Annotated in this window: 50 protein-coding genes and 1 riboswitch (1 of these 51 running past the window's edge); of the genes, 9 read left to right on the forward strand and 41 right to left on the reverse strand. The window is 43.0% G+C overall.

The genetic code is table 11. The features are described from left to right. The 6 genes from ACFPTP_RS15960 to ACFPTP_RS15985 form a co-directional block, all read right to left on the reverse strand. Positions 1–452 (reverse strand): TasA family protein (locus tag ACFPTP_RS15960; RefSeq protein ID WP_381446846.1); only part of this gene is annotated, 452 nt, incomplete at its 3' end. Further along, positions 453–1,130, reverse strand: a complete 678-nt coding sequence (locus tag ACFPTP_RS15965; protein ID WP_381446848.1) for a hypothetical protein — start codon at positions 1,128–1,130, stop codon at positions 453–455. It lies immediately after the preceding gene. Positions 1,131–1,154: 24 nt separating this feature from the next. Next, positions 1,155–1,766 carry a signal peptidase I SipW gene (gene sipW, locus ACFPTP_RS15970; protein WP_381446850.1) on the reverse strand — a complete coding sequence of 204 codons (612 nt, stop codon included), beginning with the start codon at positions 1,764–1,766 and terminating at the stop codon, positions 1,155–1,157. Then, positions 1,714–1,851: a hypothetical protein gene (locus ACFPTP_RS15975; RefSeq protein WP_381446853.1), complete on the reverse strand. Its 138-nt coding sequence runs from the start codon at positions 1,849–1,851 to the stop codon at positions 1,714–1,716. The genes sipW and ACFPTP_RS15975 overlap by 53 nt, the downstream gene beginning before the upstream one ends. Positions 1,852–1,869: 18 nt before the next feature. Next, positions 1,870–2,598 carry a hypothetical protein gene (locus ACFPTP_RS15980; protein WP_381446855.1) on the reverse strand — a complete coding sequence of 243 codons (729 nt, stop codon included), beginning with the start codon at positions 2,596–2,598 and terminating at the stop codon, positions 1,870–1,872. 158 nt (positions 2,599–2,756) lie between these two features. Continuing rightward, positions 2,757–3,311, reverse strand: a complete 555-nt coding sequence (locus ACFPTP_RS15985) for a TasA family protein (RefSeq protein ID WP_381446857.1) — start codon at positions 3,309–3,311, stop codon at positions 2,757–2,759. Positions 3,312–3,926: 615 nt separating this feature from the next. Next, a riboswitch (cyclic di-GMP riboswitch) is annotated at positions 3,927–4,010 on the forward strand. A gap of 56 nt (positions 4,011–4,066) precedes the next feature. On the opposite strand from ACFPTP_RS15985, the gene ACFPTP_RS15990 reads away from it, so the two are divergent. After that, positions 4,067–4,720, forward strand: a complete 654-nt coding sequence (locus tag ACFPTP_RS15990) for a response regulator (protein WP_381447740.1) — start codon at positions 4,067–4,069, stop codon at positions 4,718–4,720. Positions 4,721–4,992: 272 nt separating this feature from the next. Here the strand turns inward: ACFPTP_RS15990 and ACFPTP_RS15995 are convergent, their stop codons facing one another. From ACFPTP_RS15995 to ACFPTP_RS16020, 6 genes are all read right to left on the reverse strand, one after another. Continuing rightward, on the reverse strand, positions 4,993–5,544 hold the full coding sequence (locus ACFPTP_RS15995; RefSeq protein WP_381446859.1) for a competence protein ComK: 552 nt from the start codon (positions 5,542–5,544) through the stop codon (positions 4,993–4,995). Positions 5,545–6,119: 575 nt separating this feature from the next. Continuing rightward, positions 6,120–7,157 (reverse strand): ABC transporter ATP-binding protein, encoded by a 1,038-nt coding sequence (locus tag ACFPTP_RS16000; protein WP_381446861.1) that lies wholly within the window; start codon positions 7,155–7,157, stop codon positions 6,120–6,122. Then, positions 7,154–8,176: an ABC transporter ATP-binding protein gene (locus ACFPTP_RS16005; protein ID WP_381446864.1), complete on the reverse strand. Its 1,023-nt coding sequence runs from the start codon at positions 8,174–8,176 to the stop codon at positions 7,154–7,156. Before ACFPTP_RS16005 ends, ACFPTP_RS16000 begins: the two co-directional genes overlap by 4 nt. Positions 8,177–8,189: 13 nt before the next feature. After that, positions 8,190–9,197, reverse strand: coding sequence for an oligopeptide ABC transporter permease (opp3C, locus tag ACFPTP_RS16010; RefSeq protein ID WP_381447742.1), 1,008 nt, complete (start codon positions 9,195–9,197; stop codon positions 8,190–8,192). A 41-nt stretch (positions 9,198–9,238) separates the two neighbouring features. After that, positions 9,239–10,159, reverse strand: a complete 921-nt coding sequence (locus ACFPTP_RS16015) for an ABC transporter permease (RefSeq protein WP_381447744.1) — start codon at positions 10,157–10,159, stop codon at positions 9,239–9,241. Positions 10,160–10,264: 105 nt separating this feature from the next. After that, positions 10,265–11,926 carry a peptide ABC transporter substrate-binding protein gene (locus tag ACFPTP_RS16020; RefSeq protein ID WP_381446866.1) on the reverse strand — a complete coding sequence of 554 codons (1,662 nt, stop codon included), beginning with the start codon at positions 11,924–11,926 and terminating at the stop codon, positions 10,265–10,267. A 138-nt stretch (positions 11,927–12,064) separates the two neighbouring features. Between ACFPTP_RS16020 and ACFPTP_RS16025 the strand changes: the two genes are divergently transcribed. Further along, positions 12,065–12,439: a DUF3899 domain-containing protein gene (locus ACFPTP_RS16025; protein WP_381446868.1), complete on the forward strand. Its 375-nt coding sequence runs from the start codon at positions 12,065–12,067 to the stop codon at positions 12,437–12,439. Positions 12,440–12,515: 76 nt separating this feature from the next. Here ACFPTP_RS16025 and ACFPTP_RS16030 read toward each other — a convergent pair whose 3' ends face one another. Beyond that, positions 12,516–13,019, reverse strand: a complete 504-nt coding sequence (locus ACFPTP_RS16030; RefSeq protein WP_381446870.1) for a sigma-70 family RNA polymerase sigma factor — start codon at positions 13,017–13,019, stop codon at positions 12,516–12,518. A 552-nt stretch (positions 13,020–13,571) separates the two neighbouring features. On the opposite strand from ACFPTP_RS16030, the gene ACFPTP_RS16035 reads away from it, so the two are divergent. Further along, positions 13,572–14,003: a hypothetical protein gene (locus tag ACFPTP_RS16035; protein ID WP_381446872.1), complete on the forward strand. Its 432-nt coding sequence runs from the start codon at positions 13,572–13,574 to the stop codon at positions 14,001–14,003. Positions 14,004–14,438: 435 nt separating this feature from the next. On the opposite strand, the gene ACFPTP_RS16040 is transcribed toward ACFPTP_RS16035, so the two are convergent. From ACFPTP_RS16040 to ACFPTP_RS16055, 4 genes are all read right to left on the reverse strand, one after another. Then, positions 14,439–15,704: a S1C family serine protease gene (locus tag ACFPTP_RS16040; RefSeq protein WP_381446874.1), complete on the reverse strand. Its 1,266-nt coding sequence runs from the start codon at positions 15,702–15,704 to the stop codon at positions 14,439–14,441. Between the two features lie 465 nt (positions 15,705–16,169). Then, the gene (locus tag ACFPTP_RS16045; protein WP_381446876.1) at positions 16,170–19,541 is read right to left on the reverse strand and encodes an S-layer homology domain-containing protein; all 3,372 of its coding nucleotides are present in this window, start codon (positions 19,539–19,541) and stop codon (positions 16,170–16,172) included. A 317-nt stretch (positions 19,542–19,858) separates the two neighbouring features. Then, positions 19,859–20,578 (reverse strand): DUF6904 family protein, encoded by a 720-nt coding sequence (locus tag ACFPTP_RS16050; RefSeq protein ID WP_381446878.1) that lies wholly within the window; start codon positions 20,576–20,578, stop codon positions 19,859–19,861. 699 nt (positions 20,579–21,277) lie between these two features. Next, positions 21,278–21,775: a GIY-YIG nuclease family protein gene (locus tag ACFPTP_RS16055; RefSeq protein WP_381446880.1), complete on the reverse strand. Its 498-nt coding sequence runs from the start codon at positions 21,773–21,775 to the stop codon at positions 21,278–21,280. 308 nt (positions 21,776–22,083) lie between these two features. On the opposite strand from ACFPTP_RS16055, the gene ACFPTP_RS16060 reads away from it, so the two are divergent. From ACFPTP_RS16060 to ACFPTP_RS16070, 3 genes are all read left to right on the forward strand, one after another. Beyond that, entirely contained in the window at positions 22,084–22,278 is a 195-nt protein-coding gene (locus ACFPTP_RS16060; protein ID WP_381446883.1) for a hypothetical protein, read from the forward strand. Next, positions 22,275–22,406 (forward strand): hypothetical protein, encoded by a 132-nt coding sequence (locus ACFPTP_RS16065; RefSeq protein WP_381446886.1) that lies wholly within the window; start codon positions 22,275–22,277, stop codon positions 22,404–22,406. Before ACFPTP_RS16060 ends, ACFPTP_RS16065 begins: the two co-directional genes overlap by 4 nt. A 350-nt stretch (positions 22,407–22,756) precedes the next feature. Continuing rightward, complete coding sequence (locus ACFPTP_RS16070) at positions 22,757–23,626, forward strand: hypothetical protein (protein ID WP_381446888.1); 870 nt, start codon at positions 22,757–22,759, stop codon at positions 23,624–23,626. 39 nt (positions 23,627–23,665) lie between these two features. On the opposite strand, the gene ACFPTP_RS16075 is transcribed toward ACFPTP_RS16070, so the two are convergent. Together ACFPTP_RS16075 and ACFPTP_RS16080 are read right to left on the reverse strand one after the other, a co-directional pair. After that, positions 23,666–24,064: a hypothetical protein gene (locus ACFPTP_RS16075; protein WP_381446890.1), complete on the reverse strand. Its 399-nt coding sequence runs from the start codon at positions 24,062–24,064 to the stop codon at positions 23,666–23,668. A gap of 8 nt (positions 24,065–24,072) precedes the next feature. Beyond that, positions 24,073–25,011 carry a ParA family protein gene (locus tag ACFPTP_RS16080; protein ID WP_381446893.1) on the reverse strand — a complete coding sequence of 313 codons (939 nt, stop codon included), beginning with the start codon at positions 25,009–25,011 and terminating at the stop codon, positions 24,073–24,075. A 196-nt stretch (positions 25,012–25,207) separates the two neighbouring features. Here ACFPTP_RS16080 and ACFPTP_RS16085 point away from each other — a divergent pair, with 196 nt between their 5' ends. Next, positions 25,208–25,390, forward strand: a complete 183-nt coding sequence (locus tag ACFPTP_RS16085; protein ID WP_381446895.1) for a hypothetical protein — start codon at positions 25,208–25,210, stop codon at positions 25,388–25,390. 271 nt (positions 25,391–25,661) lie between these two features. On the opposite strand, the gene ACFPTP_RS16090 is transcribed toward ACFPTP_RS16085, so the two are convergent. The 11 genes from ACFPTP_RS16090 to ACFPTP_RS16140 all read right to left on the reverse strand — a co-directional run bounded on the left by ACFPTP_RS16090 (position 25,662) and on the right by ACFPTP_RS16140 (position 40,642). After that, on the reverse strand, positions 25,662–26,681 hold the full coding sequence (locus ACFPTP_RS16090; protein WP_381446898.1) for a ketopantoate reductase family protein: 1,020 nt from the start codon (positions 26,679–26,681) through the stop codon (positions 25,662–25,664). Between the two features lie 78 nt (positions 26,682–26,759). Beyond that, complete coding sequence (locus tag ACFPTP_RS16095; RefSeq protein WP_381446900.1) at positions 26,760–28,514, reverse strand: M28 family metallopeptidase; 1,755 nt, start codon at positions 28,512–28,514, stop codon at positions 26,760–26,762. Positions 28,515–28,520: 6 nt separating this feature from the next. Continuing rightward, the gene (locus ACFPTP_RS16100) at positions 28,521–29,672 is read right to left on the reverse strand and encodes a M20 family metallopeptidase (RefSeq protein ID WP_381446902.1); all 1,152 of its coding nucleotides are present in this window, start codon (positions 29,670–29,672) and stop codon (positions 28,521–28,523) included. Between the two features lie 26 nt (positions 29,673–29,698). Beyond that, on the reverse strand, positions 29,699–30,499 hold the full coding sequence (locus tag ACFPTP_RS16105; RefSeq protein WP_381446904.1) for an SDR family NAD(P)-dependent oxidoreductase: 801 nt from the start codon (positions 30,497–30,499) through the stop codon (positions 29,699–29,701). A 63-nt stretch (positions 30,500–30,562) separates the two neighbouring features. Next, complete coding sequence (locus ACFPTP_RS16110) at positions 30,563–32,008, reverse strand: sodium:solute symporter family protein (protein ID WP_381446906.1); 1,446 nt, start codon at positions 32,006–32,008, stop codon at positions 30,563–30,565. 111 nt (positions 32,009–32,119) lie between these two features. After that, complete coding sequence (locus ACFPTP_RS16115; RefSeq protein ID WP_381446909.1) at positions 32,120–32,821, reverse strand: hypothetical protein; 702 nt, start codon at positions 32,819–32,821, stop codon at positions 32,120–32,122. A gap of 70 nt (positions 32,822–32,891) precedes the next feature. Further along, positions 32,892–33,746 (reverse strand): MurR/RpiR family transcriptional regulator, encoded by an 855-nt coding sequence (locus ACFPTP_RS16120; RefSeq protein ID WP_381446911.1) that lies wholly within the window; start codon positions 33,744–33,746, stop codon positions 32,892–32,894. A gap of 667 nt (positions 33,747–34,413) precedes the next feature. Then, positions 34,414–35,925, reverse strand: coding sequence for a BCCT family transporter (locus tag ACFPTP_RS16125; protein WP_381446913.1), 1,512 nt, complete (start codon positions 35,923–35,925; stop codon positions 34,414–34,416). Between the two features lie 48 nt (positions 35,926–35,973). Beyond that, positions 35,974–37,146, reverse strand: a complete 1,173-nt coding sequence (locus ACFPTP_RS16130) for an iron-containing alcohol dehydrogenase (protein WP_381446915.1) — start codon at positions 37,144–37,146, stop codon at positions 35,974–35,976. Between the two features lie 43 nt (positions 37,147–37,189). Next, positions 37,190–38,626: an aldehyde dehydrogenase gene (gene aldA / locus ACFPTP_RS16135; protein WP_381446917.1), complete on the reverse strand. Its 1,437-nt coding sequence runs from the start codon at positions 38,624–38,626 to the stop codon at positions 37,190–37,192. Between the two features lie 570 nt (positions 38,627–39,196). Further along, the gene (locus tag ACFPTP_RS16140) at positions 39,197–40,642 is read right to left on the reverse strand and encodes a carbon starvation CstA family protein (protein WP_381446919.1); all 1,446 of its coding nucleotides are present in this window, start codon (positions 40,640–40,642) and stop codon (positions 39,197–39,199) included. Between the two features lie 550 nt (positions 40,643–41,192). On the opposite strand from ACFPTP_RS16140, the gene ACFPTP_RS16145 reads away from it, so the two are divergent. Continuing rightward, positions 41,193–42,806, forward strand: coding sequence for an ATP-binding protein (locus ACFPTP_RS16145; RefSeq protein WP_381446921.1), 1,614 nt, complete (start codon positions 41,193–41,195; stop codon positions 42,804–42,806). Further along, positions 42,806–43,492 carry a response regulator gene (locus ACFPTP_RS16150; RefSeq protein WP_381446923.1) on the forward strand — a complete coding sequence of 229 codons (687 nt, stop codon included), beginning with the start codon at positions 42,806–42,808 and terminating at the stop codon, positions 43,490–43,492. Before ACFPTP_RS16145 ends, ACFPTP_RS16150 begins: the two co-directional genes overlap by 1 nt. Before the next feature lie 43 nt (positions 43,493–43,535). Here ACFPTP_RS16150 and ACFPTP_RS16155 read toward each other — a convergent pair whose 3' ends face one another. The 11 genes from ACFPTP_RS16155 to ACFPTP_RS16205 form a co-directional block, all read right to left on the reverse strand. Then, a complete protein-coding gene (locus ACFPTP_RS16155) occupies positions 43,536–45,038 on the reverse strand; it encodes a tripartite tricarboxylate transporter permease (protein ID WP_381446925.1) in 1,503 nt (500 codons plus the stop codon). A gap of 17 nt (positions 45,039–45,055) precedes the next feature. Next, entirely contained in the window at positions 45,056–45,517 is a 462-nt protein-coding gene (locus ACFPTP_RS16160; protein WP_381446928.1) for a tripartite tricarboxylate transporter TctB family protein, read from the reverse strand. A gap of 68 nt (positions 45,518–45,585) precedes the next feature. Then, positions 45,586–46,593: a Bug family tripartite tricarboxylate transporter substrate binding protein gene (locus ACFPTP_RS16165; protein ID WP_381446930.1), complete on the reverse strand. Its 1,008-nt coding sequence runs from the start codon at positions 46,591–46,593 to the stop codon at positions 45,586–45,588. A gap of 188 nt (positions 46,594–46,781) precedes the next feature. After that, a complete protein-coding gene (locus tag ACFPTP_RS16170; RefSeq protein ID WP_381446932.1) occupies positions 46,782–47,465 on the reverse strand; it encodes a GntR family transcriptional regulator in 684 nt (227 codons plus the stop codon). Positions 47,466–47,478: 13 nt separating this feature from the next. After that, a complete protein-coding gene (gene acnA / locus ACFPTP_RS16175) occupies positions 47,479–50,190 on the reverse strand; it encodes an aconitate hydratase AcnA (RefSeq protein ID WP_381446934.1) in 2,712 nt (903 codons plus the stop codon). Positions 50,191–50,203: 13 nt separating this feature from the next. Further along, positions 50,204–51,097 carry a methylisocitrate lyase gene (prpB, locus tag ACFPTP_RS16180; RefSeq protein ID WP_381446937.1) on the reverse strand — a complete coding sequence of 298 codons (894 nt, stop codon included), beginning with the start codon at positions 51,095–51,097 and terminating at the stop codon, positions 50,204–50,206. Beyond that, a complete protein-coding gene (locus ACFPTP_RS16185) occupies positions 51,094–52,491 on the reverse strand; it encodes an MmgE/PrpD family protein (protein ID WP_381446939.1) in 1,398 nt (465 codons plus the stop codon). The genes prpB and ACFPTP_RS16185 overlap by 4 nt, the downstream gene beginning before the upstream one ends. A 42-nt stretch (positions 52,492–52,533) precedes the next feature. Further along, a complete protein-coding gene (locus tag ACFPTP_RS16190) occupies positions 52,534–53,736 on the reverse strand; it encodes a PrpF domain-containing protein (protein ID WP_381446941.1) in 1,203 nt (400 codons plus the stop codon). A gap of 267 nt (positions 53,737–54,003) precedes the next feature. Continuing rightward, positions 54,004–55,305, reverse strand: coding sequence for a hypothetical protein (locus tag ACFPTP_RS16195; protein WP_381446943.1), 1,302 nt, complete (start codon positions 55,303–55,305; stop codon positions 54,004–54,006). After that, complete coding sequence (locus tag ACFPTP_RS16200; protein WP_381446945.1) at positions 55,305–57,107, reverse strand: AAA family ATPase; 1,803 nt, start codon at positions 57,105–57,107, stop codon at positions 55,305–55,307. The genes ACFPTP_RS16195 and ACFPTP_RS16200 overlap by 1 nt, the downstream gene beginning before the upstream one ends. Before the next feature lie 277 nt (positions 57,108–57,384). Next, positions 57,385–57,671 carry the 3' portion of a competence protein ComK gene (locus ACFPTP_RS16205; RefSeq protein ID WP_381446947.1) on the reverse strand. It continues 265 nt past the right edge of the window, so 287 of the gene's 552 nt are visible here — the last part of the coding sequence; the start codon falls outside the window, past its right edge; its stop codon occupies positions 57,385–57,387.

The raw sequence follows: 57,671 nt of genomic DNA on the forward strand, positions 1-57,671 counted from the left end.
CCACCGTTGTTTCCGCCACCGTTGTTTCCGCCACCGTTGTTTCCGCCACCGTTGTTTCCGCCACCGTTGTTTCCGCCACCGTTGTTTCCGCCACCGTTGTTTCCGTTGTCCACATCGCTCTTAAGGAAATTCACCATAATATGCTTGCCAAAGTCAACATCCTCTTGGCCATCTTTTTGTGTATAAGTATAATCTGTGGAAAGTATTACCTCTTTCATGTCTAATGTTCCCGTATTTTCCAATTTGAAAGTTCGAAGCATTTTATCACCAGGTTTCAAATTATCCACTGAAATTATTGCTATAGGGTCCACCGTTAAGTCCAATGTACCAGCAGCAAATGTATTTACACTTGTCTCGACGCTATTAAAATATGCATAAGTTCCCCCACCAATCATACTTACAGCTAATGCTCCAGTTGCAATGCCCATTGTTAGTTTTTTCTTTAGGCTCATTTATATTTCCTCCAAATTGTTTGTTTTATCAACAAGTTTTAACTGCCTGTAGAATTTGAAGACGATAATCGTAATAACTCCAGCGGTTATAGCTAAAAAGCCAAACAGTAAAATTGTCGATACGTCAGACAATCCAGCCCCTGCAGCCGCTGGACTCATTACGCCTTGAACATGTCCATTTGTCATGACATGTACCACTGTTCCGTCTTTAGCTTCAGCTATGAAGTTGAAAATGAATTCTGCACCCTTGCCTTGAAACTCATTTCCAAGGTGTTCTGGAAAACGGATTGTTATATCCAAATTCTCATTGCTGCCACTATCCAGAAATCTTGCCGGTAATCCTTGAAATGCGGATAGCTTTCCCGAGTACAATTCTTTATTGCCAGACTTTATTTCCATCATCAACTCATTGAACAGCATTTCATCGCCGTTATTTCGAAGTTGCATATGGTAGTCAAAATCAACATTGCCAGAATTCGTAACTGTCAAGGTACGTGGTGCCCAATCACCGGGTTTCATATTGGTGATATCAAATAAGGTATCATTCGGTGAAAGGTTGATGTCTAATTTTTTTTTGTCCGTGTTGCTTTTTTCGTTTGCAACTGCGCTCGTAGTAGGAAACAAACATATTAGGCCAATCAATAATAGAAATGGGAAATATCGAAGCAGTTTTATCATGGATATGTCTCCTTACCTATAACTTCAGGAAGAACTATTCCCGCCATCTTCACCTAGAATGTCCGCTTGTTTTTTCTGAGGCAATTCGATTTGGGACAACACTTTCCAAATTGTAAACGCCGAGTACATCAACAACAGGAACCCAGGAATCAACAGTAGAAATGCACCATTCTTGGATTGCGCAAAACTAGCAAAGTAACCGACGTAAGGTACTGTAAAACCCGTGTAGACAGCTACTACATTGTCCGAAAGAACAGGATTCATGTCCTCTGCATTGTTGTTATCCCCTTTTGTCCGGTAAAGAACGGAATCTCCATTAGCAATCACGTCCGTAATCCTATGGGTAATCAACATCTCTTCGTTTTCCCGGAAGGTGATGACATCACCTGATTTATATTTGGTTTTATCTTCGGCTAGTTTCACAGCGATGATCGAGCCAGTTTGGATTCCCGGCTCCATGGATCCCGACAGAACTGTTTTAATTTGGTAACCAAATAGCTGCGGCTCTCCGCCAGAAGCTTTCGTGATGACCACTACAGTGGCCACAGTAATGAGCAAAACCATCAGTATGCCGGATACGATATTATTCACCCATTTCATTACCTTTATCTTTTTCTTGTCCTTTTTCTCTTTCATTTGAATCACCCTCCGCTTTTTCTTTTTCTTTTTCTTTTTCTTTTACTTTTACTTCTTTTATAGCTGCGTATATTTCTTCATTCATTGTTTCTTAAATCTCTTCCTACTCCTTATTTCCTATGGAATCGTCATCCGGTTTCATATCTGTAGATTCCGGTTCAGAATCTATATCTTTTTTGTCAGATTTAATTTGATTGTCACCTTCAGGATTCTGCTCAATCTCTTTACTGACCACTGAATCTACATTGTTTTCATTTATGTTCTCCGCATTTTCACTCTCGTCTGTTAAATCCTTAGAGCTCTCAATCCCTAATTCTTCTTCCACGGCATCATTATTTTTATTTTCTACCATTGACCCGTCTGCATTGTGCTCGCATTCCGCTTTGGTTTCCTCGCTTGATGTAGTTCCTTGTGCTTTCTTAGAGTCATTTTCATTCATACAATCGACTCCGATTGGCAAAGTATCTTCTACGCCAACTTCCAGCGACTCATTATCTTTTTCCTCGCAACCGACCTCTGTTTCATCATCCGATACAACTTCACTTTCTTCACCTTTGTTGACAACTTGGTCGATACTTATTTCGCTTGATGCCACATCTATATCGTCTTCCTCACCACAGTAATTCCAAATACCAGCAGTTATCGTTGAGGAAACTGTATTCTGACTGCTAAAAAACGCAGACGTGCCAGATGACATATAACTAGTACCAAAGATAGTTAAATAACATATGCATGCAATTTTTATACTCAGGAAAAGACCTTCATAGTTTTTCTTATATCTGCGCCTGCGTTCCTGACGCTTGCGCTTACGTTCAATCCGCTTGCTCTTCAAACCGATCCCGCCTTTCGAGGTTTTATCGATAGAATATCCTTAAATATATTCCTCAATACATAAAAATAGAGTTATATGCTGAGAAATATATGTAAGAAAGGTCACCGGCGGCTGGTGAAAAAAAAGAGGGAGGAGAAGGGCTCTCCTCCCTAAGTAATTTATTTAGACTGTCCAGCTGTTTGTTGTGCATTAAACGCCCAGTTCAATTTTAAAGAAGCTTTTTGATAAATATTTTGATCATCGCCATTATCAACGAATGTAAACTTCACAATTATAGTTTTGTTTTTATCAACTTCGATTTTTCCGGAGCGGAAGTCCAAATTTGGAGTATCTCTCAATTCCCTTAATGTTTTAGATAAATATGGTGTTTCTGTTGCTGATGTACCTTCATAGAAGTCTACTTTAATATGATCACCAAAACCACCAACACTTTCATCATAGGTAGTAGACAAGAGTACTTTAGATATATCAAGGGTACCCTTGTTTGTTAAAGTGAAATGTCGATTCATATAGTCACCAGGTTTAATATTACTTACATTGATAATAGCATTTTCAGTATTATTCCCTGTAATAGCAATTCCCATTTCACCGGCTGCAAAAGAGCTTGTATTTGATTGCACAGTATTAAAGTAAGCATAAGTGCCCCCGCCGATCATACTTACAGCCAATGCTCCAGTCGCGATGCTCATTGCCAATTTTTTCTTAATATTCATTTGAAATTCCTCCAATTTTTTTATGGTTTTTTTACTCGTACTTCCTTGTTCAATTCTTTTCAAGCCGTCCAAATGATTCTTATGTTTTTATACAAGGTTGAATAGATTCCATGCGCCATTTTCATAGTTCAAGTAACTGTTTTGCTTCTGGTCTTTCATTTCGTCTAAACGACTTAATATTCCACTCTGAGAAGTATTCGGCTGAATCACTCTTGTTCCAACCATTGATAAATGAAGTAGAATGCCAATTTCTAATTAGGTAATCAACTCCAGATGTTAGTCCCGCTTTTTGATCCGCCAACCTCCTCCTTTAGACCTCGTTTGATTACTATGAAATGGAACTATGTTCAGTATAAGCATAGAGAAGCAATCCATCCTCCCTCGTATGGGTGATTTTTGACAACTCAGCATTCGACTTTTGGATAATTCCATTGGTATACTTTCGTGCCATGCATTTTCCGCTTCATTTAATGACCTATTTTCTTTGCCCGGTTTGTGTAAACCAAAAGATACGAAACGACGAAATAGACTAAAACCTCTTAAAAATAGTGCTTATCCACTTCGAAAAACCGACATTTTTTTTACAATTAACTGGATATACTAAGAGGACAAAAGAATTAGTTAGGAGACTAGGAAATACATCCTCTATCTGGGCACCTTGGATGTATGGAGTCAGTGGTGCAACCGGCCTCATTTCATTTGGACGTTTTTTATGGGAAGCGTTCATTTATTTTGAGTGAGGGGGGCAATGTTTGATGAAAATTGTGTTAGTGGATGATCACACGCTCGTCCGCAAAGGGGTGATTTCGATTCTTTCACCGCAGGATACGATAGAAGTATCCGGAGAGGCGGGGAACAAGCAAGAGGCGCTTCGGTTGATTCAACGGGAAGAACCAGATTTGGTTGTCATTGATTTCCAGTTGGGACAAGAATCTGGTTTAGAGGTGATTTCTGAAGCGAAACGGCTGGGTTACAAATGTAAATTTGCGATCCTTACCTATTCAAAGGACCTGACATCCTTCGAACATGCAAAGGCACTGGATGTGGACGGGTACATTTCACTGGAAGCACATCCTGAAGAACTCATTTATGCACTTCATGTGATTCATAGGGGAAGAAAGTATTTTGATCCTGACATCATAGAACTGCTGATGCAATCGGAGCAGAAGCCACAAGTGGATAACAGCTTTATAGAGCAACTTACCTCAAAAGAAAAGGAGGTATTACAAAAACTTGGATTGGGATTCACAAATCGCCAAATAGCTGAGAGACTGTTTATCACCGAGAATACAGTGAAAAAGCATGTTGGACAAGTCCTCTCAAAATTGAATCTCGGCGATCGCACGCAGGCTGCCCTTTATGCCAACACAACAGGGTTGGTGCAATATAAGTATGATGTGCTGGTTTAAGGGATATCTCGAATAGTTGGACTAGTGTTGTACACCTGTTTACGAGCGTGAACGGAGATTTACATGCACGAATGCCTGCAAGGAACACTTATGACAATTCACCATTACACATAAATATCCAAAGAAAAGTCAGTCATTTACCGCAATGACTGACTTTCCCTTTTACTAACATCAAATTGTAGTTAATAAACTAACTAGTGCGCCGGACAGGCACCTCAAAGTTTAAAGGTAATTTACTGAAATGAATCTTGTGCGGGTATCTATCTTGTCACTTACTCTTCATCAAATCCACGATAATTCCGATCCTTCCCCTTTTTACGAATCGAATAGCCCTTCTTCGATTCAAACACCGTTCCAGGCGGTGTTTGTCCCTCAATTTGACGTTTCAGCTTGAAAGCTCGATTATATTTCTGATCAAACGAGTAATGACTCGAATTGAGAATGATTTCACTGCCGTAATTCAACACGATTTTCGTTTGTTTTTTATCGATCGCCTTGTACTCCTTGACATGTGCCGCAGCAATCCAGACGCAGTCTTCATTTTCCGGCGACATGCTCGGGAACAAGTAAATGCTCTGCGTCAGATTCAGCACAATAGGCGGCATGGAGATTTCCCCTAGAAGCGTCCGTGATCCGTCTTTCGCGCCTCTTAGACTGGAACCGTAACGGCGAAGGCTAAAATCGATCAGTTTCGTCGGCTCAAGTTTCACTCTGAACAACTCGGTCTTTTCCATAACAACTGATTGCAATTGGCCGTTCTCGTCAAACTCCGGCAAAATGATGCTTGTCTCATTGTTCACTACATACTCTTCTCTCAATTCCATTCAGTAATCCCCCTTTTCAAATTAAAACTTACCAATTTCCGAAAATAGGAGTATACTGACCTATAGGTCGGTACACTCCGGCCCGTAAGTCCCCGAGTGGGTCTCCGCAGACTCAGACATTCGGGGACTTTCCGTTTAACCTCGATCACCTCACTAAAGCCGCAGTTGTTCTTGCCCCCAGCCCGCGCAATTCGCAATCATGGTATTCGTTTCAGTAAGCACTTACAATCATTTCTTGCCGTCTATCATTATCAGTTTTTCAGTCTTCAAGACTTCTCTTTAATATGTCGACGATTGGTGATACATCTATGTATTTGCTTACACTTTACATTTTGGTTCTGCGAATCAATAACTTTATTGGCGGTCGTTTCATGGAGTAAAACTGCAGCTTTTATAGTACTTTATTACCTTTATGATAAATAGTAAAATTAACCCATATTTATCATTGTATTTAATATATTATGAAAGCAATAAATAGTCAACTAAATATAGAAATTTTATAAATATTTAGTAATTACCTATTAAAAGGCCTTCCCATTCTTAAGTTTAGCGGGAAGACCTTTTCTTAAAATATCTTAATGTGGAATGGATGCAATGCTAGTGGGCACCCTTCCCCACTCTCTTTTTTCATCAGCCATCAGTTCTTCATCATATAGATGGCAGGCGACAAAATGTCCAGGGCGCCTTTCGACAAATTCGGGATTAAGTTTAGAACATACATCCATTGCTTTTGGACATCTCGTATGGAATCTACAGCCGCTTGGAATGTCGATAGGGCTTGGAACATCGCCTTTTAAGAGAATTTGTTTTCTAGAGCGCTCTGAATCAGGATCAGGTAGTGGAATCGCTGAAAGCAATGCCTCCGAGTAAGGATGCATGGGGTTTTCATACAGATTTTCACTTTCCGTTAATTCCACGATCTTGCCCAAATACATGACCGCAATCCGGTCACTGATATATTTAACCATCGATAGGTCATGCGCTATAAATAAATACGTCAGCCCTTTTTCTTCTTGTAGGGTTTTCAATAAGTTGACGATTTGGGCCTGGATGGAAACGTCAAGAGCTGCAATCGGTTCATCTGCCACAATAAACTGCGGATCTACGGCAAGGGCGCGGGCAATGCCTATCCGCTGTCTTTGTCCCCCACTGAATTCATGGGGATAGCGCCCCGAGTGATTTTTGTTCAACCCGACAAGCTCCAATAATTCATTCACTTGTTGTTCGCGGTCCTTCACGGTTCCATTTGGTGCGTGAATTAATAATCCTTCTGAAATGATTTCCATAACAGTCAAACGTGGATTCAGAGATGAATAAGGATCTTGGAAAATCATCTGTATATCCCGCTTTTTCTTCTTCAGTTCCGTCTTACCATACTTTGCATGGACATCTTCATTGTCAAATAGGATTTCACCGCTTGTCGGCTGATAAATTTGAGTGATTGTCCTTCCGACCGTCGACTTCCCGCAACCGGATTCGCCAACCAAGCCAAGCGTTTCACCTTTTTTAATCGTGAAGCTGATTCCATCCACTGCCTTTAATGTATCTTTTTTATTTATTTTAAAATGCTTTTTCAGATCATTAATGACTAATAAATCTTCATTTTTCTTCATCGACGTGCACTCCCAACTGTTTCAGGCGCATGATTTTCCGGAGTACGGGAATCTTGCAGCCAACATAATACAGAATGGCTCTCACTTAGCTCTGTCGTTGGAGGATGATAATTATGGCACACTGCCATCGTATACGGGCATCTTGCGGCAAAAGGACATCCGGTCCCTAATGCAGCCAGATCCGGTGGAGAACCTGGAATGGGTATAAGCGGTTCTGATCTTCTGGCATTTAAATTCGGCATTGAACCAAGAAGCCCTAACGTATATGGATGCTGTGTTTCGTAAAAAATTTCATCCAACGTACCATACTCAACTACTTCTCCCGCGTACATGACTGCTACTTTATCAGCCATATTCGCAACGACCCCAAGGTCATGCGTAATAAGTATAATGGCGGTTTCCATCTTCTCTTGCAGGTCTTTCATAAGTTGCAAAATCTGAGCTTGAATGGTCACGTCAAGTGCTGTTGTCGGCTCATCGGCAATCAAAACCTTAGGAATACACGCCAGTGCCATCGCTATCACGACACGCTGCCGCATCCCACCCGAAAACTGATGCGGATAAGCATCAAGCCTTTTTTTCGCGTTCGGTATGCCTACTAGCTCCAACATCTCCAATGCTCGTTGCCTTGCTACACTTTTTGTCAACGTTTGGTGTTTCTTAAGCCCCTCCATAATTTGCTTACCAATTTTCATTGTTGGATTCAATGATGTCATCGGATCCTGAAATACCATGGAAATTGCGGAGCCTCGTACTTTTTGCATGTCTTTTAATGGCAAGTCCAGTAAATCCATGCCCTCAAACTTGATTTTGCCTTGCGGAATAACAGCACTATGCTTCGGCAATAACCGCATGATCGATTTTGCCGTGACAGACTTTCCCGAACCCGATTCGCCGACAATTGCGAGGGTCTCCCCTTTTTTCAGTGAAAAACTGACGCCTCTCACCGCAGTGATCGCCCCGTTTCGGGTCTTGAATGAAACGTGCAGATTATCTACATCCAGTATATTCTCGTTCAATTTTTGACCCTCCCTATTTTCTCATTTTCGGATCCAGAGCATCACGAAGACCATCTGCTAGCAGGTTAAATGAAATCATGACTAAACTGATCACAACTGCCGGAAAAATAAGCTTGTATGAAAAATAACGCATGGACTTATACCCGTCCTCAATTAATACCCCGAGGGAAGCAAGCGGCGCTTGCAAACCAAGACCGATAAAACTTAGAAAGGCTTCAAAAAATATGGCTGTCGGAATCGTGAACATCACCGTAACAATGACGGGTCCCATAACGTTTGGCAATAAATGTTTACCGATCAGTCTTGCATTCGATGCCCCAAGTGTTCTAGAGGCAAGAATGAATTCCTGACCCTTCAGCTGCAGGATCTGGCCACGCACGACACGCGCCATCCCTACCCAGCCGGTTACGATAAGCGCCAAGATGATTGAAGAAATCCCGGGTTCCAAAATGAGAATAAACAAGATAATCACAATCAAGTTAGGTATACCAACAAGCACCTCAATGATTCGCTGCATGATATTATCAAGCCGGCCCCCATAAAATGAAGATATCCCTCCGTAGAGGACGCCGATCAGCAAATCAAGCGAAGCAGCGACAACCGCAATGAATAATGAAATCTGTGTCCCTTTCCAAACCCTTGTCCATAAATCCCTTCCAAACTCATCTGTCCCAAACCAATAATGCTCTTCTATATTTCTTGCCTCATAGACATCTTTACCTTTTACATCTTTCCCATTAAAACCAAGCCATTCAAGCCCAGCTATTTTTGGTGGAAGGTTGGAGTGCGCTAAATTTTGACTACGATATGTGTGCTCATTCATTGCCGGTCCAATTAAAGCTAAAAGCGTTAGTATGACAAGGACAATCAGAGAAAAAACCGCCCCTTTGTTTTTAAATAGCCTTTCCCTTGCCTCCTTCCAAAAAGAAATGGACGGAGCCGTTATTTCTTCACTAACTTCCCGAGCCAAAGGAGCAGCAACGAATAGTTCATCGGGAGGCTCAGCTAAATTCTGTTGCATCGAACCAATACGGTCTACCTCTTCTTTCACCTTCACAGTATTCATAACTGTTCCGCCCCCTTATAGTCGATTCGGGGATCAAGGAACCCATACAGAATGTCAACGATGAAAACGACCAATATGAATAGTGCGCTATAGAAAAGCGTGATTCCCATAATGACACTGTAATCGAGGACAAGAATCGACAATGTGAACTGCTCCCCGAGGCCCGGAACGGAAAATATTTTTTCGATGACGAGTGTACCTGTCATGATGGACACTGCCAACGGACCGAGCATCGTGACTACCGGGATGAGCGCATTCCGAGTGACGTGCTTTACGATGACGACCGACTCGCCCAATCCCTTTGCCCTGGCAGTTGTGACGTAATCCTGGCCAAGCACTTCGAGCATTTCACTTCGAATAAACCTTGCCACCGTCGCGATGACTGTTACCGACAAAGCGAACGAAGGCAGAATTGTACTTGAATAGCCTTCCCATAGAGCAACGGGCAGCCACTCCAGTTTGACCCCTACATAATATTGCAATAGTGCTGCGAACACGAATGACGGAATCGACATACCCAGAACCGCAATTGTCACAGACGTATAATCATAGACAGAGTTATGTCTCAAGGCAGAAAAAACGCCTAGAAAAAGACCGATAATGGAGCCGAAAATAAGCGCTTGCAGGCCAATGAATGCAGATGGGCCGATGCGATCGCCAATCATACTGAAAACAGTCCGCCCTTCATATTGAAAGGAATAGCCTAAGTCTCCCTGTACTAAATTTCCTAGGTATTTCAGATATTGAATGGCTACCGGTTGATCCAATCCGTATTTCGCATTAAGAATGACCAACTGTTTCTCTGTTAACTTTTCGGGATTCGTAAACGGCGTTCCCGGTATAAGCTGCATAAGAAAAAAGGTGGCGGTCACAATGACGAAAAGGGTAACAATCATGAATCCCAATCTCTTAAGCATATAACCTCTCACATTGCCCCTCCTTTACATATCGAAGTAGTGTACATAAAATAACAAGCGGGGGCGCCAGTTGGACACCCCCGTTTTCTGACACATAAGATTATATTATTCTTCGATACTAGCCCATTTGTAATCGAATTCAGCGCCTGATGGGTGTTTAACCAGATTTTTGATAGTACGCCGCTTCAGAATTGCAGTTCCCTCTTGGTAAAGCGGTGCGATTGCAGCATCTTCAACCAACAAGATTTTTTCAATTCCCAATAACATTTCAAAACGTTTGCTTGGATCCGTCTCAACATAGGCTTGCGCAACCAAATTGTTCAGTTTTGGATTGTCGTAACCCATACGGTTGGCCGATCCGCCTTTCAACCACATATCCAAGTAAGTCATCGGGTCACTATAGTCCGGTCCCCAAGATGATAAGGAAATGTCATAAGTGATGGCTTTTTCAATTTCAAGGCGTTGCGCAAATGGTACTGCCTTAATTTCCAGCTTAAAGCCAGGAAGGTTATCCTCAAGCTGTGCTTGCAAGTATTCTGCAACTTTCTTATGTGATTCAGAGTCAGCAATGTTAATCGATACAGTGACTTCTTTTTCCCCAATTTCAGCTAATGTCTTTTCCCATAATGCCTTGGCTTCTTCCGGCGTCCCTTTATTGATATCGCCGTTAAGATCGCGGTAGTCTTTTTGATCCGGGGAGAAATAATACCCCTTCGCTACAACTCCGTATAATGGTGATGACCCATCCTGCAGGATGACTTCCGTCAGCCCATCACGATCGACTGCCATATTAATGGCTCTACGGATTTCCGGATTCCCAAGAACCGGATGATTATGGTTGAATCGTAAAAAGATGATATCGGACTCTTTTTCAATTTCAAAGTCCTCGTGGTCGGCATATTGCGCAACGAGCGCTGATGTGAGTACGGTGCGATCGATTTTTCCTGTTTCATAGAGATTCGCTCCAGTGGAAGGTTCTTTCACCACTACCACTTCAACTTTGTCGAGTTTTACATTGTCAGCGTCCCAATAGTCCTCGTTCTTTTCCAATGTCCAGCCTTGCTCATGCGTCCAGCTAACAAGCTTGAATGGGCCGTTTGCCAATACTTTATCTGCTTCGAGCGCATACTGATCGCCAAGCCCTTCAACAAATTTTTGATTTTGCGGAAGGAATGTCGGGAAGGCAAGCAGTGTTTTAAATAACGGATTCGGGCTTTCGAGCGTGACTTCAAGTGTAAGATCACCCGTCGCTTTGATGCCGAGCTCATCCGCATCCATTTCCTCATTCATAATGGCTTCCGCGTTCTTAATGCCCGCCGTAGCAATCATATAGTTATATGGCGCTGCTTCTCTCATAACGCGTTTCCATGCGTACTCGAAATCGGCCGCAGTGACAGGATCCCCGTTGCTCCAATTTGTTTTTTTCAAGGTGAATGTATGAACGGTTTCATCATCACTTTCATCATGTTTTTCAGCCAATGCCAAAATACTTTCGTTGTTTTCATTTTGGCGATAAAGACCTTCGTTTGTGTTGTTCAAAACGTTGAATGCCACGCCGTCATGCGCTTTTGTTGAATCCATAGTCGGAATTTCCGCCGAAGCACTTAATCTCAGCACTTGCTCTGACTTTACGGCAACGCCCTCTTTTGTGCCTTCTTCCTTCTCACTGCTGTCCTTCTCCTTATCTGGCGAATTAAAGTTACAACCAGATAAAACTAGAGCGAAAATTGTCAGGAAAATAAATGCCAGCCACTTTTTATTCTTCATCTTTCGTCCCCCTTGTAATAGTTATTCAATATTCATATAATTATAGTTGGATACATTCCAAATAGCAATAACAATTTAAATTATCAATATATTGTTCAGGGAGTTAGTTTTTATAGTAGTTAAAGGAGTTTAGTTCTTATGAAAAAGTTGTTCTTCAGTTCCTTACTTACCGCACCTTTTCTCTTGTCTTCCGTTACGATGCTATTCTCTTCAGCAAATTTTATTCGCTTATTGGATTACATCTTTCTAATTGGGCTCCTCTTCTTAATAATCGGAAGCGTGATGTTCATCCTTCAAGCTGGTTTTTTCAATGCTTTTATTTCTTCATCCAAACATTTCTTTTCGACTATTAATAGTAGAGAGCAAACAATACTACGTTATGAAGGCAAAAATAGTGAAACAGCAAGTTATCAAAAGGAGTATCCAAGCTTTAAAAAGATTTTATTGCTTGGTGCTGTCTATTTTTCCTTCAGTCTCATCGGCTCAACTGCTGTTGTCTTTTTAGGGTATTGATAAAGAATCGGCGGGTTGGAACAATCAACCCGCCGTAGACTTCCCACATTTATATCAAGACCTCGTCAGCAACATCCTATTCTCCCATCAACCCCTTCAGTTTCTTCAACATCTTCTCCCGCCTTTTCTTCACACCGGCAACCGAAATGCCGAAACGATCGGCACATTCCGCCAGGGTGCATCCTTCGAGAAAGGTCCATTGGATGAATTTCTTTTCGGAAGGATCAAGCTGTTCAATCGCGTCATGGAGTTGGTCAAAGCCATTATCCCCTTCCGCACCCCCAATAAAGAAAACTAACACATCATCCGTCGTCGGCATGACATTTTCTTCGAAACGGCTTTCCCGTTTCAACTCATCCAGCATCGCCCCACGAATGCTGCGGTACGCAAATGGGGTGAAATCGCCTTTATCATCATCGAATCTTGTCCATGCCTGCCATAACGCCACCCTTCCCGCTTGCCTGTACTGCTCATGGTCGCGGTAAATATTCAACTTCCTAAGTGAATGCGAAATCATCGGTTCATATTGCATCAACACATCTTCAAATTCCAACACGATGAAGCCTTTCCGATCGTGCACGACACACTGTATTCCCGGGTGATTTCATCGTATAGGGCATTTGATTTGTTTACATTTCAAGAAAATTTATTTTGCTAATCCAAACTTCAATTATTGAGGCACAGACTTGGCATTTCACATCGTTTTTCTCGTTTTGGCACGTTCAAATTTCAATAACTGGTTGATTTATAGAAATAAAAAAACAAATCCCATTCACCGGCGAATGGGATTTGTTTTTTGTTGGACAGAACCGCACTTATTCTTATTTACGAGCGCGGAATCCGATTTACGAGCGCATCTTCTGTTTTACGAGCGCCTATGGGAATTTACGAGCGCAGACAAACTTTTACGAGCGTAGAACCTGATTTACGAGCGCCTACGGAAATATACGAGCGCGGGCGAACTCTTTACGAGCGGTGATACCCGTACCGAACAGACCAATTTCAAAGTGTCATGCCCACCCAATAGAAGTCCCTGTATTAATCAGTGAATTGCTCATTATTAATGCCTCATCAAACAGCCCACTAGCTGCCTATGGTAAAATAATCGAAAAGCAACTAGGAGACGGTTCAAATGAAAATCAATTTCACAAAAAAGCAATTCAAAGCGCTGCTTGACCTTGCCTATTTAGGAGAATGGATGGCGAATTCAACCCGATCCCACGATGATCGATTTGCCGACTATGACGAGTTACTACAATACATTTACTCGTTTGCGAAAGACATGGGATGCGAGGACCTTGTCCCTTATGACCGTGAATTAAACAGCTATTACCCATCAAAAGAGTATGAAGATCAGCTGCAACCAATCATTGATAACAATGATGACTACGTATTTTGGGAGAAGCTGTCCGGTCACCTAGCCAAAAGGGATCTTGATCGTGAAGGCGGAACGTTTGACTCACTCGACGACCGTTTCCGCAGACTGTGTGAAATCGAAGAGAAATATGAGATTGAATTCGAAGATAATGGATTGGCAAATTTAGTGATTAAAGAAGACAATTGAGAAAAAAGTATTAGGCATCCCGAGCCGTTTAAAGGTGTGTTAATTATCTGCTCCTTGAATCAACATACTTGAACTTGGAAAGAATGAGTTCAAAGTAAAGGAGCTGATCATCTTGGTCATTCGATATTATGAAGATAAAAAAGTATTTTGCTATATCTGCCGCAAAACTACGCTTTTCACCTATAAAGATTCTCATCATAACATTGGAGTAGAAAGCCATTGCAGTGAATGTGCAGATGTCTGGTTTGAGTGGCAAAATAGGGCTGTCCAAAGAGAGTTGGAAAAGTGGATTGCGTACAATAGCAGCAAGCTCTCAAGTAAGCGAGTAATCAACTTTGAAATGTAAAGACATCCAAAAAAGCCGCTCAAAGAATAATGAGCGGCTCTTTCCTTTATTTTACTTTCCAATTTTGTTGCATTGCACGCCGCTTTCCTTTACCTATTACTAACATTGCGAATCCGGTACGTGCCATCCGTGTGAATAACCACTTCATAGCTTTTCTCTTTCTCATAATACTTCTCATTCCCCGCTTTATTCCGGAAGCTTAATGTTTCATATGTGGAAACAAGTGCATAGTCATCATAGATGGTTACTCCCGTTACGGTATTCTCAAGAAATTCGAAATGCATTCCTTCACCGGAAATTTCAGCGAAGTAATCCACAAATTCTCGATATGCGTTGCTGCCCGGCAATAAATAGGGCTCGATCTGGTAAAAGGCTTCGTAATACAAGGCTTCCTCATAGACCGTCCGGAATTCCAGAATGAAATCCTGCAGCCATTCTTCGTAAAAGTAGACGTCCCCTTCGTACCCTTCAACTTCGCCTTGACTAGCGTCATCATCATAGGAGTCCACATTGTAGGAATAGTTATCATACACGCCAAAAACGGATGCGACCTGCTTCTCATTCATCGGGTTTTTTATCCAATCATCGATTAGGTACGTCATCGTGTAAAGAGGAATTGAGAATCCAAAACGTCTGTTTTCTTTCAGCAGGAGTGAATTGATGCCAATCACTTTTCCAGTCTTTGCGTCAATCAAAGGTCCCCCGCTGCTACCTTTTTCGATCTGCACATCGACCTGATACGCTTTTTCATAGACGAAATTATCCCGAATGTCTCTGCCCGCACCTGTCAAATAACCGATAGAGGCCGAGTTTTCCAATCCGTTCGGGCTCCCTAAAGCGATGACTTCAGTACCGACTTTCGTTTCATTGACTTCAGTCTTAAGCGGATTGATATCCTTATATGTATCAGACTTGATAAGTGCAATATCATATTTATCTGAGATCCCGATCACTTTCCCGGGGGCTTCCCGGCCGACCGAATTCCTCACATTTACCTCTGTATAACCCGCCACGACATGGGCGTTCGTGACAATAAAACCGCCCTTGGCATACAGAAAACCTGAGCCAAAACCATCCGTCGTCAGAATGGTAAATACACGCGGCAATGTTTCCTCGATTAGAGCTGTTTTCTCTTTTTCGATTGGCTTATTTTCAGGACGTTCCACAACGCCCCGTTCAATTATAGGAACCGGCTGTTCGACAGGCTCTTCTTTTAAATTTTCATCCTCAAGCGTTGATGTTTTCGGTGATTCCTGTTTAGTGATTTGAATGAATGCATATCCGACTCCACCAAGCACACAGAGGCAGACAAAAATGACCAACAGCATCCATCCTGTATGGCTCTTCTTCTGCATTGGCTTGCCGCAACTCCCGCAAAAATTTGCATCCTGAGCGTTTTTAAACCCGCAACCCGAACAAAACATGGAAACACCTTCCCCCCTTAAATCTTTATCCTTTATATCGGTCCAATCAATCAGTTCTAAAGTCCCTCGGACACAACATCGCAAGGAAAAAATTACAATCTCCGCGGTCTTAGTGATTAAGTTGCTTTGCATGCAGACAACTGGATTCTTCTGTTGAGTGTTGTATAAGTTGATGGATAAGTCGTATATGTTCATGTTCATGCTGTTTGATGTGCCGGTTGAAGCAAAACTAGAAATCATGACAAAATGACAAAGGCGTAAGAATTATTGCTCGTAATGTCGGGAGGCCTGTTGTAGAGCTTTAGACAATAAATACCGGTACGAGGAATATTGCGTCTTTATGAACTCTGCACCGCAGAAAGGCCTTCCCGCTGAAAAGCGGGAAGGCCATAAAAATCATCTACTATAAATAATCTCTGTAGCAGGATTTCTTTCATCGGATAAGATCTTGTTATTTTTCTTATCCCTGAATACCTCGTACTTATTGAATCCATTTGGTAGTTCGAATTGCACATCTAGAGAGTCTGCCCAGAAGATTGGCTCTACTCTAATGCTTCCTTTTCGATTCGCATTTTTATAGACAACATTGTTTGTATTTTTGGAAGGATTGTACGTGATTTTCGCTTCTTTTGCAGTTATCGTTACTCCATTCGTTGCTCCCACTCCACCCAATACATTGTTAGCAAATGTAATATTGCCTTTTAGGATCAGTTTCTCTTTTGCTTCTTTCTTATCGGAGTTCCCTACATATATTGCGCCTAACGTGGAATCTTTTAGCGTTGCGTTTGATAGTGCTAATGAAGCTCCATTTCCGTTCACTTCAATCAGATGATCCTTCATGTCATTTCCGGAGGTGAAGTTCAGGTTGTCAATGACGACTGAAGAGCTGATCAAAAGTCCTTCGGCATTCTTCTTTGGATCTCCTTTTGAATTAAGAGTTAGCGTTTTTCCATTCCCGTTAATGATGATGGCTTCATTAAGTTGGAGCGGTTTGTTGGTTGTGAAATTGTTGGCTATGTTCAATTTGGGAGTCTGTTTCTCAGTTTTGGCTAGTTGTGTGGCAACGTGTGAAAACTCCAGTTCATTGTCAATGTGGTAATAGCCGTTTTGTGTTTTCGTGTAGAGATGTAAGTCTGTAAGTTTAAACTCGAAATCTCCATTCCCCTCCATCCAAAATGCAGGAGCTGGTACACCTTTATATTGGTCATTATGCTGATTGTCTTTTCCATTAATGATAATTTTACTGCTTCCTCGATCCGCAACTACATTAATCCCACCAAGTTGATTATTCATTGTTTCAACGTTGGTTAAATTGACTGTAGTTGGGGAGGAGGTTCTGGATGTGTAGACGTGCAAACCGCCTTTAATGGAATTGGATAGCTTCACTTTATTCAACGTAATAGATGAAGCGTTGTCGGCAACGATATTATATCCTTCAAAGTTCGTGACCTCAGCATTTTCAAATGTAACGTTGTCGGAATAGACGAGTATTCCATGGCCCCGAGTGCTGGAGTGTCCGACTAGCTTCAGGTTCATACATTTTGCATTCTTTGCATTTTCTTCAAATGTGATGGCAGCTTCTTCAGCTTTGTACCTAAATCCATCAGCAACTTTAAGGGTCGCTCCATTGATCGCTTGAATCTTTACATTTGGATAGTTGATCGTTATGGGTTTTGTAATCGTGACGTCTCTGGAAATCGTTATTTCCGGGACCTTCGAGGAGAGTGCTCTCTGTAATTCGGTTTCATTCGTAATTGTACCTGTCGGAACAGAAATTTTCGATCCGGCAATGGATGTATACGATCCTTTTGTGCCTGCGACATATAATGTAGAGTTATTCAGGAAAGTTGATGTATCGTCCGTAAAATCAGTATCAACTTCCAACCCCGAACTGCTGACCCGGTAAGTGATTTCAAATACCTTGTTCTTTAAGCGGATATCCTCATAGAATTTAATCGTCTTCCAGTTGCCATTCGAACCGACTGTCGAGTAGGAAGTGGAGTATTTGGTCTTTCCTTCATCCCAAGTGAATGTTCCTGCTTGGCCGCTCGTGTAGGTTCCATTCCCAATGGATAGATTCGCAAGTTCTACGGTTTGGTTTGTTTTCACATCTTTTGAATACATAGGCGTTTTCGTTGCCATCTTGTACTTCGTAGGGTTTTGGTCGAATGTCATGGAGATGACTCCATTGGCGTCCATACTTGCAGTCCGGATCGTGATGTCGTTGTAGACGGGCGGCTCATAAGGAGGCGTCTGATCCGGATTTTTCACTCCATTGATGCGTTCAATCCGGTACTTTGCTGAATCGTAATTCCGGATGACATTCTTAATGGACGTATTCCACGGAATAAGGACATTGGACACCCATGTTTGCGAGCTTATGTTCACATAGCCATCACGTGGAATGTCGAGCGATGAGATGGTTCCGGCTGTATTGATTGTCACAAGGCGGTTTGTCAGGATGTTGAAGTTTGTAAACGTACCTGCTCCATTCAATGTAACGTCCTTTGTCGTGGAGACCGAAAGTTCAGGGACGCTTGAATAGATTGCGGCTTCGGTCATTGAGCCCTCTAAAGAGACCTTATTGACTCGGGACGTATCATTTGTTCTGAACGTGCCGTTTGCCTTCATTGTAATGGACTGTGCGAAAGACCTGTTGGAAAGTGTGAAATTCGTGTTGGATTTGGATAGTTGTACGGTATTTAGTGTGGAGTTATTGAATGTGAGGTTTAGCGTTCGATTGGAAGTGTATTCGTTGCTGGTTGTAGAACCTTTAATGTTCAGTGCATCTGCGGTGAACGTATTTTGTGTCCCGGAACTGAAGCTCAGGTTTTTATTGACCGTCAGATCCCTGACATTGAGATAATCGGCATCGATGACCAGGTTGCCGTTCAAGGTTGCGTTGTTTCCGTATAAGGTGATCATATTTGACGAGGTTCCGGAGTTCCTGAGTTCAAGTTGTGTGATGGTCGAGATGGCGCCCTTGTCATGTTGGAAAGATATTTTTGCATTTCTTAAAGCATCGCGGTTTTGGGAAGTGAAGAAATAGCGCAAGGACGCAGGAATGTCGTAATAGCCCTTGTCAGTTTGCAGCGAGTACCCATCAAAGGTTGAAATCGTCGCAGTCACTGTATCCGTCCGGTTGTTTGCCAGTTCGCCCCGGTGTACGAACATCGCCATTTGCCCGCGATCTACATATTGGTTGGGTGCAAATCGGGTAGGCGTGATCCCGAATGTGATTTTGTTGTCAATCAGGGACTGCAAGTAAACAGAGTAAAATGCATTTGGAGGGACATCCGTGAATTTCGCTGTACGTAATGGCTGCTTTTCGAACTGATACGCGAGGGCCAAAATCTTCGCCATCTGTCCACGGTTCAGCGGATCATCCACTCCGAAATTGCCGTTCGAGTACCCATCGATGATGCCTGCCTCGTACAGTGCCGCAACGTACTTGTAAAACCCATGGGATGTTGGGACATCACGGAAATGAGGATTGCGGACATTGTTCAGATCCAAATTCAATGAAATCGCCAAAATCTTCGCAGCCTGGCCGCGGGTCACCTTTTCAGAAGGACGGAAAGTCCCGTCGGCATACCCGTTAATAATGCCCTTGCCTGACATATACATGATGGAATCGTAAGCGACATGAGAGGGCGGGACATCCTTGAAATACGTTGGAGCGGCAGAAACAACAGCAGGTGCAACAATCGCACTCGTCAGCACGGCAGCTGACGTCAACAGCTTAACGTTTTTATGTTTATTGACCAAACAGTTTACCTCCTAATTTGTTCATTCCTGAAATTAGACGATAGAAATCAATGAAAGTTACACTGATTCTTCGAAACATTTTTTACTTGCAAACTAGTATTGATTGCATTCCTTCGTTTAATATAAGTGGACAAGTGGTTTGTTATTCCAATTATCATTATATAGTCGTGGATTGGTTTTAGTGACAGGACCTTTGCCATGGAAAGACGACAAATTAGGAGATCAAGTCTGATGCAGCACGGCGGAATAAATGAAAAACAACCACCCATCCTCACGAATTTTGTGTTCGTCGGATGACTGGTTGTTCGTTGACATCCTTACCATTGAATATCTTCAGGGTAGCTCCCGGGATATTCAACGGTATTTGGCGACATCCCATCTTTAACGGCAAGCTTCTCTATCTGCCTTTTAATTTTTATATACTTGGCATCCTTGTTGGCAACTCGTTTGGCCGCAATGCTAACGTTAGCCAACCGCTTCTCTTTGTCCATTTTGAGAAATTCAATGTTAAGGTGATCAATATATTGGGTGACAAAGTTTTGATAATATCCAATAAAACTGGGAGTCAATGAACTCTTTAACAGCCTAAATTTACTTTCTCCTACTGTATTCTCAAGCCATTCACCTATGACAGATTGAAAGAGGCGGATCCGAGCTGGTGTAGTGTCCCAGAAATGCTGTCTATGTTTTGCTGACAGTTCTATGAAATCATTCAACACAAACCCGAGAAACAATAATTCCGGCCAAAGTATCCGGATTCGAAAGTACATATTGTTCTCCTTAGAATCGATTGAAAGTCTACTCCTATTCATCCGTTCCAGACCATTCGGCACTAAGATTACTTCCTTTTGTCCCTTCGCCGCTTGATTCAATTCGTTACAAAGATTCAGGATGCGAAGCCTCACCAGCTCATAACCCGGGTATTCTCCCTCTTCCCCAACAACCAAATGGATCGCTTCATTCAAAGAAACAAAATCGTTTCGATCGCCCGAAAGATAGGCCCCCGCGTAATTTGGTGTATTTTCCAACCATATCATCTATAGTTCTCTCCTCAAATAATCTATATTACAGATGTATATAGTAACACCCCAATTGAAATAGGTCTATAAAACTACCTTACATCCTAATATTGTAATCTATCTGAACCATATCATTTATTCTTTTAATACACTACAGGCTTTTACCGTTCTCTTTGCTCATTGTTTACCCGCTACAATACCATGAATTCCTATGCTATCAATAGCAGTTGTCGTTTTAGGTCGAAATACGGAGTCGTATTCTCCCGATAATTAATTTCTAAATTATCTAGGTAATTAAGTATAGAAGTTGTATAATAGAAGTATCATCATTCATAAACAATAAATCTTTTTACACACAGTCTCAATTCAGGAAAGGGGTATCTCATGGCCAAGTTGTGGGGGAAATGGATGTGCAAGCTATCCGGATACCATCGGATGGACTATTATTCCAACAAATGCATTCGATGTGGACATGTTAGACTCAAGAGATAGAAAGAGGAATAGTGGATTTAGGGAAAGCATGCCTATGGGCGTGCTTTTCTTATTTTACACTCAGAAATAGGATTAATAGCGGAGATAAAAGTAAAATGGTATCTATAACAGAGGGTGTCGGTTATTTAACCGACACCCTCTGTTTAAGTAAAAATAAACAATATACCTTAGTTAATTCACGCATACAATGTGTTTATTCGCATCACGATTCAAGGGTATTCCCCATCATAAGCTATAAATTTCATGTTCCAAATCATCCAATTTACTCGTCCATCGCAACCCCGAAACTTCCGGGAAAAGATCACGGTAGGATCCCCAATTCAGAATATGGATATCTTGCAAATTTACATGAAGAATATTCGACAGGTTTTTGGAATTATAGGCGGGCTTATGGCCGTATATTAACAATTTCTCAGCCAAATCAATTTCAATTGACCAGTCTATTTCTTCTGGAGTTTGTTCTCCCATCAAACGGCCAGCATATATCAAATGTCTACCGGAATCGTTCGTATTCCACCAATTCTCCTGCGATATTCTTTTACCAATCGTTTGCAGATCGGCCTTGCCGATATACAGCAATACGTTGCTGCCATATATGGGATGCTTCCCATAGACTTGATAGATCCCATAGTCCGTTTCCTCATCCATCAGATCAGTAAGATTCTCTAGCGTATATGGGCCTGTCCACTCAAGATGGATCAGTTTCATATGTTGATACTCCAAACCCTCCCCCCAAAAAAACATCATACATAGATTCATACCTTCACTTTTAATATTCGACGTTAGGAGAAAGAAGCCCTGCTTAATCAACAGTTTGGTCCAACTATTTACTAACCGTTAGACCTAAAAAGCGATTTTATCTGGGCATTTACCTTTTTATCGCTTTTCCTTAGCTAAGAAGTTTCCGCCAACTGTTGAGCAAGTTAATATAAATACCTTCGGTGAATAACGATATTCAAGTTCCAATTAATGACGTTAACGCATTAAATGGATAAGGCGCTATAAAAATTTCCTTTAGGAGGATGCACAGGATGGATGAAAACCTGGAAAAGCCCGCGAAACAGATAACCCCAAGATTCAACCGTAAAACGGCAAGGGTGATCGTGGATGAGGAACAAAAACGAATGGAGAAAAAGCTACAGGCCATTCGTGATAAATACGATGCATTAATTAGGAATATCAAAGAGGAGGATGAAGGGGAGGGTGAAGCCTGCACGAAAAGGTGAAAGAAGCCCTGCGAAAACGCAAGACGTATGATGAAATCTTGGAAGAGGATCGAAAACGATTTGAGGAGAAATTACAAGCAGTTCGTGATAAATACGAAGCGTTAATCAAGGAATTCGAAGAGGAATAAATTCTTTCCGCTGAGATAAGGAACCTCTCGTAACAACCGGACCTTCTCAAATGTTTGATGGTCAGAGAGGGATTTTCTATGAGTGATGTTCATATGACTTACGCAGCAGCTATTTATAAGTGCAACGCAGTTTTACGAGCGTGTATTCATATTTACGAGAACGAATTCTAATTTACGAGCGTGAACGGGATTATACGAGCGCAGAATTCTTTTTACGAGCGCCGGAGCGGATTTATGAGCGCGTAACCTTTTATACGAGCGCGAACTAGCAATGTTGCCAATCTATGGTATATTTTAATAGACACCATCAAAAGATAAAAGGTGAAAATAACAGCCAGGGGGGCAACAATTTGAAAACAATAACAAAAAAACTAATCGTAAGCACACTTTTAACAGTAATGGTTCTTTCCACTAGTGCAGGAACAGGAATGGTTCAGGCTGAAAGCATTCATACATACAGTACACAACAGCAAGCAACGAAATATCCTAAAAAAGTGATGGAAGCAGTTCGTGAAAGTTTCGGCGTTAACAAACACTCTACTGAAATTGATACTAAAATTGAATCCATGCCACAAGTAGAAGTAATGGATAAGTACCTTGAATCCTTCGGTAAAAAAGTAAAAGGGAATGAAGTTCAGAAAGCTGTTCAGGGTGTATTTAACATCGATTTACACGAGGTTTCCAAAAACAATTACGGTAATAAGCTAAATAGTTATGCCGCCGCTATTATGGAAACCCTTCGTGATTCCGAAAAACTTACTGATGCGGAAATCATGGATCTACCAAAAGTGAAAGTAATGCAAGCGTATATCAAAGCCCATGATTACCCTTTAACTGGTCCTGAAATCCGTGTGTTGATTAATCAAATCTTTGGAATAAATCTTGACGGTATTTCTGGAATAGCAGGACTGCAACTTGGCATTAACTCTAAAGGTACATGGATCATTAATACACCAACGGATATGTTAGTGATTTCATCCAGCCATGATGACGTTGAGCTGTATGTCTACACAACAGATTACTGGGAACAAGTAACAGGAACAAAAGAAGTGCCCGATTCATTAAAACAATACTTTGCGGATAACGGATTTACGTATGACAATGTAACAGGCAAATACAACTGGGTTAACCCTACCGGTGAATCTGCTCCTGAAGCGTTTAAAAGCCAAACGATCGGTATGTTAATTCAAACGATTATGCAGGTTAACGCCAATCTATAAGAAAAAAGTAGCCAAGAGAGCGATCTCTTGGCTTTTAACTTACCTATTCCGCTCTGTCCTAATAAAGTCATCCATTTTCCGGCGCTCAAAATATTTAATAATACTATGCTGTATGACGTCTTTTGTTTGCCTTGTGGACGTGGATAGGGACAATTCCTTTGCTAATGCCAGAAGGCTTTTTTTAGTTTTCAAAGCATTGTTTGTTGATAAATAAACGTTCAGTTCTTCACCGCTCATTTGATACATATTCGTGATTATGTTTGTGTAGTCTATCGTTTCGTCGTCTTTTTTACGCTTAGTTACTTCTTTTTGAAATGTGCTATTTTGCTTTACTAATTGAAGGATCGCATCCAATGCTTCATCAAACTTTTGACCTTCGAAGCAATCCAAAATATCCGCCGTTTTACGCAATAAACTTGCCAATTCTTTTGATTTCATTCGACACCTCATACCAACTTCCCAATAAATTCCTCGGTGAGATTACTAAAATAAATTGATTGTTTCGCGGCATTGTCACGGGAACGCGATAGATATTTGAAAGAGTACACGGGGAGATTAACAGATGCCGCTACTGCTATGCCGTCTCCATTCGTGATGTATCGGTCGAAAGTTTTTCCAGTATGTTGAGCAGACACTGTTTGTATTGTCTCGAAGTGAGTGGCCTTAGGTTCATTTTTATACTCATCAACCATATTAAAAATAATCCCGCCAAATTTAGTATGTACATACGGGCCCGGCATTTCTGCGTAATCATGCATCCTTTCAAAGTCAGCATTAAATTTATCCATATATTTAACGATTAATGAAATACCGGTTGTCGAAAGAAAATCCGGCTTTACGGGGACTACAAAATAATCACTTGCATAAAATGCATTCTGCGTCACGGTATTGACGTTTGGCGGACAATCCAATAACACGTATTCATAATCATCTTTAACTTGGTCTAATAAGGTTTTAAGAATCGAAAGTTTTTCAATTTCATTTCTCGTAACTTCCTTATGATCTTTCCCTTTCTTTTGAGAACGGGCAAGTATAAGATCCATCAACACTAAATCTTGATGGGATAAAATCATGTCAATTTTATCAAAGGCGCTACTAGGCGAATCATTCACCAACTTCTCATGAGTAACGCTAGAACCATCAACGTTTTTGTCATTAAAATAGCCATCAAAGACATCCTTTAATGTTGCCATGCCTCTTTCATAAACACTTTCATAATAACTCTCTACACCTAGCGCCAGGAACGATAGATTACATTGCGGGTCCAAGTCAACTAGCAAGACCCGCTTATTTGTGATTTTTTGCAAGCCTACCCCGAGATGTAACGTCAGTGTTGACTTCCCTACTCCGCCTTTCCAATTTATCAAGCTAATGACTTTCCCCATATCACACTTCCCCCATCACTATGTTCCCTGAGGTAAGGTTGCGGCTTTTTACTAGTGAATCTATAAATGGATAATTGATGAGTGTCAACTGACTCAGGATAATATACCTTATTACTGGTCTGGAAACTATATGCATTCACTTCGCATAGCATAGCTTCAGAGGGCATTATAGAACTCTTATTGAGGAGAGGGCACAATGGATGAAGAGCAAAACCGAATGGAGAAAAAATTACAGGCAGTTAGCGATAAATACGATGCGTTAATCAATAAAAATAAAGAGGAGGACGAAGTGGAAGAGGATCGAAAACGATTTGAGGAGAAAGTACGGGCAATTTTTGATAAATATGATGCGTTGATAAAGGAAATCAAAGAGCAATAAATTAATTATTACCTTAAAGAAGTGGATTCCCCCACTTTTTTTGTTGATGAATGCAAAAACTAGGCTATATAAGGAAGCTTTATCGGCAGGCGAATAACTATCCGATAACAGAAGAAAGCTTCCCTGACTCGAACAACGTACGCAAAAAAAAGAAAAGACGCCCTCCATATCATCGACCTAGTTCTGGTCAACGGAAGACGTCTTTTACTAAAATGATAATCATACATAAGTCATTTTGGCTACATAATTGGCAACACTCGCGGGGAAAATGTCACTTAAAAGCCAACTCCAGTTCTTCCAGATTTTCAGATTGAAGAGGTCGTTTTCCTTCCTCAATTTCATTTATCATTTCTACAAGTCTCGTTAGAAGGGGCAACGATAAACCTAACTTTTCCCCTTCCAGAATAACAGGATTTAATTGCTGGGGAACTTCAGTTTTTCTTTTTCTAACCGCTAAATCACGCCATATCCCTGTTCTTGTTTTTGTATATCCTCTTAATTTTTTGGCTAGCTCTAAAAATTGGGCGTCGACCTTTTCTTTTTGATATTCAGGGTACAGTATGTTTGGTGTCCACCCGTCGAAGGATTCAGTGAATATCCCTTTCTTATTGGCGACTTGTAAAACCTCGATAGCTATTGAGGTTACTAATGGATAATAGACTGCATCCTCAAAGAAATCGGCAATTTCCATATTTGTTGTTGCTGTAGCTGTAAGGACAGCACCATACGCAAGTTTACTCCATAAAAATCCTTGAATATTATTTGTTGATTTTGCATCTCCCCAACTGCTTAAGACTTCAATCAACTCCGCAAGTCTTTTACTCTCTCTTCCATCCAATTCTCCAAGATAAACGCTGCCAACCCCTCCATATTCGACGATCCCTGGCTCTAGATAATCTGCGAATAGATTAACAAAGCATCCAATGGTTTTCTCTATCCCAATTACACTAGCTATCTCCTCTTCGCATAATCCATTCTGAAAGGAGACCACATAAGAATCATCGGATAATCGATCTTTTACAGACTCTATCGCCTCAACGGTATGTTGTGCCTTAACTGCTAAAAATACAGTCTCCAACGTTTCTCTTGTTTCTAAAAACTGATCTACCGTAAACGCTTTAACTTTAACCGTAAATTGTTGAACCTTCTCGATTATCGTCAATCCGTTTTCATTCATCGCATGAACATGATCTTCATTTTTATCAATGAAGGTAACATTGTAACCGCCTTTTACAAGGTAGGCTCCAATAACCCCTCCGATTGCTCCTGCACCGATAACAGTAATATTCATTTTATCCCCCTCATTCATATTCCATGGTATATATCCCTGGCAGTCCTAAGGGACATTCAATGTTTTCCCCAATAAGAATCAAATAGACGAGACTTTACTTTTCACCTCTTTGATTCTCCCCAAATATTCTTCAGTTGAGCAAATTAGTCCTCTTAAAATGAAGTTGAACTTATTTGTATTTCTAGTCAGTGTATTCTCTATAGCGAAACGTGCCATATCTGAATTTACGCTTTTGAACTTCAATGCCACCGCCAATAGTGGAAGAGGGGGTTGTGCAAGCGCTGAATCATGATTAAATTCATCCTCGTTGACATAATTTAAACGAACCAACCCTTTGGACACCCGTATATTCCACCTGTTGTATTCTTCAGCTTGGCAATCGGTTAGATTTTCCGCTGTTTTCACTATATCTTCCACTTGTCTAATTAATTCTTTTAAGCCTTCGACACGTTTCTTCGTTTCGGCTAGCCCTTTATGGTTAGGCATAGCTTCATGATACTGATCGAGATAACTGTTAATTTCCTTAATGGCATTTAACTGATTCACTTCTAAAAGCCGGGAAGTACATAAATCCCAAAGAATAGAGAGGTATATCTTGCAATCTCTTTGCAAAAACTCTGGGCTGATCTTGTCCAAAGTATCTTCGGTTGTATGCCACCACCATCCAAAACCGCCGCCCTTGCCATCACCGAATAGTTTTGAGAATGCTTCCATTGCGGGTGTGTTCATTGGTTTTTGTTCAGACAATCCCATCAAAAGTGAAGGTACACCCGGCCCCCAAAATGACTGGTCTCCCGCTCGCCCAAAACGGCTGGAATTATATGTTTCACCTGCAATTTCTTTGATTGCTTTGGCAGCAACCGATTTTGTTTCCGCCATGGCATTTCCTTCTGAAAGAACAACGGATTCTTTAGCTCCAACCGAATCAATATTTACATGCATTACACAGTTGTCATGCAGCTCTTCCCAATTTTCATCAGCATATAAAGTAGATCCAGCATATCGACCATGAGAATGTCCAGACCAAAAAGCAAATCTAAGCGAACGTCGAAATGTCGGTTTTTGCTCACCAATGATTCTTGCAATCTCAAGCATAGTGGCATTTGCAGTTCCATTGTCCATTGCACCATGATGCCATGAGTCTATATGCCCTGAGAAAAGCACAAACTCATCGGTAGGCTCATCTGCCTTATATTCCGCAATAAGGGTTGGGATTTCACCCCAGAACTTATGAACAACCGCCTTTATTTCACAAGCTGTTTCTCCGGAATTGAGTATCATTTCTTTGATTTTTTGACCATCATCAAAATTCACCGAAAGTACGGCAATCGTTGGGTAATCATTAACCTGATTGATGGATGGATTTCCCCAAACAGTGGAGACAATCATTTCATGCCTATATTCTGCACTTATAAAGACAGCTGCAATTGCTCCGGCCTGCTCGGCGGCTTTCACTGCTCCTGGGATAGCCAAGCCGTCAATTACAACTGCCTTACCCTTGACGTCAGCCCAATTCCCTTCACTTCCGTCTCCAACGTAAACCAAATCCGTGTGAAGTCCTTCCTCAGGTGTAGATGCTGCCATTGCATGTGTAATTGATTGATAAGGAGTACCATTTACACGCAAAGATGTTTCACCCGGATGGCTAATGTACGCCATACGTTTATACAAACTTGTTTCAAAACCAAATTCTTTTAATTGTTGTTCCGCATATTGAAATGCCCGGTACTCTTCTTCTGTGCCAGACAATCGAACTTCCTTGGATATATTTTCAGTGAACTCCATTAGCTTGTTTTTATCTACACGATCAATAAGTTGAATTTTAGTTACCATTTCGATCTATTCCTCCTTATCTCTCCCATACTCCAGTAAAAGCAGAGCCAACAATGCACTTCTTTCTGTCATCTTATCCAGAACAAGATACTCATGATTAGCATGTGCGCCGTCTCCAACCGCTCCAAGTCCGTCTAATGTTGGTGCAAACGGTGCTGTCAGGTTACCATCACTACCTCCACCCGTTTCCATTTCCGTCAACTCAAATCCAAGACTGGATTCAGCTATTTGTTTGGCTTTTTCGAACATCTCTGCAACTTGCTCCGTTCGTTCTAACGGCCAACGATTAATGCCCCCAGTCACTTCAACTTTGACACCTTCAATCTTAGGTTGAAGGTTTAATATAAGCGGCAGAACTCTTTCATATTCTTCTTTGGTTTTCACTCTCAAATCCACTTCTGCATAGGCCTTTTCAGCAACGACATTTGAAGCGGTTCCTGCAGTTATTTTCCCAACATTCAACGTTGTCCCAAGTTCTAAATCTGTGAGAGAGTGCAAGTACAATGTTTGGTGTGCCAATTCCTCTATTGCACTTTTCCCTGCCTCTGGATCAATTCCAGCATGAGAAGGTACCCCCGTCACTTCAATAGTAAATATTCCAACACCTTTTCTAGACGTTTTTAAACATCCGAGCTTCGACATCCCTGGTTCAAGAACAAAAACCACATCACTTTTAGAAGCTTCCTTCTCAATTAACTCCTTTGAAGAAGGATTTCCGATCTCTTCATCCGAATCAAAGAATAAAACAACTTTTTTATCAAGTGTTTGGCCCAAGTCCTGAAGCGCATGCAATGCAAATAATCCCTGAATCAGGCCGCCTTTCATATCGAATACACCCGGACCACGTGCAATGCCATCAGTCATTTGAAACGGGATTTTTTCCAATGTCCCTTTTGGCCAGACTGTGTCAAAATGGGCAAGGATAAGAATCTGTCCATCTCCCTCTCCGAACTCTCCTCTAACATGGTTTCCGTATTGATCATTGGAAATGATTTCAGCCTTTCCCCCGGTGAGCTCTTCAAATGTTGCTGCAATCCAATTTGCTAGCATATCTAAAGATTCTTTGTCATATGAATGGGATTCTTTTTCAACAATTTCCTTAAGGTATCCATACATTGTTTCTTTCTTTTGCTCTAACAACTCATATATTTGATGCATAAGAAACTCCTTCTTTCTAAAATATATTAGCCAAAAGTTTTATATACTCTTCCGGCAGAATAACCTCCGTCAACCAAAAGATTTTGACCTGTTATATATGTCGCTTGGTCCCCCGAGAGAAAGGCGACTGCAGAAGCGATCTCCTCTATTTTTGCAGAACGTTTTAAAGGTGAATAGGATAGTTTTTCTTCATGTTCTTTAATCGCTTCTTCATTCGTCAAAGTGTTAAACAATGTTTCAGTCTCAACAAGTCCTGGGCCAACAGCATTAACCCTGATGCCATAAGGTGCAAACTCGAGAGCCAATACTTGGGTGAGCATCTTTACAGCAGCTTTAGAAGAACAGTAATGAGAGACACCAGGTCTTGCGACTTCACTTGCAGTTGAAGTAATATTTACGATACTTCCATCCTTCACCTTATTGGCAATCATGAAATCTACTACCTCTTGGGTTAGGAAAAATAATGATTTCACGTTTAGATTATAAACAGCATCCCAGTCGCTTTCTTCAATTTGCAATGCGGGTTTTGATGGAAATATCCCTGCACAATTCACTAATACATCAACCGTCCCAAATTCTTCCTTGGCAAAACTTACGATAGTTTTGCAAAATGAAATACTTGTTAGATCTCCAGTAATGAATTGAACATTTGTGCCACTTCCCCCTTGCTGCCTCAGTTCATCAACAGTTTGAAGCAATTGCTTTTCGTTACGGTCAACAAGAAGCAGTTTATAGTCCATATCAAGTAAATGTTGAGCAATCCCTTTACCTATTCCTGCTGCACTCCCGGTAATCACCGCTACTTTTCCAACTATTTCTTTGTTCATACTCTCTCCTCCTGAATTAGTTAAAGGGGTCAAGAGAGCTGACCCCTATTATTTACTAGTAATCTATTTCCCTGATGAATTACTCAATTCTTCCCCGAAAAACGGCTCCAGGCTTTCTTTAGGCACAGGTTTAGTGAACAAGCTTACAACTATAAGTAAAATAGTTGAGATGATTAACCCCGGGATAACTTCATTTATTCCATATGGCTTGTGAAGTACAAATAGCCAAATTAAAACGGTAATTACTCCGCCTATCATTGAAGTTAACGCCCCCGCAGTTGTCGCTCGCTTCCAGTTTAATCCGACCAGGACAATAGCAAAGAAGAAACTAGCAACCATGGAAGCCTGCGCCATCACAATGAACTGAACCATGTCAAACGGGCGCAAAGCGAATATTAGTGGAATAAAAGCCAATATGACAACAGCTATCCTATTCACTTTCATTTTTTGTTTGTCAGTAGCCATAGGGCGCATCAGTCCATAAATATCATGGGAAATTCCTGAAGAAGAAACAATCATCACTCCTGAGACCGTACTCATAATGGAGGCAAGGATGGCAACCATTAATAATGCGCCAACGATTGGCGGCAACACATTAATGGCCATTATAGAAGAAGCACTATCACCACTATTCAACACTGGAAATAATGCGCGCATTCCCATTCCACCTAATGCCACGGAGATTCCAACAATCATTTGGAATACGAAAGAAAAACCAATTGCCAATCTAACTGTTTTAGCATTTTTCAGCGTATACATACGCGCTAATTCATATGGTGCAATCGCTATGGAAAAGCCAAAAGCTGCTCCAAATCCAATTAAATCCTTAACGCCATAGTGCCACCCTGTAATACTTGCATCGAGGTTCGTGAGAAAGGTACCCACAAAATTAACCCCGCCCGCTTGATGAAACAGCAAAGGAATTGCAGCAAGAAAACACCCCGCCATAATTATCGCTTGCACAAAATCACTGTAGGCAGTCGCCTTCATACCGCCTTTTAATGTATAAACCATTGTTACTGCAATTGTTATAAGTGCTCCCCACACCATCGGGATCCCAAATATGTTCTGCATTACAATTCCGCCTGCAACATACTGTGCAATCAAGTAAACTGTATATGCTACGATGATTAGAATTGCCGCAATTACTTTGCCCGCTTTTGTGTTATATCTCTTTTCAACATACTCCGGAACGGTCACGGCTTTGAACTTTTGAAACTTAGGTGCAATCCATATTGCCGAGACAACCCAGCCAAGCCAGAGTCCTGGCCAAAACCAAATATAACTGGCGCCTGTTAAGTAATGCACCCCCATTGTTCCAACAAATGTTCCAGCGCTCATTTGGGTCGCTGCTAGTGCAGCCCCCCCTATAACTGGACCGATAGATCTACCCGCAACTAGATGATCCTCACTTGTTTTGTTTCCCCTTCCAGCCCACCAACCAACTCCGAGAATCATAATGAAGTATCCAATAATTACATAGTAAAACTCCGGACTGATTTCGAACATTTCTCCAGCTCCCCCTATTCCTCTTTAGAATTTTTATATAAAGCCCATCCGAAATACATCATTAGAAACACAACTGCAAAGATGACAAGACTCCAAAAAGGAACTCCCATTTTAGTTCGCAACCTCCTTTTCAGCTTTTAGTTCTGATCGTATCCATACGGAAACAATGAGCACCAGCACAGCAATCGAAGTCCATCCGACAAAGTTGAAAAGCGTAAAAACCTTCTTTGTATCGCCGAAAATATAATTGACATGGGATGGGACATTCATTAAATAACTGGTAACCTCATTCTTTTCACTTTTTTTCAACACTGGAAAGGAGTTACGTTGAATTATTTTGCCTTCTGCTGTGGTGAAGTTAATTGCTACAATATTTCCTTTGCCCTGACTAGGCACCAGCGGCACAAAAATTGGCACAGTAAATTCACCTTGCTTTAGCATTAATTCGTAAGTGATTGTATAAGTAAAATTCCCACTAGAATTTTCCGGAGCAGTTACGAAATATCTATCCAGCGCTTTACTTTCCTCAGTTGTAAATTCTAAGGAATGTCCGTCCGAAACAACTTTGAGATTGCTAATTTCCACATTGTTTATTGATGAGAGTGTGTGTTCTATACTTCCATCCGTAAGTTCTTCAACATTATTGATTGTTATTTTCTGGGTAACCTCATATCCAACATCCCCGTCAGAAATTATATTTATCTCCGCTTTTTCAAGGGTGGCGGAATTGGATTCTGCAGCCTTCGCTACATCACCAAATATAATCGTCATAAGAAAAACAAATAAGATAAAGAACCTCGTTTTTAATTTCATAAATGAACCCCCCAATTTCATTTTTAAATAGAAACCACTTCATAAATAATGGATTTCCTATTTAATTCATTTACTCTAAGAAGTAATTATTATTTGCATGCATTTGTGTTATTTTCTTCACACGGTCTGATACCTTCTTGTCATATTTCGATTCTATTGCGGCAGTAACTAGGTTCAAAAGACTCAATACCGAGGAAACCGAAATCAAGTTTTCCGAAGCTACATTGATATCCGTCGTTAAACAAACATCTGCAATCCTGCCAACTGAGGATAGAACTCGATCCGTAATCGCAATTACTGTCACACCTTGTTTTTTTGCAATTTCTGCAATCCGTAAAGTTTCTGCGACATAGCTAGGAAAAGATAAAAGCACAATTACATTTTTCTTATCCTGATTAAACAGTAAATGCTCTGGAAAGCTATGACTTGCTGAATTGATTAAATTCACATTTTCTCGCATCATGCTAAGTTTCAAATAAAACCAATGCGCAGAAGTGTAAGATGCTCGGAAGCCTGCAATTTTAACTTCATCAGCTTCCATTAAAATATCAGCGGTCTGCCATAACAACATTTCATTCAAATTATTTGACATATTTTGCAGGATTGAAATATCCCTTTCAATGATGGATTGAAACAATCCCCCTTTCGCATCGTCCGAGCTCTGATACTGTTGTGAATTACTTAACCTTTCACCATCCTCCAAGAACTGTTTTTGTAACTCTTTCTGCATATGGGTAAAGCTATCAAATCCAAGAGCATAAGAAAGCCGAATAATCGTCGTTTCACTCACATCCACTTTTCTTGCCAATTGAGCCGCAGTCGACATGCCATATTCAATTTTGTTATTCAGCAAATACTCCGCTATTTTTTTTTGGCCAGCTGATAATTTCTCGTATTTAGACTTAATAATGTCTTCAATATTCATAGTTTCTTCCTCCAGATGATGTATTATATGCTTCGCCAATAAATTTAGAAGAATCATATAATTCTTTAACCCATGGTAACTCATTTTGAAAGTAAACTCAATATGAATTTATATTTTATTTTAAATAGTCTATTAATAATCAAACCTACTATAGTTAATTACGGAAATGGTAAACGTTTTTGTTTGACTTGAAGAACACTAAAAAACCCCACCATTGTGATGAGGTTAAATAAATTTTTTATCTTGGATTAATAACATGTACAGTTGCTTTAGCATCTTCAAAACCGCCGGCTTTTAATTATCCATACGTAAGTTGCCGCTTCAACCTGTGGGTTATAGGAACAATATCATGAAAGAGCTGACCCCTCCCCTTTATATAGAGAGTAAAGGAAGAATTATCAATGACACATTGCCTTAATGAGTACTCACAATTTGCCAATCATAATGAAATGTACACAGCAGCGAAAAAGCATACTTCGCTTCACAAGATTGAATTGAAAAGATCAGATTGCCAGGTGCTGGACATAATTCTGCACCACTTGAAGTGATGGAAAATGAAACGGAAACCATGAAAGATAAAGTTTCTACTCTACTCGACAAGCCGAAAAATATGAAGTGAAAAAAAGCGATCATTCTCTCGATGAGAATTAGACCGCTTTTTTATCCACTATTCCGTCCTATCATACCTCTTCGGATTATATGCCACTTTCAGCAACGAAACTGCAATCAGTAAACATAAAATCATTGCAGGCAAACCACCTAAATTCGATAGCATCTTTATACCATCTATTTCGGCGAAACTAATCATCATCCATGCAATTACAGCAATCGATATACCCCATATAACCTTTATGGCGATACTTGGCTCGGGGCTATCTGGTGTAATTCCAGTAGAACTAATTCCACCCATTGCAGATATGTTCGAGTCTGCTGCTGTGACGAATGAAATAAAGACGATGAACAAATAAAATGGTATAACGATTGCCGATAATGGAACTTCAGCTAGTATGGCGTATAATGCCGTTTCTGGACCACTTGTAGTAAAGACATCCGCAATTTTCGTATCGGTAATCAAGCGGTGTATGGTCGTCCCGCCAAAAATAGTCATCCACAACCCACCAAAGAAAGATGGGAAAGCAAAGTTTACAATGATGAACGTCCTAACCGTGTACCCGTAGCCAATTCTCCCTAAAAACAATGCCGTAATAGCAGCCCACGCAAACCAGTTCGCCCAATAGAAGACAGTCCACCATTGTGGCCATTGATCGCCGGATGCCGCGCCTGTAAACAAACTCTTCTCAAAGAAGTGCGTCACATAGTGGCCAAAAGATTCGACACCAAGATTAATAATGAAGCCAGCTGGTCCCGCAACAAAAATGAACAGAATAATGATTATGTACACTTTCATGTTAAGATCCGATAAAATTCGAATTCCTTTCATTAACCCGCTTGCTGCCGAAACAACAAAAGTCGTCATTACGATTGCGGTAATGAATGCCCATGCTACCGGCGAACTCGCGATACCCGTCAGGTAATTCACCCCGCCGCCAAGGTTGATGACAGCCGTTCCCAAAGCTGCAGCCATCCCTAATGCAAGTGTATATAAACACACCGCGTCAATAACCTTCCCCCATCCGCCTTCTATTCTCGATCCGAATAAAGGGGCCATCGTTGAACTCAAACTAAACGACTTTTTCATATTATAATAGGCAAACGCAAACATTAACGCAGGAACACAATAGATGGCATACGGTGTAATCGTCCAATGTAAAAACATTGTCGACATCGAATAGATCACTGCCTCAGGGGATTCAGGGGGGATATTCATCGATTCCGGTGGCGCTAAGTAATGATAAATCGGCTCTACAATCCCCCAAAACGTTACTCCAGCCGCCACTGTAGTCGTCAGTGTAATCGCAATCCAATTTGGAAGCGTCAGCATTGGTTTTGCATCTTTTCCACCGATTTTCACTTTGCCTAAAGGCGAAAAGTAAACAATGCTCACTGTCGCCAATAAAATCAAACCACTAAGACTGAAAAGCCCTCCTAAATTGGCTAATAACCAATCATTTGCTTTTGTAGTTATATTGATAAAAGCATCCCTATTTGTAAAACTTATGATACCGGCGACCAAAACTAATAAAAACGGTGGCCAAAAAACAGCATGTCTAAGATTCAAATCCTCTCTCTCCTTACTATTCTGCCGAGAAGGCCTGGCGACGACGTTTTAGCTGGACAGCAATTCCCTTGCGAAACTACGCAAATCCTCTTCAGAGACGAAGCGGCAATTATTTTCCCTCATCGGTTGATTTTCTTCCGATGTCATTGTTTCTACTAAAAGATCTACATCATTTATGCTTAAACCATCCTCTTTTAGTGATGTGTTTAATCCGCTCGAATGGACTAGTTCCTTAAAACGATCCGCCCCTGCATAGGCGATCTCTGATTTGCTCAATCCTTCCGTATGTACACCCATCGCTTTCGCGACTTTCGCAAACAAGTCCACATCCCCTTCTACCTTCCATCTATACGTTGCATTCATCGCCATCGCAACTGCTCTCGCGTGTGGTACTCTTCCGACTGTTGTAATCGCATGGCCCATACAATGTGCGATGCCAGTGCCGCCGTTTTCGATCGCCACTCCCGCAAGTGCCGCCCCTACCGCTAAAGCCGTCCTGCCTTCGAGATCCCTTGGGTTATGCAGAACTCGCTCCACGTTTCCGCAAATCAACTCGATTGATTTCAGCCCGAATGCTTCCACTATCGGATTTGACCTTGTACCCGTACAAGCTTCAATTGCATGTACTAATGCATCCAATGCAGTTGCAGCCGTTAAATGCCGGGGGAGCCCCTCCGTAAATAACGGGTCTAAAATAGCAACGTCCGGCGCCATTTGTTCGTCCCATCCCCATACTTTGCGTTTTTCAGCATTCGTAAATACAACTGTACTCGTCACTTCGGCACCCGAACCTGAAGTGGTAGGGATCATGATGGACGTGATTGTTTTCTTCGGAAAAGGGTTTGCCATCAGTTCATAATGAGATGCAGACGCTCCCCCCACGGCAACAAGGGAAGCCATTTTAGCTACATCCATTGCCGAGCCTCCACCGATTCCAATGACACAATCTGCATCGAAGTCCTGTATGACCCGTGCGGCTGCATCAATCGAACGTACGGATGGATCACTCTCCAGATCACTAAACACGGTATATTCAATATTGCTTTCATGGAGCACCTTTTCGACTAAATTGACAAGACCTGCTTCAATGACACCTTTATCTGTAACAATGACTGTTTTAGTTGAAGCTGTTGACTCTTTTATCAGTTGTCCGAGCTGAAGGTATGTACCTTCTCCACAAATGATTTTTGTCTTTAATCCAAACTCAAATGTTTCTTGCATGTTTCGTCACTCCTTTCATTCCGAAATGAAAGACAGATGCTATTCAATATTTCAAGTAAACCGTCTTCACTTGTGTAAATTCATAAAAGCCATGTTTACCATCATCTCCGCCGATTCCGGACTTCTTCCATCCCGAATGATAACCTTGATACGCTTCACCTTGTTGTCGATTTACATAGACTTCTCCACACTCGATATTGGACAATAACTCCATAATGTTTCGATAATTATTGGAATACACATTTGATGTAAGTCCGTAATCCGAGTCATTCACGTATTCAATGACTTCTTCCAGCGTTTCAAATTCAACGATCGGCAAGACAGGGCCGAATATTTCCTCCCTGACAATTTTCATCTCTTGCGTACAATTATCAAGTAGCGTCGGCGGATAAAAACTACTACCCTCTGACACTAATTCTCCGCCACATAAAACGGTAGCCCCTTCGGAAACAGCTTCCTCAACCATTTCATGGACTCTTTTCGCATCATTCGGGCTCACTAAACATGTCATTCCGATTTCAGGGTTCTCTAGGCCATCCCCAAACTCCGTATTTGAGAACTCTTCCACGAGCCTGTTGATGAATGTTTCCTTTATGGACTTGTGTACGTAGAGCCTTTCCGTGTTGTTACATACTTGGCCCGAGTTAGCCAAACGCCCGCCTGCGATCGCTTGAACGGCAAGATCGATATCTGCATCCTCCATCACAACCGCCGGCGCTTTCCCTCCGAGTTCCAAAGAGATTTTGATCATATTTTGCGCGCACTTCTCCATAATTCGTTTCCCGACAGCCGTGCTTCCAGTGAACGTAATCATGCTGATCTTTTCCGAAGAAGTCAGAGCTTCCCCAACAACGCTATCCTCACCTGTAACAATATTAATGACACCTTTCGGAATATCCGTATCGGCAATCAACTTCGCTAGCTCCAACGCGGATAATGGTGATTGAATACTAGGTTTGATGACTACCGTATTCCCCGCAATTAAGGCCGGCACCATTTTTCGTATGAGGACATAAATCGGAAAGTTCCAAGGAACAATGATGCCAATCGCTCCTAACGGTTCTCGAATCGAAAGGATTTTTTCGTTGGCATTGTCACTTTCTACGACATCGCCTTCAATTCGTCTTGCCCATTCTGTTTGGTACTCCCCTAGATCAGCTGCATAAAACACTTCCGATTTCGCCGAGGAAAAGCTTTTACCCATTTCCAACGTGATCATTTTTCCAATCGCATCTAAACTACTTTCATCTTGCATTAAACGTAAGAGTTGCATAACTAATCGGGCTCTTTCAATTGCCGGTGTCTTCTTCCATTTTGAAAAAGCTGTCACTGCGGATGAAACGGCACGGTCCACATCCGCTTTCTCTAATGAAGGCACCTCACCGATCACTTCATTTGTAGCGGGGTTCATAACTTGAATTGTATTATTTTGTTTATGGCTAACGTATTCTCCGTCAATTAACGCTTGTAATGAAATCATGTAGGCTCATCCTTTCACAATCACTCGGCTAATAAATTCCTTTTTTCTTCCTGCAATGGAATGTTGGCCCTTTCTTCATCATACCAATTTTATAAAATAGTTCAAGTCGACTGTCATTTATTATGACTACAATAATCAAACTAAGTATGACGTAATAGATATAGGATCTTATCAACGGAGATTTCAAAACTGCTTGTTATTTGGCTAGAGCTTACGATTCTAAGCTTGATCATTGTGGCACCGCTGACTTTTCTATTGTTGTAAACGAAAAACAACCATCCGCTCACATGAATCTATGTGAATTGGATGGTTGTTTTTTTATAGACAACTCGCCTTACATTAGTTGGTTTCGTTACGAAAGGTTTTGATGTCATTATGAATCATATTTATTGTGTTGCGGCTAGTTTGCTTACGTTGCAGTCCGCTTTCGTTTCGTTGCATGTTGTTTTCATTGTGTTGCGAGCCGGATTTATTTGCGTTGCGCTTCAATTTAGTTGCGTTGCACTTCGAATTCATTGCTTTATGAATTTAAAAACCAGATTCCCTTAGCTCCAGGAATCTGGTTTTTCACTACCCCACTTTCACATCCAAATCATTATAGTTACTAGCTGTCCTATGCTTAACCAGCTGCCTTACAAACCAAGCTAGTACAGCCAACCAAATAACCGCTCCTAAAGCCAGAGAAATACCATAGTCCAGGTTAAAGCCTTCTGGTGCATAGAAGAAATACGTACTTACCACCGCTGTCATGAATAATGCCGGAATGCTGCAGATCCAATGGAACTTGTTGTTTTCCACCAGGTACATAGCTGCCGTCCATAACATTACCGCAGCAACGATTTGATTCGATCCGCCAACATAACGCCACAGGAAGCTATAATCAATCGTTGTTAGATAAAGCGTTATTCCTGCTACTGGTATGATCAGTAAAGCCAATTTCCCTTTCCCATTAAAGTCTTTCTTCGTCAGTTGTGTTAATAGTTCAGCAAGCATCATTCTGGAGGAACGTAATGCCGTATCACCGGTCGTAACTGGTAGAATAACGATACCTAAAATTGCAATGAATCCACCAAATGCGCCTAGCGTTGTTAAACTGATTTCATTCACGATTGCAGCAGGACCTCCTGCTGCCAGTGCTGTTTGCAATGCACCTGTACTGCCAAAGAAGGTCATTCCTGCAGCTGCCCAAATCATCGCAATAATCCCTTCGCCAATCATTGCGCCATAGAAAACTTTTCTACCTTCACTTTCTTTTTTTAATGTTCGAGCTAAAATCGGGCTTTGTGTACTGTGAAATCCAGAAATCGCCCCGCACGATATGGTTACCATCAACAATGGCCAGATAGGCAGTTCTCCAGGATGCAAATTACTGAATGTCAAATTGGGGATTGAATGATCAAAAAAGAATAATCCAATACCGATTGATACCGCCATGAAAATTAAAATAGCTCCAAAAATAGGGTACACTCTTCCGATTACCTTATTAATCGGTAGCACCGCCGCAAGTATAAAATACGCAAAAATAACAACTAACCAAGTCGTAAAGTTAAGTGGCGTTATTTCCGTAAGTAGCTGGGCAGGTGCTGAAGTAAATGCTGCCGCCACCAGTACCATTAAAACGATCGAAACGATTGTGATAAGGAATTTCATTTTACCGCCTAAGTATCTTCCGACAAGTGTCGGAAATTGAGCTCCATTATGTCTAAGCGACAGCATACCCGAAAAGTAATCATGTACCGCCCCTGCAAAAATACTACCGACAACAATCCATATAAACGCGACTGGTCCATAAAGCGCGCCCATGATTGCACCAAATATCGGGCCGGTTCCAGCGATATTCAGAAGCTGAATCAAACTCGCTTTCCACCAACTCATTGGAATATAGTCAAGACCATCGTTGCTTGTATAGGCAGGCGTCGGCTTCTTGTCATCGATGCCAAAAATCCGTTCAACCACCTTCCCGTAAACGATATAACCAACAATCAACAACAAAATGGATATTATAAAAGTAATCATCGCTGAACCCTCCCTCTTTTTCTGAATTTTAAATACAATAATATACCGAATAGAAACAACAATCAATAGTTTTATTCGATATTTTTCGACAAATTTCTACAAACTTTTGTTTATTATATTCTGCTTCCTCCTCGAGTTAGCAAAATTTGTTTACGTACTACCTAAAGGACTACTCACTTCACATTGATTGGTTTCGTTGCGAAAAATATTCATTTTGTTGCGGCCTGTTTGCTTTCGTTGCGAGCCGCTTTTGTTTCGTTGCGCGTAGTATTCATTGTGTTTCGAGCCGAATTGATTGCGTAGCGAGATGATTTCTTTGCGTTACGGTTCACGACCAGTATGAAAAACTAGATTAAGCCGAGCAATTATTTAAAGCCGGCACCCAAAATTTCCTGCAATTCATGATTCTAGTGAGGAGCACCTTCTTTGAAAGGGTGGCGAACGGGCCGAAATGTAATTAATTTTACATTTCCTGAAAAATTCGCTTATAAATAATCTGAAAATATGATACAGTTAGTATTGTATACTTTAATACAATGGGGTTTGTAGAGTGAAACACATAAAATTAAAAGCACTTAAGTTGCAAACAAAGTTGACGCTTCTCATATTTGTACTTGCATGCTTAGTGATTCTTTCATTCGGAATTCTTTTCATGTCCATTTTGTCTGAGTCGGTGGAAGAAGAGATCGGAAAACGGGCATTGAGTGTGGCGGAGACGGTTGCATCGATGCCGGAAGTAAAAGCAGCCTTTCATTCCCCCTCCCCCGAAGAGATCATTCAACCATTGGCGGAGGAACTGAGGAGAAAATCAGGGGCGCAGTTCGTCGTTGTCGGCAATAAGGATAGCATCCGGTATTCCCACCCTAGCGTAGATCAGATTGGCCAGATGATGGTTGGCGGCGATAACGATCTGGCTTTATTGCATGGCGCTTCCTACATATCCAAGTCTGCTGGAACGCTGGGTCCTTCCATCAGAGGGAAGGCACCTATCATTGACGAGAACGATGAGATTATCGGAATTGTCTCGGTCGGCTTCTTGAACAGGGAAGTTGAAGGGATTGTCCGAGGTTACGAGAACAAGATTTTTTCCCTAGTTGTGCTCGTCCTCTGTTTTACAATTATCGGGTCGCTTCTCATCGCAAAAAACGTGAAAAAGTCCATTCTCGGGTTGGAACCGACTGAAATCGGTCTATTGTTCAGGGAAAGAAGCGCCATTTTGGAATCCATTCATGAAGGCATCATCGCCATCAATGCGCGGGGGCATATTACTTCAATTAATGAAGCCGCCTATAATATCTTAGGAATTGAACCCTCGAAAAAGCATTTAAATAAACCTATTCAAACCGTCTTACCGAACACTAAAATGTTGGAAATCCTGGAGGACGGCACTAGCCACTTCAATGAAGAATTGAAGTTGAATAATAATGAAATCATCGCCAGCCGAGTACCCATTCTATCCTCAGGACGTGTAATCGGCGTCGTTTCAAGCTTTAGGAAGAAAACGGATATCGAACAACTATCGAAAGAACTATCACAGGTCCAGCAATATGCGGACGGATTGAGGGCGCAAACCCATGAGTATTCAAACAAGCTGTATACCATATCGGGTCTGATTCAATTGGGGTCATACCAGGATGCACTAGAGCTCATTCAAAAAGAAACGATCGGTTACCAGGATTTCATCCAATTCTTATCGGAGTCCATCCACGACCCTTTACTCAGTGCTATTCTCCTTGGTAAATATTCGAGGGCGCATGAATTGCAAGTGGATTTTAAAATTGATAAAGAGAGTTCATTGGAAGACATACCGAGCGACTTCCAAAGGGACAAGCTCGTAACGATATTGGGGAATGTATTGGATAATTCGTTTGAAGCCGTTCTTGCCGCAAAACACGGTCGCAAAGAGGTCCATCTATTCATGACCGACTTAGGGAATGAATACATATTTGAAATTGAGGATTCGGGCGACGGTGTGGAACCGGATCAGCTCCCACTGTTGTTCACGAAAGGGTTCAGCACCAAAAAAGGGGTTGATAGAGGACACGGACTTCATCTTGTACAGCGCGCGCTGGACAGTGTGAATGGCTACCTTACGATGACAGAAAGCAGTCTCGGCGGGTTATCGGTAGTGATCGTCATTCCAAAAGGGGAGGGGAAATCATAATGAATGAAATTAAGGTATTGATCATAGAAGACGATTTCAGGGTCGCCCAAATCAACAAGCAGTTCATTGAACAGATGGAAGGGTTTGAAGTCTGCGGGACGGCATCGACAATCCAAGAAGGAAAGGACAGTTTATTGGCATCCATTCCGGATCTTGTTCTACTGGATGTCTATTTCCCCGACGGAAATGGAATTGAAATGATCCGTCATATCCGGAATCACCATAAAAATACCGATATCATCTTGATCACGGCTGCGAAAGAACTGGAGACCGTGCAGGAAGCGATACGAGGCGGAGTCATCGACTACATTATTAAACCTGTAATGTTGGACAGGTTTCAACGGACTTTACAGAAATACGCCGAGTATTGGAAAAAACTGAAATCGATTCCCGACAACGTGGACCAGGAAAAAGTGGATGCACTCCTAAATAGCATTTCCAAGGAACAGAAAGCGGATGCGGAAATGCCGAAGGGAATCGATCCACTCACCTTGGAAAAGATCAATGACAGGTTGATCTCATATAAAGACAAAGGAATTACTGCTGAGACTCTTTGCAAAGACGTCGGCATGAGCCGGACAACCGTCCGAAGATACTTGGAATACTTGGTATCGACCGGAATTATTACGGCCGAACTATCATATGGCCAAGTCGGCAGGCCCGAGCGTGTCTATTTGGCGAATTAAAAATGAGAAGACGAAGACATGAGTGGCCGTCTTCTCATTTCCATTATGCTTTCCCGATCTTATTCCGCTTTGTAATCCGTGAAATAATCATCGGAGCAAAAAGGGATAACGCTGCAATTCCTATAAGCGTGGCCGAAATTGGACGATCGATGAAAACCATCAAACTTCCGTTTGAAATGGTCAATGCCTGCCTGTATGACTGTTCCATCATGCCTCCGAGGATGAACGCCAAGATGAACGGGGCCGCGGGAAATGACAGTAGTCGCATAGCATAGCCTATAACACCGAAGATGATCAATACGTATAAATCGAATGTACTGAAGCTGACACCATATACACCAATTAGACAGAAAACTAGAATGAGAGAAATCAGCATCCCCTTCGGTATATAAAGGATCTTCGCAATGTAAGGGATCAAAGGCAAGTTCAAAATCAGAAGCATAACATTACCGATATACATACTCGCGATGACTCCCCAGAAAACGTCCGGATGGTCATTCAATAGCATCGGACCCGGCTGCACGCCGACAACCAACAAAGCACCCAACATGATTGCAGTCGTTCCGGAGCCCGGAATCCCTAATGTCAGCAAAGGAACGAAAGAACCGCCGGCAGCCGCATTGTTAGCGGATTCGGGCGCCGCAACGCCGACAACATTCCCTTTACCGAATGAGTCGGGATCTTTGGAAAGCTTCTTTTCGGATATATAAGCAAGGAAAGAAGCGATCGTTGCACCAGCTCCCGGAAGCACACCGATCAGGAATCCGAAGACGGACTGCCTTCCAACCGGAGCGGCCATCTTTTTCGCTTCCGATTTTGTAATCCGCAAACTCCCTATATTGCTCCCGCTTTTGAACAGACTTTCCCTCCGCGTAATAATGAGCGAAGTCACTTCTGCCAAAGCGAAAAGACCGAGCGCGATAACTAGGAAATCAATGCCATCGTAAAGTTGCACACTACCGAATGTAAAACGCTGTGTCCCCGTCTGCGCATCAATTCCAATCGTCGCCACCATTATGCCCGCACAAGCGGAGATGAACGCTTTGACTGTTGACCCATCAGACAATGACGCAATCGCTGTCAGTCCCAGCAACATCAACGCGAAATATTCCGACGGCCCGAATGTCAATGCGAATTTCGACAATTGAGGCGCTACAAGCATCAATCCGACCGTTGCAAACGTCCCCCCGATAAAGGAAGCAATTGCCGCAATGGCAAGCGCTTTTCCCGCCTTCCCTTGCTGTGCCATCGGATAACCGTCAAATGTAGTAGCGACTGTCGATGCCACCCCTGGTGCATTCAGAAGAACAGAAGATGTGGAGCCTCCAAAAATCGCACCGTAATAGACACCTGCCATTAAAATCAAAGCCGAGGCGGGATCCATCCCGTAACTTAACGGAATCATAACAGCAATAGCGCTGATAGGTCCGAGACCCGGGAGCATCCCAATGATCGTCCCCGCCAATACTCCGATGAACACGAACATGACATTTTGCCAAGTGAGGGCAACTTCGAAACCGTATAGAACACTTTGTAATGTATCCATTTAATATATGCCCTCCTTTAGAACGGTAAAATTCCTTGTGGCAAGTAGATTTTCAGTAAATAGTTAAAAGCGATATACAAGATGAATGTGAAAACAAGCGAAACCATCACATTACGCTTCCAGTTCATATAACCGAACATCCTCATCGTCACAATCAGAAAAATCCCTGTCGTCAGGATAAATCCAAGTATTTCAAGGAAAAATACGTAAAGCAATAGTGCCGCCAACGTCAAAAGCAGAAGGATGACATCCTCTTTCTTTATGTTCCTCTTCTGCTTCTCCTCTTCAGTTTCAGGACGATTTTGGATGAACAGCAGGATTGCCAAGCCAAGGAGCAGAAATCCGAGTCCTTTCGGCAAAACATCCGCGTCCACTTGCGTGTATGGGTAAAGAGGAAGCTGAAAGCTCAATATCAAGTAGACGATGGCAATTGCCATAATGACTAAAGAGACTTTCCGATCCATTGTATGTAAGGACATTTTCATACTCCTTTCTTAATGAAGAAGAAGGAGGATGCTTCTTAACAGCCATCCCGCCTTCCAGTGAATCATTTTTTCAAGCCGATTTCCGTCATCAGTTTGTCGATTTTATCGTATTCTTCATCAAGGAATTTACTGAACTCCTCGCTTCCCATCCAATTCGGCAACCAGCCATAGCGGTCAAGTTCTTCTTTCCATGCATCCGTCTCGGTCATTTCCTTCAGAGCGTTCTCGTAGTATTTTGCAGCTTCAGGACTCATATCCTTAGGTCCCATAATGCCTCTCCAAACAACGAATACATCGTCAATGCCTTGTTCTTTCAGCGTCGGGAAATCAGAAATCACGTCCCCTTCAATTCTTTCCGCAGACGTAACGCCTAACACTCTTACATTACCAGCCCTGACTTGCTCAACCGCTTCTCCCACTCCGGTTGAATAAACTTCCACTTGCCCGCCGAGGAGCATCGTCATGCCTCCGCCATCTTGAGCAGAGACGTACTTCACGTTTTTCGCGTCTACTCCAGCTGCACTGACCGATTTCACAAACTGCATATGATCCATGCTTCCAGGCGCTGAGTCGCCGACAACTGAAATGGATTTCGGGTCTTTTTTCATCGCGTCCACAAGATCATTCATATTTTGGAATGGCGAATCCGATTTAACGAGGTATGCCGCATAATCCGCAGTCAATGCTGCAATCGGAGTGAAGTCCTTATGCCCTAAATCGGATTGGCCGTTCAAAGGAACGAACATGATAGGCGGTGATGTCGGGAATAACAGATGGTCATCTTTCTTCTTGCCATCTATGTATGCCCATCCGATTGCACCTCCTCCACCCGGTTTGTTAACTGCCGCGAATCGTTGGTTGACGATTTTCTGTTCCTCCAATACCTTCGCTGCCGCTCTTGCAGTTGTGTCCCATCCGCCGCCAGCACCAGCCGGTACAATGAATTCAATCGGTTTCGTCGGTTTCCAATCATCGCCTGAAGCCGAACTCGCTTTTTCGTCGCCATTGCACGCTGCCATGATTGACGATAAAGCGAGCACGGCACCTAATAAGATTGATTTCTTCTTCATACTTACTCCCTCCCCCAATAAAAGTTTGATACTCTTTCATTATAATGAAGCGCTTTCAAAATTAAAGATTTCGAATTTATTAACTTTAAAGGCTATTAAATCCTTTTTGTTCATAAAGTTTATGGGGGCGCGTAGTCCTTTAAAAATCAAAAAGCGGGCAGGAGAAAATGTAGCTCTCTCCTGTCCGCCTATTGTTCATCATGCAAATAAAGTTTAAGGGTATCTTTCGTAACTTCCAAATTCCTTTTAATATGCTCCCGCATCTCATTTTCCACACCGACGCCATCACCCGACCGGATAAGTTCCAAAATCGCTTCGTGTTCTTGAACGGGAATGGCAGGTACATAAGCCGGATTTTTATAGCCGCCGAGCCGTCGGTATCTTTCAATCAGGCTATCCACTTGCAGCAAAAAACGCTTAGCCGTCTCATTCGCACTCAACGCATAGAGCAACGCATGGAATTCGCTGCCGTACTTGACGGTATGTTCGTTGCGCCCCTGATCCGCCGCCAACTTCATGAGGTGCAGGATGTCCTCCAATTGTTGCAGCACCTCCTCACTCATTTGCTCAGTGGCTTCCCGTGCCAACAGCCCTTCCAACACTTCCCTCACCTTATAAACCTCTTCCGCTTCGTTCAATGAAATCGGCGCCACATGCATGCGGCCGTTCGGCTTCTTGATGATCAGCCCTTCCAGTTCGAGTCGATAGAGCGCCTGCCGAAGAGGCGTCCGGCTCACTTCAAGATCCGTCGATAGCTCCTCTTCGACCAATTGCTGCTCGGGGATGAAAATCCATTCGATAATCCGTCGCTTGATTTCCTTGTAGGCGATATCACTAGAAGACAATCGCTTATCGTTTGTCATCTTTCTCATGTCTTCAATCCTTTCATCGTGCCGGCCGGACTTCTGATGTCGATGACATCTCCAAGAATGACTTCATGACCGCCGGCAGAATGCCTCCATTCCTAAAATAGTGCAATTCGACTTCGCTGTCCAATCGTACAATCGCCTGGATCGTGAACTTCTTCCCATCTTCGCCGAAAATGGTTATATCAATAAGCTGGCCCGGCTTCCAAGAAGACGGATCGCCTGTCAGCCTATATTCCTCCCGGCCCGTCAATCCGAAATGGCCGGCCCCTTGCCCATTCAAGAACTGAAGCGGCAGCACGCCCATCCCGACGAGGTTGCTCCGGTGAATCCGCTCAAAACTTTCCGCAAGAACGACCTTCACTCCGAGCAATGCCGTTCCTTTTGCCGCCCAATCTCGTGAACTACCCGTCCCGTACTCCTTGCCCGCAATGACGAGGAGCGCCGTATTCAATTTACCGTATTCAATCGCGGCATCATAGATCGGCATGATATCACCGGTCGGCAGGAACTTTGTGAACCCGCCTTCCTTGCCTTCCGCCAGCCGGTTGCGGAGCCTCACATTCGCAAATGTGCCCCTCACCATGACATGATGATTTCCGCGACGCGATCCATAGGAGTTGAAATCCCTTGGTGCCACGCCCTGTTCTTTCAAGTAGCGGCCCGCCGGCGTTGATACGCCGATCGAACCGACCGGAGAAATATGGTCGGTCGTAATCGAGTCGCCAAGGTACAGCAACGCCCGCATCGGCTTCAGGTGATCGCCTTGTTTCAATCCGGCTGTGCCAAAGAACGGGGATTCGCGGATATAGGAAGATGCCTCATCCCATTCAAAGAGCCGTCCCGTAGTCGAACTGATCGCATTCCAAGCTTCATGCTCGTGAATATCTCGGTATTGCTCAGTGAAAAGCCCTTCATTCAGGACGGAACTGACAATCTCTTCGATTTCAGCGGAAGACGGCCATAGGTCTTTCAAATAAACCGCATTGCCGGCGCTGTCTTTGCCGATCGGTTCACTCGTCAAGTCAACACGCACGGACCCTGCCAGCGCGAATGCGATGACGAGCGGCGGAGAGGCCAAATAGTTCGCTTTGATGAGCGGGTGGACACGGCCTTCAAAATTCCGGTTTCCGCTCAGCACCGAGGAAACGATAAGGTCATGATCTTTGACGGCGTTTTCAACTGCCGGATCAAGCGGGCCCGTATTCCCGCAACAGACCGCACAACCATAGCCATCGACGAAGAAACCGAGCGCTTCCAACTGTCCGAGCAGTCCGGACCGCCGCAAGTATTCCGTCACAACCGTGGAACCCGGCGTCAGGCTCGTCTTCACAAAGTCCGGAACTTTCATCCCGAGTTCTACCGCGCGCTTCGCGACAAGCCCCGCGGCAACCATGACGGACGGATTAGACGTGTTCGTGCAGCTTGTAATCGCGGCAAGCACCAATGAGCCCGTCTTCAACTCAACGTTTTCATCCAACGGGACCGTCTTCAAAAGTTCGCTTTCAGGCAATCCATAGCCATACGATTCAACAGGCAAACCGATCGCCTCTTCGAAACCTTTTTTCAAGCTTCCCAGTTCCACGAGATCCTGCGGTCTTTTCGGACCTGCGAGACTCGGTCGGATCGATGAAAGATCCAGTTCCAGCACTTCCGTGAATTCCGGTTCCGGTGAATCGGACGTCCGCAGAAGGCCCTGCAATCCGTAGTACGCCTCCGCCAACGCCGCATCCGCACTCCTTCCCGTGCTCCTCAGATAATCGAACGTGATGGCATCCGCCGGGAAATAGGCCATCGTCGCCCCGTATTCAGGTGCCATGTTCGCAATCGTCGCCCGGTCCGCCAACTGGATGCCGTCAAGCGCCGGCCCTGTGAACTCCACAATCTTCCCGATGACTTGATGCTTCCGGAGCAGATTTGTCACGGTCAATGCACAGTCAGTGGCGGTCACCCCTTCCCTTAAAGCACCTACCAATCTTACGCCGACCACTTGCGGCACATTCAAATGGATCGGCTGCCCAAGCATGGCCGCCTCCGCTTCGATGCCGCCCACGCCCCAGCCAACAATGCCGAGGCTGTTGATCATCGTCGTATGGGAATCCGTACCGACCAACGTATCAAGAAATACGTGGGTCCGCCCTTCCTTCTCTTCCATGCGGACACCCGTCGCAAGGTATTCCATATTCACTTGATGGACGATGCCGGAAGCCGGCGGAATGACATTGAAGCGATCGAATGCCTGCTGTGCCCATTTGACAAAACGGTACCGCTCCTCATTCCGTTCATATTCCCCCCGCAGATTCTCCCTGAATGAATCCTTGCTTCCCGTCACATCCATGATGACGGAATGATCGACGACGAGATCGACAGGAATCCGGGGATTGATCGCTGAAATATCGCCGCCTTCCGCCTCGACCGCACTTCGCATCGCTGCCAGATCGACGATTGCAGGGACACCCGTGAAATCCTGCAGGATGACCCTTGCCGGGATGAAAGGAATCTCCTTATCAGTGAACTGGGAGTCCTTCCAATCCGTCATTATCCGGATATGCTCCTCCGTCACAAGCGTCCCGTCCTTTTGTCGAATCGCACTTTCAAGAAGCGCCTTGATCGAATAAGGCAATCTGTCGATACCGTCAAATCCGCATTCCGCCAACTTTCCAAGACATGCATAGGCATAGGTTTTCCCTTCCAACTCGAATGTGGCTTCCACGTTCTTTATACTCGTCATCCCATTCACTTCCTCACTCCAAAACTGTCTTCGCGACTGACTCATCCAGTTCTTCGTATTCAAAGTATTTGATCGTCTCGTACAATTCTTTCCGCGTCTGCATCTTCTCCACCGCATCCTTCTGCGAACCCGTTTCGCGGATCAGCTGGTAGACATCCTGAATCGCCTTCGCCGCGATCCGAAGGGAAGTCACTGGATAAATGACCATCTTGTATCCCCATTCCTCGAACTGTTCCGCCGAGTAATAAGGGGTTTTCCCGAACTCGGTCATATTGGCGAGAAGAGGGGCATCGACAGACGCCGCGAACTTCCTAAACTCTTCTTCCGTTTGAAGCGCCTCCGGGAAAATCGCATCCGCTCCCGCCGCCATATAGGCTCTTGCCCGTTCAATCGCTGCATCGATCCCTTCCACACCCTTCGCATCCGTCCGGGCAACGATTGCCATATCGGCATCCGCTTTTCTCGCCGCAATGATCTTTTCGACCATCGTCTCCGTCGAAACTAGTTTCTTTCCATTCAAATGACCGCATTTTTTCGGCAAATCTTGATCTTCGATTTGTATCGCAGCGACGCCGACTTCTGCCAATTCATGCACCGTCCGCGTAACATTCAAGACGCTCCCGAAACCGGTATCGACATCGACCAGCAGGGGCATGCCCGTCGCACGGATGATCTGCTTCGCCCGGTCGGCAAGCTCCGTAATTGTGAAGAGACCGAGATCAGGCATCCCTAGGCTCGCGGAAAATGCGGCGCCAGACAAATAAATCGCGTTGAAACCTTGTTCTTTCGCCAAGATTGCAGCCATCGCATCGTGGGAGCCCGGAATTTGGAGGATCCCGTCTTCTTTCAATAATCTTCTCATTTCGATTGCAGGGTTACCGCCTGCAGTCCTTACAAGCCAGCTCATGCAAGAACCTCCTTCTTAACTTCGAAAGAAGCCATGATATCTGAGTACTCCTCTACCTTGTCCAATGCCTTCAATAAAGAAATCCCATTTTGACGTTGCTCTGCACTGAGGAAGCCGTCTGTAAGCCTATGGAACTTCTCGTAGATCTGGTCGTCCGTGAATGGGTTTCCGCTGTGACCTGCGGGATGTTTCACCATCTCCTGCAATGTCGTTCCGTCTTTCATCTTGACCGTGATCCGGTTCGGATTTCCGTCAGGATAGCCCGCATTCATTTCGTCTGTCACTTCGATTGTCATGAGGTCTTTGATCCGTTGAAGCGTCGATTCCGTCTTCAGACGTTTTTCGGCGAAGGTGTCGATGTCGATGTGCCCGTCCTCCAAGGCGGCAATGACGATGAACGGCAATGAGTGGTCCGCGGTTTCACGTGTTTCCGGCGCCCATTTTTGTTCATCTTTCGCAAGGATATCAAATGCCATCTGGAATGTTTCGATATGGATGGATTCGACGTTTTCCATTGAATCAATCTGCTTATGCAGCAACAGAGCCGCCTCGATTGCGCTTTGCGTCATATATTCAACTGCCCAATTTTTCACATACGTTTTCAGGATGCCTGATGGACTCGCGACGCCTTGGAATTTATTGAAGACCTCTTCGATATCCAACTTTTTATTCAACATTTGATAATTGAGTCCCATCGTGCCGACAATCGGTTCATACGGTCCTTTCATTCCGCATTCGACGAGCTGCAATGCAAACACCGCGTTGCGCGCCGCATTCGCTGCCGCTACGGCTTTCCACATGGAAATTTCACCATTTCGCGTCTGCCTCATTGCCGCATGCGGCACAATGGCCAATGCGATGGCCTGCTCTGTCTGCTCCTCCGTGAAGCCGAGGAGATTCGCTCCGCCGACCGCTGTCGCCAGCGTAATATAATTCACATGATCCCAGCCATTGGATTTCAAGCTTGCGCTGTCACAGAAATTGACGCCGACTTCATAGGCCACCGCAATCGCGGCAATGAGCCGTTTCCCGGAGAGGCCCCGCTGTTCCGCCAACGCAAGTAATGGAGCGATGACATCACTCGGATGGAGCGGCTCAACTGATAAATACGTGTCGTTGTAATCCAAATAGCGGATGGCTGTTCCGTTTGCGAACGCCGCAAAATCGACTGCGGCTTTGCGATCCGTGCCGATGACTGTTGCCCCTTTTTCGCTCTCATAGCGGTACGCCATTTTCCTTGCAGCCGTGGAAGCGTCATACTGGTAGCCCGAAATGAGGCAGGCGAATGTATCGATCACCCGGCGCTTCACTTCGTCGATGACTTCTTCTGACAGGCTTTCATAGGTGATTCTGCCCGCGAACTCTGCTAAAGTTTTCGTGATTTTATCTGACATGGTTATTCCCTCCGATTGTTTTTTTAGTGAGTGAAGCCTCATTCAGGCGTCATAGCTTTCAGGGATATAGAGATCCCCTTTCATGATTCTTCTTGCAGTGCGGTCAAGCCCTACATAGTCGACATCCTGTAGATCTTGTGTCAACCGCACACGTACTTCAGCAATTCCGTCAGGATGCCCGATCCGGATGATCCGCTCTTCAGTCGACGCAGATAAGTTCGAGCAACGGTTCGGCACCGTGCCTGGAAGAAGGCAAGCCGCGGCCAAGTTGTATAGACCGCTTCCGGCAAACGTCCGATGAAAACGGTTCATCGATACCATTTTGGCAACGATGTCGACATCGTCTTTTGCGATCCGTTTTCCGGAGGACGTTGTATAGTCCATCGGCGATGCCACGATTGCAATCTTCGGAATCGCTTTCGATAATGCGGCGGCCTCCACTGTCTGCTTCAACCCCATGCGACAGGAACCTTCCCGGCGCATTACTTCGAGCAGTTCCAGAAGTCCCGGCCGGGCGGTTAAATCATTGAATAATTCCTGGCCTTCTAGTCCGAGTGATTCTGCTTCTATATAAACAAAGGGATTAACAAGATCAATGAGCGAAGCGGCATGGCCTTTCCCTTCCGTATGCAAATCAGCCACTTTTCCGGCCGGCAATGTATACCCCGTCTTCCCGCCCCCCGGCGATAGGATATCTACAACAATTTTTGCACCGGGAAGCCGCAAACCAGGCATGAGGTAATCACCGGAAGTTCTTGCGCTCGGGCGATTTGAGCCGGTCGAAGTAGGCAGATTCACCAATCCCGCTGATGCCGCTGGATTGCTGACAGGCACTTGCAAACGGATCATCTTGCCGATATTTGTATTGAACGCATAGACAGTCACTGATTCGGCTCCCTGCGGCACTTCGACCAATCCTTCATCAACAGCAAAAGGTCCAACCGCGGCCATCAGGTTTCCACACGTCCCTTCCGAATCGACAATTTCCTCCGCAATCCCGATCTGAAAAAACGTATAATCCACATCCGCGCCTTCCACAGAAGGCGGCCCGATCACAACCACTTTACTCGTATGCGACGTCCCGCTCCCAAGCCCATTCACTTGGGAAGGATTATAAGCATCAATACCCTGAAGAAAAATCTCCTCGATTTCCCTCTGATTATCCGGCAGATCCTTTTCATGAAAAAACAGCCCCCTGCTCGTCCCACCACGATAAACCGCACAAGGCACACTAAATTGACTCACATCATCACCCCTTTTGTATAATTGTATACAATTTTATAAAAGGAAGCAAGAGTATTCCGTCAGTTTTCGTTGGTGCCTTTTTTTGGTGCCTGTGTAAGACACATTTATGACTATTCAACCGTCCGTATGAATATCCAAAGCAAAGTCAGCCGTTTCACAATACGGCTGACTTTGCTCTTTTAAATAATTCAATTGTAGTTAATAAACTGAATAGTGTGCTGCACAGGCACCTTATCTGATTTGTTGCCCCACCTGCGCAAAATCCATTTAGTCTAGAGATAGTCCAGTTATCGCACTACTCATATCGCCCACTTCCCCTAACACCGTAACTAATCCACCTGTTGCTGTTTTAGTAAACTCTACATCCCTCAAGCAAAGGATGCCTGACACGTCCACTTCGGTGCCGAACAGATAGCGTCCGCTTACATCTTTCATGAGATGAATATAGTCAATCAACTCACGCAAGCCTATAGATGCGTATGACGGATTTGATGTATTCTTCACCTCGCCGACGACTACTTTAGAAAGTTTATCAGACTCTTTATCGTATATTTCCAACAAAAAATCTGGCCGCCCACTCCAATACGCATCTGATTTGTTCTCGTTAAATAGTTCACGGGAAAGATTTCTATATTCAATGGCAGCGGGATATATCCTTTCCAAATAAGGGTGAGCACTGTTCGCAAGCTCATCAATTTCCACTTGGAACTTTAAATTCCGAGAGCCTGTTGAATCATGGTAGAGATGATAGACATGATTTCCGCTCTCCCATGAGGCCATTTTGTTTTGGGTGCCGTCCAGCAAATGCAACTGACCTCGTTTCGCATTCACTTTTACTAGTTGAATAAGCCAGTATAACTCGAATAATACATCCCGGTTTTCCGGTGTAATCATTGTCTTAGACAGGACATGGCGGATATCTTCCTGATCATACGAGCCTCTCATCATCTTCCTAAAAAGAATTAGTAAATTAGCTGCTTCCCTATACAGTGGATTCCGGTGCTGCAACGTCCTAACGAGTACACGGTCCGTGACAGGAAAAGTCTCGATACGTTGGATATAGATGTTTTTCAAATAGGTATAGGCAACATTGTTTTTGAGCCCATTCCATTTCTGAAACCAACGTCTTTGTTCAACCGCTTTAATTGTCGGGTCTTCAAAAAGCAATAAGTAAAGGTTTTGCAACAACTCTTTTAGAACAATGTTCTCAGGGTTATTATACGAGCGCATACTTTCCGATGTAGAAAAAATGGTTGGATCTTTGTAATTTTGCCGAAGGCGTTCCTTCATTGTTTCCGGCCAATCAATTTGCCCTCTTATCTCACCATTATGAGTGGCTGTTTGTACGATGGTCGTTGTTTTGATTGTTTGGATATTATTAGGCAAGTTCTCCACAAAACCCATCGTCTCCGGCAACAACAGGAAACGGATTTTGAGCAGATCCTGTACATTCGAGATTTCCATATTCATGTTTGAAAAGAATGAACGGAGCGACACGGTTCCATCCTTCAAATAGCCATGAAGATAACCTGCTACTTCTTCTAACAACTCCTCATCTGTTTTCTTCATTAGAACAAAACATCTTCAAAAAAATCGTCTACAAAATCATCAAGCTGCTCTATTGAAATGACTGCCTCTGTTTCATCGACGATTTCCCTGATGAACTCTCTTATTTTCAGGATGGAAAGCCCTTCAAACTGCGGCAACACATACAGAATGATTGGTGATGTAAAGTCCTCGTTATCCATTGTATGCTTCGCAATGTCCTGCACGATCGCCGGCCCGATCTTACGATATTTATTAATAAGCTTCCAAATCTCCGCTAAGATATCGACATAAGGGTAATCCGTAATCTCCCAGCTCGCTAAGTATTGATTGAGCAAATCACCGTTAATTTCTTTAGGAATCCCTACGGGAATAAAAGCAAAACGGCGCATGAAAGCATAACTCATTTCATAGAGCGAGGATTTATCTACCGTATTCATCGTCCCGATTATGCGCCAATCGTTTGGCACGACATACGTAAAGGCATTTTGTTCATCGGGTTGCTCCTTCGACTGTGGTTTAATTTTTATCAATTGACCACTCTTATCCTCAAAAGGTAAAAAGACCTCATCACCAGCCAACACGGAAAACAATGAACCAAATGCTTTATCGATATCCGCCCGGTTGATTTCATCGATCACTAACCATTTATTAATCTGCTCATCGGTACTTTTGTCTTTGAAGCATTTCAAGAAAATACCTGCCTCAAAATTCAAATCTCCATTCCGGTCCGGCCGATACCCACCGATTGTTTCATACGTTGACCAATTGGAGGAAGCGGTCACCGTCATCGGATTCATTGCGAATAACTCACAGACTTTATGCGCCAGCTTCGACTTCCCGGTGCCAGGCGGTCCTGTCAAAATAATATGCTTACCATTGAGAATTGCAGTCGTTACCTGTTCGAAAAGAACTTCCTCATTCTCAAATACGATATCCTCGCCAAACGTAGTAGCGTTCATGGAAAGCCCCTGAGAATCGGTGATATTATCTTTCGGAACATCAGCTGGCTTTGAACCTTGCTCAACTTTACGCCATTTTTCTGCAATCGTTTTTGTATCGTAAAAATCAACCTTCTCCTGTCCATATTTTTCTTCAAGCCGTTCACGGATCATCAAAAGTTTTTCATCCGGATCCTCTGTTGTGGAATCATCAGTTATGTAGTTGAACGCTTTAATAATCTGATCTTTATGCCCCCAGCTCGCAATCCTTTCAAACTTATCGGGCATCACCAAATGGAGAAAGATATGTTGCATTTGCACCCGCTTCCCGATTTTCTTCCGAGTTGATTCGGCAAACCGTTTTAAGTTGACAGGGTCGTGCAAAATCTCTTTTCGCTCTTCAAAGGATAACTCTTTCAGATGTAAGGCGATAAGAATCAGGTAAGAGATTTCATAAAACTTACTCGTGTTGTAAAACGTCCCTGTAGATCCCAAACCGTACTGGAGACTTTTTAAAATCTCCAAATCATCATGTATATCGATTCCTTTCCAAGATGCAATAACCGACAACTTTTTCAGTTTTGTTTCATACTTAATTTTACGAGGGAACAGATAATAGACAAACACTAGCTCAATAACGAGCTTGTAAACTTCCTCCGATTCATGTTCAAGCTGCTTTTTCAGCTTATCTTCAAAACTATCACCCGAAACATCAGGATTATTCACAAATATTTGTTGCAATCGACGCAAATTAGCAAGGGTCCATATAGGTTCATCCACCCATAAAAGCGAATCATTCTGAAGCAAACATCTTTCGCTCCATTGTCCTGCAGCTGAATAGATCGACTTGCGATCCCCTTCGTTCTTCACATGATAAACAGCCATTTTTAAACCTCCTCATAAGCACCTATTCGACAAGAGGTTATAAAGTCCTTTATTATTTTCATTACCTTTCCCATATTAAAAAGACTACTCAATGACCACTTATGAAGTTTGTTCCGACTTTGGCCAAAGAGGAAGATCACTATTTTAAAAATGAATGTCAAATAGCCCCCTCCTCACCGTAGATGGGGGCTTGTCACTTCTTATATCATCTGAAAATCAAACGTCTCCACTTGACATGTTATCTTACGGACCTATCCAGGCAGAGATTACAATGTATTTAAAAATGCCTATTCACCCGATAAGCATCATCCTTCAATTCTTGCACCATCTGATAGTTCACGATTGTATCATAAGGGCGATTGCCGAGATTGCTTCCTTCCATTCGGACTTTCAACAACATTGCGTTCGTCAATCTGCTTGCATAGGAGGATTTGCTTATTTCCGCAACCAGCCTAAGCCCACCAGTCAGGTATACCGCTGTCTTTTTCTTTTCAATCGCCTTATAGTGAACGATATGATGCAGGAAGAACCATATGCACGTTGGGCTGGACGGTGCCTCGCTTG

It is taken from the genome of Sporosarcina koreensis (assembly GCF_042655825.1).
Classification (GTDB): Bacteria; Bacillota; Bacilli; order Bacillales_A; family Planococcaceae; genus Sporosarcina; species Sporosarcina koreensis.

Excerpts from the sequence above, each read along its gene's own strand:
- ACFPTP_RS15965 (WP_381446848.1), bottom strand. The coding sequence starts at position 1,130 with ATGATAAAACTGCTTCGATATTTCCCATTTCTATTATTGATTGGCCTA.
- sipW (WP_381446850.1), bottom strand. The coding sequence starts at position 1,766 with ATGAAAGAGAAAAAGGACAAGAAAAAGATAAAGGTAATGAAATGGGTG.
- ACFPTP_RS15975 (WP_381446853.1), bottom strand. The coding sequence starts at position 1,851 with ATGAATGAAGAAATATACGCAGCTATAAAAGAAGTAAAAGTAAAAGAA.
- ACFPTP_RS15985 (WP_381446857.1), bottom strand. The coding sequence starts at position 3,311 with ATGAATATTAAGAAAAAATTGGCAATGAGCATCGCGACTGGAGCATTG.
- ACFPTP_RS15990 (WP_381447740.1), top strand. The coding sequence starts at position 4,067 with ATGAAAATTGTGTTAGTGGATGATCACACGCTCGTCCGCAAAGGGGTG.
- ACFPTP_RS15995 (WP_381446859.1), bottom strand. The coding sequence starts at position 5,544 with ATGGAATTGAGAGAAGAGTATGTAGTGAACAATGAGACAAGCATCATT.
- ACFPTP_RS16000 (WP_381446861.1), bottom strand. The coding sequence starts at position 7,157 with ATGAAGAAAAATGAAGATTTATTAGTCATTAATGATCTGAAAAAGCAT.
- opp3C (WP_381447742.1), bottom strand. The coding sequence starts at position 9,197 with ATGCAACAGAATTTAGCTGAGCCTCCCGATGAACTATTCGTTGCTGCT.
- ACFPTP_RS16015 (WP_381447744.1), bottom strand. The coding sequence starts at position 10,159 with ATGCTTAAGAGATTGGGATTCATGATTGTTACCCTTTTCGTCATTGTG.
- ACFPTP_RS16020 (WP_381446866.1), bottom strand. The coding sequence starts at position 11,926 with ATGAAGAATAAAAAGTGGCTGGCATTTATTTTCCTGACAATTTTCGCT.
- ACFPTP_RS16025 (WP_381446868.1), top strand. The coding sequence starts at position 12,065 with ATGAAAAAGTTGTTCTTCAGTTCCTTACTTACCGCACCTTTTCTCTTG.
- ACFPTP_RS16035 (WP_381446872.1), top strand. The coding sequence starts at position 13,572 with ATGAAAATCAATTTCACAAAAAAGCAATTCAAAGCGCTGCTTGACCTT.
- ACFPTP_RS16040 (WP_381446874.1), bottom strand. The coding sequence starts at position 15,704 with ATGCAGAAGAAGAGCCATACAGGATGGATGCTGTTGGTCATTTTTGTC.
- ACFPTP_RS16050 (WP_381446878.1), bottom strand. The coding sequence starts at position 20,578 with ATGATATGGTTGGAAAATACACCAAATTACGCGGGGGCCTATCTTTCG.
- ACFPTP_RS16060 (WP_381446883.1), top strand. The coding sequence starts at position 22,084 with ATGGATGAAAACCTGGAAAAGCCCGCGAAACAGATAACCCCAAGATTC.
- ACFPTP_RS16075 (WP_381446890.1), bottom strand. The coding sequence starts at position 24,064 with ATGAAATCAAAAGAATTGGCAAGTTTATTGCGTAAAACGGCGGATATT.
- ACFPTP_RS16080 (WP_381446893.1), bottom strand. The coding sequence starts at position 25,011 with ATGGGGAAAGTCATTAGCTTGATAAATTGGAAAGGCGGAGTAGGGAAG.
- ACFPTP_RS16085 (WP_381446895.1), top strand. The coding sequence starts at position 25,208 with ATGGATGAAGAGCAAAACCGAATGGAGAAAAAATTACAGGCAGTTAGC.
- ACFPTP_RS16090 (WP_381446898.1), bottom strand. The coding sequence starts at position 26,681 with ATGAATATTACTGTTATCGGTGCAGGAGCAATCGGAGGGGTTATTGGA.
- ACFPTP_RS16095 (WP_381446900.1), bottom strand. The coding sequence starts at position 28,514 with ATGGTAACTAAAATTCAACTTATTGATCGTGTAGATAAAAACAAGCTA.
- ACFPTP_RS16100 (WP_381446902.1), bottom strand. The coding sequence starts at position 29,672 with ATGCATCAAATATATGAGTTGTTAGAGCAAAAGAAAGAAACAATGTAT.
- ACFPTP_RS16105 (WP_381446904.1), bottom strand. The coding sequence starts at position 30,499 with ATGAACAAAGAAATAGTTGGAAAAGTAGCGGTGATTACCGGGAGTGCA.
- ACFPTP_RS16110 (WP_381446906.1), bottom strand. The coding sequence starts at position 32,008 with ATGTTCGAAATCAGTCCGGAGTTTTACTATGTAATTATTGGATACTTC.
- ACFPTP_RS16115 (WP_381446909.1), bottom strand. The coding sequence starts at position 32,821 with ATGAAATTAAAAACGAGGTTCTTTATCTTATTTGTTTTTCTTATGACG.
- ACFPTP_RS16120 (WP_381446911.1), bottom strand. The coding sequence starts at position 33,746 with ATGAATATTGAAGACATTATTAAGTCTAAATACGAGAAATTATCAGCT.
- ACFPTP_RS16130 (WP_381446915.1), bottom strand. The coding sequence starts at position 37,146 with ATGCAAGAAACATTTGAGTTTGGATTAAAGACAAAAATCATTTGTGGA.
- aldA (WP_381446917.1), bottom strand. The coding sequence starts at position 38,626 with ATGATTTCATTACAAGCGTTAATTGACGGAGAATACGTTAGCCATAAA.
- ACFPTP_RS16140 (WP_381446919.1), bottom strand. The coding sequence starts at position 40,642 with ATGATTACTTTTATAATATCCATTTTGTTGTTGATTGTTGGTTATATC.
- ACFPTP_RS16150 (WP_381446923.1), top strand. The coding sequence starts at position 42,806 with ATGAATGAAATTAAGGTATTGATCATAGAAGACGATTTCAGGGTCGCC.
- ACFPTP_RS16155 (WP_381446925.1), bottom strand. The coding sequence starts at position 45,038 with ATGGATACATTACAAAGTGTTCTATACGGTTTCGAAGTTGCCCTCACT.
- ACFPTP_RS16160 (WP_381446928.1), bottom strand. The coding sequence starts at position 45,517 with ATGTCCTTACATACAATGGATCGGAAAGTCTCTTTAGTCATTATGGCA.
- ACFPTP_RS16165 (WP_381446930.1), bottom strand. The coding sequence starts at position 46,593 with ATGAAGAAGAAATCAATCTTATTAGGTGCCGTGCTCGCTTTATCGTCA.
- ACFPTP_RS16170 (WP_381446932.1), bottom strand. The coding sequence starts at position 47,465 with ATGAGAAAGATGACAAACGATAAGCGATTGTCTTCTAGTGATATCGCC.
- acnA (WP_381446934.1), bottom strand. The coding sequence starts at position 50,190 with ATGACGAGTATAAAGAACGTGGAAGCCACATTCGAGTTGGAAGGGAAA.
- prpB (WP_381446937.1), bottom strand. The coding sequence starts at position 51,097 with ATGAGCTGGCTTGTAAGGACTGCAGGCGGTAACCCTGCAATCGAAATG.
- ACFPTP_RS16185 (WP_381446939.1), bottom strand. The coding sequence starts at position 52,491 with ATGTCAGATAAAATCACGAAAACTTTAGCAGAGTTCGCGGGCAGAATC.
- ACFPTP_RS16195 (WP_381446943.1), bottom strand. The coding sequence starts at position 55,305 with ATGAAGAAAACAGATGAGGAGTTGTTAGAAGAAGTAGCAGGTTATCTT.
- ACFPTP_RS16200 (WP_381446945.1), bottom strand. The coding sequence starts at position 57,107 with ATGGCTGTTTATCATGTGAAGAACGAAGGGGATCGCAAGTCGATCTAT.